The 47,553-nt window shown below is 43.2% G+C and carries 46 protein-coding genes, 2 pseudogenes and 1 riboswitch; of the genes and pseudogenes, 31 read left to right on the top strand and 17 right to left on the bottom strand.

What is annotated here, in order from left to right:
• The first annotated feature begins 296 nt into the window (after positions 1-296).
• Positions 297-1,310: an acyltransferase gene (locus R7R24_RS23250; RefSeq protein ID WP_017636080.1), complete on the top strand. Its 1,014-nt coding sequence runs from the start codon at positions 297-299 to the stop codon at positions 1,308-1,310.
• Here the strand turns inward: R7R24_RS23250 and R7R24_RS23245 are convergent.
• On the bottom strand, positions 1,307-1,636 hold the full coding sequence (locus R7R24_RS23245) for a DUF2500 domain-containing protein (protein ID WP_005389668.1): 330 nt from the start codon (positions 1,634-1,636) through the stop codon (positions 1,307-1,309). The genes R7R24_RS23250 and R7R24_RS23245 overlap by 4 nt on opposite strands.
• A gap of 327 nt (positions 1,637-1,963) precedes the next feature.
• Here R7R24_RS23245 and R7R24_RS23240 point away from each other — a divergent pair, with 327 nt between their 5' ends.
• The 4 genes from R7R24_RS23240 (at position 1,964) to R7R24_RS23225 (ending at position 5,016) form a co-directional block, all read left to right on the top strand.
• Positions 1,964-2,332, top strand: a complete 369-nt coding sequence (locus tag R7R24_RS23240; RefSeq protein ID WP_005378717.1) for a hypothetical protein — start codon at positions 1,964-1,966, stop codon at positions 2,330-2,332.
• 1,081 nt (positions 2,333-3,413) lie between these two features.
• Positions 3,414-4,034, top strand: a complete 621-nt coding sequence (locus tag R7R24_RS23235; protein WP_005389670.1) for a lysoplasmalogenase — start codon at positions 3,414-3,416, stop codon at positions 4,032-4,034.
• A gap of 69 nt (positions 4,035-4,103) precedes the next feature.
• Positions 4,104-4,325 (top strand): YecH family metal-binding protein, encoded by a 222-nt coding sequence (locus R7R24_RS23230; protein WP_005378711.1) that lies wholly within the window; start codon positions 4,104-4,106, stop codon positions 4,323-4,325.
• A gap of 106 nt (positions 4,326-4,431) precedes the next feature.
• Positions 4,432-5,016, top strand: a complete 585-nt coding sequence (locus tag R7R24_RS23225; protein ID WP_005389671.1) for a YhgN family NAAT transporter — start codon at positions 4,432-4,434, stop codon at positions 5,014-5,016.
• A gap of 57 nt (positions 5,017-5,073) precedes the next feature.
• Here R7R24_RS23225 and R7R24_RS23220 read toward each other — a convergent pair whose 3' ends face one another.
• A complete protein-coding gene (locus tag R7R24_RS23220) occupies positions 5,074-5,340 on the bottom strand; it encodes a DUF1145 domain-containing protein (protein WP_005378704.1) in 267 nt (88 codons plus the stop codon).
• Between the two features lie 25 nt (positions 5,341-5,365).
• On the bottom strand, positions 5,366-5,965 hold the full coding sequence (gene rsmD, locus R7R24_RS23215; RefSeq protein ID WP_005378702.1) for a 16S rRNA (guanine(966)-N(2))-methyltransferase RsmD: 600 nt from the start codon (positions 5,963-5,965) through the stop codon (positions 5,366-5,368).
• 230 nt (positions 5,966-6,195) lie between these two features.
• On the opposite strand from rsmD, the gene ftsY reads away from it, so the two are divergent.
• The 6 genes from ftsY (at position 6,196) to glpG (ending at position 11,773) form a co-directional block, all read left to right on the top strand.
• Positions 6,196-7,428, top strand: a complete 1,233-nt coding sequence (gene ftsY / locus R7R24_RS23210) for a signal recognition particle-docking protein FtsY (RefSeq protein WP_262639397.1) — start codon at positions 6,196-6,198, stop codon at positions 7,426-7,428.
• Between the two features lie 22 nt (positions 7,429-7,450).
• Positions 7,451-8,125 carry a cell division ATP-binding protein FtsE gene (gene ftsE / locus R7R24_RS23205; RefSeq protein ID WP_005378697.1) on the top strand — a complete coding sequence of 225 codons (675 nt, stop codon included), beginning with the start codon at positions 7,451-7,453 and terminating at the stop codon, positions 8,123-8,125.
• A complete protein-coding gene (gene ftsX / locus R7R24_RS23200; protein ID WP_005378695.1) occupies positions 8,115-9,083 on the top strand; it encodes a permease-like cell division protein FtsX in 969 nt (322 codons plus the stop codon). The genes ftsE and ftsX overlap by 11 nt, the downstream gene beginning before the upstream one ends.
• A gap of 176 nt (positions 9,084-9,259) precedes the next feature.
• Positions 9,260-10,117, top strand: coding sequence for an RNA polymerase sigma factor RpoH (gene rpoH, locus R7R24_RS23195; protein WP_005378693.1), 858 nt, complete (start codon positions 9,260-9,262; stop codon positions 10,115-10,117).
• A gap of 493 nt (positions 10,118-10,610) precedes the next feature.
• Positions 10,611-10,931, top strand: a complete 321-nt coding sequence (gene glpE, locus R7R24_RS23190; RefSeq protein ID WP_005378691.1) for a thiosulfate sulfurtransferase GlpE — start codon at positions 10,611-10,613, stop codon at positions 10,929-10,931.
• Positions 10,931-11,773, top strand: a complete 843-nt coding sequence (glpG, locus tag R7R24_RS23185; RefSeq protein WP_017821294.1) for a rhomboid family intramembrane serine protease GlpG — start codon at positions 10,931-10,933, stop codon at positions 11,771-11,773. Before glpE ends, glpG begins: the two co-directional genes overlap by 1 nt.
• 62 nt (positions 11,774-11,835) lie before the next feature.
• Here glpG and R7R24_RS23180 read toward each other — a convergent pair whose 3' ends face one another.
• A complete protein-coding gene (locus tag R7R24_RS23180) occupies positions 11,836-12,246 on the bottom strand; it encodes a flagellar basal body-associated protein FliL (RefSeq protein WP_005378687.1) in 411 nt (136 codons plus the stop codon).
• A 161-nt stretch (positions 12,247-12,407) separates the two neighbouring features.
• On the opposite strand from R7R24_RS23180, the gene R7R24_RS23175 reads away from it, so the two are divergent.
• The gene (locus tag R7R24_RS23175) at positions 12,408-12,947 is read left to right on the top strand and encodes a chorismate lyase (protein WP_005378686.1); all 540 of its coding nucleotides are present in this window, start codon (positions 12,408-12,410) and stop codon (positions 12,945-12,947) included.
• Positions 12,948-13,802: a 4-hydroxybenzoate octaprenyltransferase gene (gene ubiA, locus R7R24_RS23170; RefSeq protein WP_005378684.1), complete on the top strand. Its 855-nt coding sequence runs from the start codon at positions 12,948-12,950 to the stop codon at positions 13,800-13,802.
• Between the two features lie 63 nt (positions 13,803-13,865).
• On the opposite strand, the gene plsB is transcribed toward ubiA, so the two are convergent.
• Positions 13,866-16,292 (bottom strand): glycerol-3-phosphate 1-O-acyltransferase PlsB, encoded by a 2,427-nt coding sequence (gene plsB / locus R7R24_RS23165; RefSeq protein WP_033907264.1) that lies wholly within the window; start codon positions 16,290-16,292, stop codon positions 13,866-13,868.
• Between the two features lie 368 nt (positions 16,293-16,660).
• Here plsB and lexA point away from each other — a divergent pair, with 368 nt between their 5' ends.
• From lexA to dinF, 3 genes are all read left to right on the top strand, one after another.
• A complete protein-coding gene (lexA, locus tag R7R24_RS23160) occupies positions 16,661-17,281 on the top strand; it encodes a transcriptional repressor LexA (protein ID WP_005378682.1) in 621 nt (206 codons plus the stop codon).
• 184 nt (positions 17,282-17,465) lie between these two features.
• Positions 17,466-18,260 carry a class I SAM-dependent methyltransferase gene (locus R7R24_RS23155; RefSeq protein ID WP_005378679.1) on the top strand — a complete coding sequence of 265 codons (795 nt, stop codon included), beginning with the start codon at positions 17,466-17,468 and terminating at the stop codon, positions 18,258-18,260.
• Positions 18,261-18,315: 55 nt separating this feature from the next.
• Positions 18,316-19,665 (top strand): MATE family efflux transporter DinF, encoded by a 1,350-nt coding sequence (gene dinF / locus R7R24_RS23150; RefSeq protein ID WP_054579651.1) that lies wholly within the window; start codon positions 18,316-18,318, stop codon positions 19,663-19,665.
• A gap of 57 nt (positions 19,666-19,722) precedes the next feature.
• Here the strand turns inward: dinF and sthA are convergent, their stop codons facing one another.
• Positions 19,723-21,153 (bottom strand): Si-specific NAD(P)(+) transhydrogenase, encoded by a 1,431-nt coding sequence (gene sthA, locus R7R24_RS23145; RefSeq protein WP_005389689.1) that lies wholly within the window; start codon positions 21,151-21,153, stop codon positions 19,723-19,725.
• A 263-nt stretch (positions 21,154-21,416) separates the two neighbouring features.
• Here sthA and fabR point away from each other — a divergent pair, with 263 nt between their 5' ends.
• From fabR to R7R24_RS23125, 4 genes are all read left to right on the top strand, one after another.
• A complete protein-coding gene (fabR, locus tag R7R24_RS23140; RefSeq protein ID WP_005378632.1) occupies positions 21,417-22,058 on the top strand; it encodes an HTH-type transcriptional repressor FabR in 642 nt (213 codons plus the stop codon).
• Positions 22,058-22,423 (top strand): YijD family membrane protein, encoded by a 366-nt coding sequence (locus tag R7R24_RS23135; protein WP_005378634.1) that lies wholly within the window; start codon positions 22,058-22,060, stop codon positions 22,421-22,423. Before fabR ends, R7R24_RS23135 begins: the two co-directional genes overlap by 1 nt.
• A gap of 295 nt (positions 22,424-22,718) precedes the next feature.
• Positions 22,719-23,996, top strand: coding sequence for a tyrosine-type recombinase/integrase (locus R7R24_RS23130; RefSeq protein WP_025576334.1), 1,278 nt, complete (start codon positions 22,719-22,721; stop codon positions 23,994-23,996).
• Positions 23,997-24,424: 428 nt separating this feature from the next.
• Positions 24,425-25,330 carry a GGDEF domain-containing protein gene (locus R7R24_RS23125; RefSeq protein WP_025576420.1) on the top strand — a complete coding sequence of 302 codons (906 nt, stop codon included), beginning with the start codon at positions 24,425-24,427 and terminating at the stop codon, positions 25,328-25,330.
• 469 nt (positions 25,331-25,799) lie between these two features.
• On the opposite strand, the gene R7R24_RS23120 is transcribed toward R7R24_RS23125, so the two are convergent.
• Positions 25,800-27,335 carry a putative bifunctional diguanylate cyclase/phosphodiesterase gene (locus tag R7R24_RS23120; RefSeq protein WP_182016965.1) on the bottom strand — a complete coding sequence of 512 codons (1,536 nt, stop codon included), beginning with the start codon at positions 27,333-27,335 and terminating at the stop codon, positions 25,800-25,802.
• Between the two features lie 368 nt (positions 27,336-27,703).
• On the opposite strand from R7R24_RS23120, the gene R7R24_RS23115 reads away from it, so the two are divergent.
• Positions 27,704-29,266 carry a sensor domain-containing diguanylate cyclase gene (locus R7R24_RS23115; RefSeq protein WP_025576417.1) on the top strand — a complete coding sequence of 521 codons (1,563 nt, stop codon included), beginning with the start codon at positions 27,704-27,706 and terminating at the stop codon, positions 29,264-29,266.
• A 173-nt stretch (positions 29,267-29,439) separates the two neighbouring features.
• Here the strand turns inward: R7R24_RS23115 and R7R24_RS23110 are convergent, their stop codons facing one another.
• Both R7R24_RS23110 and R7R24_RS23105 read right to left on the bottom strand, forming a co-directional pair.
• Complete coding sequence (locus R7R24_RS23110) at positions 29,440-30,228, bottom strand: hypothetical protein (RefSeq protein ID WP_025576416.1); 789 nt, start codon at positions 30,226-30,228, stop codon at positions 29,440-29,442.
• Positions 30,229-30,291: 63 nt separating this feature from the next.
• Positions 30,292-30,639 (bottom strand): annotated as a pseudogene (locus tag R7R24_RS23105) (hypothetical protein); the annotation flags it as partial.
• Between R7R24_RS23105 and R7R24_RS23100 the strand changes: the two are divergent.
• A pseudogene (locus R7R24_RS23100) lies at positions 30,605-31,015 on the top strand (type I restriction enzyme endonuclease domain-containing protein); the annotation flags it as partial. The pseudogenes R7R24_RS23105 and R7R24_RS23100 sit on opposite strands and share 35 nt — an antisense overlap.
• Before the next feature lie 107 nt (positions 31,016-31,122).
• Here R7R24_RS23100 and R7R24_RS23095 read toward each other — a convergent pair.
• From R7R24_RS23095 to R7R24_RS23080, 4 genes are all read right to left on the bottom strand, one after another.
• On the bottom strand, positions 31,123-32,253 hold the full coding sequence (locus tag R7R24_RS23095) for a hypothetical protein (protein ID WP_025575956.1): 1,131 nt from the start codon (positions 32,251-32,253) through the stop codon (positions 31,123-31,125).
• Position 32,254: 1 nt separating this feature from the next.
• On the bottom strand, positions 32,255-33,682 hold the full coding sequence (locus tag R7R24_RS23090; protein ID WP_318119655.1) for a DUF6844 domain-containing protein: 1,428 nt from the start codon (positions 33,680-33,682) through the stop codon (positions 32,255-32,257).
• 66 nt (positions 33,683-33,748) lie between these two features.
• Entirely contained in the window at positions 33,749-34,360 is a 612-nt protein-coding gene (gene lpoB / locus R7R24_RS23085) for a penicillin-binding protein activator LpoB (RefSeq protein ID WP_213883920.1), read from the bottom strand.
• Between the two features lie 8 nt (positions 34,361-34,368).
• Positions 34,369-35,751 (bottom strand): COG3014 family protein, encoded by a 1,383-nt coding sequence (locus R7R24_RS23080; protein ID WP_025575954.1) that lies wholly within the window; start codon positions 35,749-35,751, stop codon positions 34,369-34,371.
• Between the two features lie 343 nt (positions 35,752-36,094).
• Between R7R24_RS23080 and radC the strand changes: the two genes are divergently transcribed.
• The 3 genes from radC to R7R24_RS23065 are packed head-to-tail and all read left to right on the top strand — an operon-like array spanning position 36,095 to position 37,478.
• Positions 36,095-36,562 carry a RadC family protein gene (gene radC, locus R7R24_RS23075; RefSeq protein WP_025575953.1) on the top strand — a complete coding sequence of 156 codons (468 nt, stop codon included), beginning with the start codon at positions 36,095-36,097 and terminating at the stop codon, positions 36,560-36,562.
• Positions 36,559-37,008 (top strand): DUF2787 family protein, encoded by a 450-nt coding sequence (locus tag R7R24_RS23070; RefSeq protein ID WP_025575951.1) that lies wholly within the window; start codon positions 36,559-36,561, stop codon positions 37,006-37,008. Before radC ends, R7R24_RS23070 begins: the two co-directional genes overlap by 4 nt.
• Before the next feature lie 38 nt (positions 37,009-37,046).
• A complete protein-coding gene (locus R7R24_RS23065) occupies positions 37,047-37,478 on the top strand; it encodes a DUF2787 family protein (RefSeq protein ID WP_020904487.1) in 432 nt (143 codons plus the stop codon).
• Positions 37,479-37,536: 58 nt separating this feature from the next.
• Here R7R24_RS23065 and R7R24_RS23060 read toward each other — a convergent pair whose 3' ends face one another.
• Positions 37,537-37,746: a helix-turn-helix transcriptional regulator gene (locus R7R24_RS23060; RefSeq protein ID WP_025575948.1), complete on the bottom strand. Its 210-nt coding sequence runs from the start codon at positions 37,744-37,746 to the stop codon at positions 37,537-37,539.
• A gap of 77 nt (positions 37,747-37,823) precedes the next feature.
• Here R7R24_RS23060 and R7R24_RS23055 point away from each other — a divergent pair, with 77 nt between their 5' ends.
• Positions 37,824-38,813 carry a GTPase family protein gene (locus tag R7R24_RS23055; RefSeq protein WP_213883922.1) on the top strand — a complete coding sequence of 330 codons (990 nt, stop codon included), beginning with the start codon at positions 37,824-37,826 and terminating at the stop codon, positions 38,811-38,813.
• Between the two features lie 107 nt (positions 38,814-38,920).
• The gene (locus tag R7R24_RS23050; RefSeq protein ID WP_213883924.1) at positions 38,921-39,367 is read left to right on the top strand and encodes a hypothetical protein; all 447 of its coding nucleotides are present in this window, start codon (positions 38,921-38,923) and stop codon (positions 39,365-39,367) included.
• Between the two features lie 40 nt (positions 39,368-39,407).
• On the opposite strand, the gene R7R24_RS23045 is transcribed toward R7R24_RS23050, so the two are convergent.
• Positions 39,408-40,052 (bottom strand): inovirus Gp2 family protein, encoded by a 645-nt coding sequence (locus R7R24_RS23045; protein WP_025575941.1) that lies wholly within the window; start codon positions 40,050-40,052, stop codon positions 39,408-39,410.
• Between the two features lie 444 nt (positions 40,053-40,496).
• Between R7R24_RS23045 and R7R24_RS23040 the strand changes: the two genes are divergently transcribed.
• The gene (locus R7R24_RS23040; RefSeq protein ID WP_213883926.1) at positions 40,497-41,438 is read left to right on the top strand and encodes a hypothetical protein; all 942 of its coding nucleotides are present in this window, start codon (positions 40,497-40,499) and stop codon (positions 41,436-41,438) included.
• 210 nt (positions 41,439-41,648) lie between these two features.
• On the opposite strand, the gene trmA is transcribed toward R7R24_RS23040, so the two are convergent.
• A complete protein-coding gene (gene trmA, locus R7R24_RS23035) occupies positions 41,649-42,758 on the bottom strand; it encodes a tRNA (uridine(54)-C5)-methyltransferase TrmA (protein WP_205391035.1) in 1,110 nt (369 codons plus the stop codon).
• Positions 42,759-42,942: 184 nt separating this feature from the next.
• Positions 42,943-43,143, top strand: a riboswitch (cobalamin riboswitch).
• Positions 43,144-43,198: 55 nt separating this feature from the next.
• Between trmA and btuB the strand changes: the two genes are divergently transcribed.
• The 3 genes from btuB to murI are packed head-to-tail and all read left to right on the top strand — an operon-like array spanning position 43,199 to position 46,621.
• Entirely contained in the window at positions 43,199-45,034 is a 1,836-nt protein-coding gene (gene btuB / locus R7R24_RS23030; RefSeq protein ID WP_005378674.1) for a TonB-dependent vitamin B12 receptor, read from the top strand.
• A 59-nt stretch (positions 45,035-45,093) separates the two neighbouring features.
• Positions 45,094-45,786: an ATPase gene (locus R7R24_RS23025; RefSeq protein WP_005378675.1), complete on the top strand. Its 693-nt coding sequence runs from the start codon at positions 45,094-45,096 to the stop codon at positions 45,784-45,786.
• A 31-nt stretch (positions 45,787-45,817) separates the two neighbouring features.
• Positions 45,818-46,621, top strand: coding sequence for a glutamate racemase (murI, locus tag R7R24_RS23020; protein WP_064354402.1), 804 nt, complete (start codon positions 45,818-45,820; stop codon positions 46,619-46,621).
• On the opposite strand, the gene R7R24_RS23015 is transcribed toward murI, so the two are convergent.
• Positions 46,584-47,039 carry an RNA-binding protein gene (locus R7R24_RS23015; RefSeq protein WP_064354401.1) on the bottom strand — a complete coding sequence of 152 codons (456 nt, stop codon included), beginning with the start codon at positions 47,037-47,039 and terminating at the stop codon, positions 46,584-46,586. The two genes, murI and R7R24_RS23015, sit on opposite strands and share 38 nt — an antisense overlap.
• Between the last annotated feature and the right edge of the window lie 514 nt (positions 47,040-47,553).

Raw genomic sequence — 47,553 nt, 5'->3', positions numbered from 1 at the left:
GGCGCTGGACTAAACAAAGGCCCCCTTTTAGGGGGCTCACACAAAGCCACCTTCTTTAGAAGGTGGTAATTTACTTCTTATGCGCCGTTTGCTGTAATCAGATTGTGTCGGTTTGGCATCGAGAGTGAATACTGATGCTTGGTTTTTGGTTCTCGTTAAGTGATTAGAGTGGTGATGAAATCCCCGTTGTAGGTCATTGTTGAGTTAAAAATAAGCAAAAACAGATTGTTAACCATTTCACTGGTTGAGATTTACCCTATGCTATAAACGATAAGCGACTCAAAGTAGGGAAAGGTATGAGAGAAAGGGTTCTGTTTTTTGATTTATTGCGCTGCTTCGCAGCGGTAGCAGTGATCGCCATTCACGTCTTGGCACCGTATCGAAATGAGTTAGGAGTGATTCCATTTGACCAATGGCTGACAGCGGTAGGCGTGAATAGCGTAACCCGCTGGGCAGTGCCAGTTTTTATTTTGATCACCGGAGCGCTAATGCTCAGTGACACTCGACCATTTGACGGTAAGTATTATATCAAAAGGCGTTTGGGCAAAGTTTTAGTTCCATTTCTTATTTGGTCGATGTTTTATGCATACCTTTCAGGTTGGACTTCTCAAGGCTTTGATTTTGAAACCGTAAAAGAGGTATTAAGCAATAGCCCATTCCACGCAACGTATTACCATCTCGGCTTTTTCTATTACTTTATACCACTGTATTTTGTGATTCCGCTGTTTCAATGGATGGTACGCAACGTGGATGACAATGTCTTGTATACCTATCTCGCATTTTGGCTTTTCACCAGCACACTGTTCTTGTTCAAGATTGATGGCCCTTGGAGTAATCAGATGTGGCTTTATATGGGTTACCTTCCACTGGGGTATGTTTTATTTCAAAAGGTACCTTTGAATCGCTCTATGGTGACCTTATTTGTTGGGCTAGGGCTCGTGGCGTTGGCAGTGACCTTTACGATGGTTGTGACAAATAGCTTAGAGGCGGAGAAGTATACGGTTGGGCGCTGGCTCTCTTATAAAACACTGAATGTGATTCTAGCGGCTTCGATGATTTTTATGATCGGGCGTTACTTTGGTGAAGGCTTATCACCAAAAGTACAAAAAGTGGTTAGTGTGATCAGTCAGCACAGCTTAGGGATTTACTTACTTCACCCTATTTTCTTATGGCCGATGAAAGAGTTCGGTTGGTACACAGGACATCCTGCGTGGGTGATTCCAGTCTGGATCGTTCTAAGTGGAGCTGGAGCCTTGGCGATGAGCTATCTCTTTTCTCGTTCTGCCAAGACTCGTTGGTTACTGCCTTAACGTTTGATAGCGAAGTGAAGGAACTTGTTGCCGCGATAGGTCAGTGTTCCCTTATCTCCAGGGTTGAGTGCATGGTAGTAATGCACTCCAATTTGGAATTCACGCTTTGGACCGATAGAACCACGTTGAACGTAAATCCAATACTCTTGATCGTCTTGACCTGGTGGTGCGTTTGGTATGTCTATCGCTTGTTTATCTAAAACCGTTACCTGCGCGCTTTGCTCTGGAGCGTCTTCGCCCACATAGTGCTTACTATAAAAACGGAAAAACACCCACGCGCCCAAGGCAATAAGGGCGAATAGGGCGACAATAAGTGAGATTGGCATATTAACCTCCAATGTTTTATCGGGTCCCATTCTACAGAACTCGCTGACGAAACGATGAGTTGAGGTAGCTTATTCATAATCTAATGAAAGGGATATGGAGATTATTCGGCGCACTTCACGATTTATCTTAATGATGCACGATGAAATCGTCGCTTCATCTGCAAGCGAAGTCACTAAAGCTGAACGAAGCGGCTTTCACTTGTTAGGCTATATGAGCTCAAGGGCACAAATTGAAAGTAAAATTGCACTTAACGGCTCGAAAAAGCTCTAAATTTATAGAAGAATAAAAATAATGAACATAGGAAGGGTCTGGTAAGGAGGGTTACGATGTCAGATATTGAAAAAGTAGTCATGCGTACCCGAACGATCGAAAAACTTTTGCGTACTCAGTACCATGCAGAAGGGAAAGGGTTGCACCAACTTATTAATAGTTGTGAAGAACGTTTACCGCATGACGTGATAGCAAAGCTTCGATTCATCGCAACCGTGCGTAACAAAGTGGTGCACGAAGACGATTACAAGCTGGATGATCGTAAAGGCTTTATGGCGGCATGTGATGCTTGTGAAAAAGAGCTGACACCAAGAAGCTCTCGCTTTATTTGGCGTACAGCAATTTTGCTAATGACGTTGATTACGCTGGCCGCTCTTGGTTTCTACTATATGCACTGGGATATTTTGTCTAAGCACATTCAGTAGAGCTATACAGATAAATAAAAAAGGACGCATTTGCGTCCTTTTTTATTTTAAATCATTGGGTTAGTACATCATTGGCAGTGTCATTAAACCCACAACCACTGCAATCATAACCAGCCCTTGTTTTTGAGAAGATGAAATCATAACACTACCCCTTAATCTTTGATGAACTCGATGAATTTAATATAGCACTGTTTTTGGGGTTTGATCAACATATGCTCGTTAATCTTTTCAAAAACCACACTTAACTTGTCTGGTTTTACGTGATTCTGACTAATGAAACTATGTTTTTTGTGCTGTATTTAAAGTGTTCACATTGTTTTATTTCTATCCTTTTTTGTTTTAAGTGTATGATTTTATAATGTTAAATGGTTTGTGATGTTGGCTTTGTAATTGTTTTTTGTTTCGAGTGGTATGTTGGGTGTTTATTTTGTCTGTATTTCTCAAAAATTGAGAAAATTAAAAAATGTGCTATGAGGTTGCATCGTCAAATCGAAAGCATGGAGTGAGATTTTCTTACCTTATGAGAAAATATGGGCTTCAAAAGTGTTTAGTGATTCTATGGTTTATGAAGTCCGCACTTTTATCTGTTATTGAAATTATGGTTTTATTTATCATTGACTTACTTTTCTTGTCTGATGTTTTTTTTACTGAATTAAGGTCGGTTTTCTTAGTTTTTACCCCTAGTCATCAGTGGTTTCTCCTCTCTTAGAGCGCTACTAAGACTATTTTCTATTTTGTGTCTGTTATTTATTCTTGTTGCCTGCATTACATACATCCTGGTGGTTTAATCGTCAGTTTGTGAAATGGCGGCTTACCTGGAGCACTTATCTGTTTTTCAGTTAAATAGTTTTAGAAAGCGTTGGTTATTGTGTCGTGTGATTTGATGGGTTCGGCTGATGAGCAAAGCTTGGCCCCAATGTTTAGTGGCATCATTCAGGCTCATCGGCTTTATTATTACGTAGGCTGAGGGTTACAAAATGTTTCGAATCGCTAGCGAGATCCAACTTTCGTAGATTGTGTCTTTACATCAAAACTGGTCTACCTAGACTAGCGGCGAGTTTAAGTAAAAGGTGTATACTGCATGTGGAGTTGGCTGGCGATAGGGCTATCAGGTGTGTATTCCGTGTTGGGAGCAAAGCAAGCTAACCCGACACAATCCCTCGTGTTTAAAATCTTTACTCTGCTACTTCTTCTTGTGTTGGTGTTAACTCAAGGTGCATCCGCAACATATACCTACTGGATTGCGGGTGGGCTGATTGTGTCTATGGTGGCAGATACGCTGCACTCGTTTAAAACTCGTAAGCTAATCTATTTTACGGCTTATCTGGTTGCCCAGGTATGCTACAGCAAGTCATTTTGGGTGCAGCTTAATGGTGAGATTGTCTGGTGGCTGTTGGCCCTGCTGCTTGCAGCGAGTATCGTGGCGTTCTTTTTGTTGCTGCCTCAACTCGACTCTCTGGTATTCCCTGTTGTGATCATGGGGATGATGCTGGTTCAACTTGCTTGGGCAGCCGGTGAAGTTTGGTTACAAGTGCCGAGTTACGCCAATGCTATCGGCTTTAGCGGAACCTTAGTTTTGATCTATTCGGCGCTGGCATACGCGATACACGGTTATCGAAAACCGATGAAACACGCCTATTTGTGGGTGAGTGGCAGTTACTTTTTTGCTCATGCCCTCATTGTTGCCTCAATCATTTACTAATTTAAGTCAAAGCAGCTCTTGAGGATTTCAGTAAACTGAACGCATTGTTCTTAATAACTGGAGTCAATAATGAGTGAAATCCATGCTCACGAGCTGCTAAACCTACTTAGAGAAACACCAATGGATCGCGAAGCCCTCACACAGCACTTTGGTGCTAGCGTTCGCTTTCACACCTGTAAACTGAATGATCTAGACTTAGATGCATTACTAGCATTTTTGCTCAAGCGCGACAAAATTCGTGAGCTTGAAGGTAAGTTTGTGGTCAATATGGCGCGAGTTTGCAATCACTAAACGGCGGCTAAGATCGAGGGTGACTATGGTGTTTTCGCCCTCAGTCATATACTCATGTTGTCAGTTTGCTATACACTGGCCGCCATTTTTGAGGTGAGGCCAGAATATGGACATTCTTTCTGCAGCGACCATGCTGTTTCTAATCATGGACCCTCTCGGTAACTTGCCGATTGTGTTGTCTATTCTCAAACATATCGATCCCAAGCGTCGTCGTAAGGTATTGATTCGTGAACTACTGTTTGCCTTACTGATTTTGATGTTGTTTCTGTTTGCAGGACAAAGCATCTTAAGTTTTTTGCATGTCCAGCCAGAAACGCTCAGCATTTCAGGTGGCATTATTCTCTTCATTATTGCGATTAAGATGATTTTCCCGAGTGCTGGCAGCATCACTGGACTGGCAGCAGGCGAGGAGCCCTTTATTGTTCCGATGGCCATTCCTATGATCGCGGGCCCTTCAGTGATTGCAGCCTTGCTTTTACTGTCTTCGCAACATCCAGAGAAAATGTTGGAAATGTCAGCATCAGTCGTAATTGCGTGGGGCGCAACATTTTTTATACTGATGTTTTATGGCTTCTTTAATCGCTTGTTGGGTGAACGTGGCTTGAAGGCGGTAGAACGCTTAATGGGCTTGTTACTGGTGATGATCTCCACTCAAATGTTCTTGGATGGTGTAAAAAGTTACATTGGGTGACGAACGAAACGCAGAAAAAAAGCCGCTCACAAGAGCGGCTTTTTCGTATCTGAGCGATTACATCATGTGTTTACGACGAATATCGAGTAGGGCAAAAATACCAAAAATCAGGATTGAATATTTTTCCCAACTGCTCATTTTTATTTTGTCGCCAAATGCACCAATGAAGATGGCCATTTGTAAACCGTGCATGATGAACAAAAAAGCGGTCATGATGTATAGCGCAATCGCGGCATTGCCGGGAAAGGGCATAAAAATATTTAGGATTAATACTAACCAAACAAAGGCGATAGCCGCTTTGGCCAGCATAATTAGTGCTTTCATTTAAGTATCCTTTTAAATCGAGGCGTTATGCGGAGGTACGTTCGTAAAGACGATAGCTCACTTGGCCTGCTGTTTTTTCTCGATGTAATTGCCAGTTTTCTGGTAAGTCGGCAATATTGAGTTCTTTTTCTGTTTCAATATAAATCATCGCATCTTCCGCGAGCCAGCCATTTTGTTCTAGCAGAGCCACGGTCTCATCCAATAGACCTTTGCGAAACGGTGGGTCAATAAACACCACATGGTGAGCAGAACCCGGTTGCTTCAAAAAACTCAGTGCGTCGGTATTTACCACTTGGATGTTGTTCGCGTTAAGAGAGGCAACATTCTTTTGTAACTGTTGGAAAGCTTGTGGGTTTAGCTCAACCATGGTCACTTGCTCTGCTTGGCGCGAAGCTGACTCAAATCCCAAGCCGCCAGAGCCAGCAAACAAGTCGAGACATTTTGCCTGTGGTACATCTTGAGCTAACCAGTTAAACAGCGTTTCTTTGACGCGATCTGTCGTGGGGCGTAAGCCTTCAGCATCGTGTACAGGAAGTTTTCTGCCTCTCCATAAGCCACTAATAATGCGAACAAAGCCCGTTGTTGGCTTTTTTTGTGATGAGTTTTGCTGGCGACGTCTTACCATAGATTTTTTGACCGCTAATAAAGTGATACTATATCTAATCGCCCAAGCAATAAGCTTGGAGCTTGGATACAGCCCAGAATATTCAAGATGACAGAGTGTAACACTAATAAGATTAGAATTACCTAATCGGAAAGTTTTCAGAACTTTGTCATTAGCCTTTTTTAGACAGATAATAATCTTGTCAAAAAAGAGTCATTAATAGATAAAAGAACAATCTAGGATAGCCCCAGATGACGGAAAAAAAGAAGCGCGGATTACTTTCGTGGCTAGGTTTTGGTGACGAAGAACAAAGCCCAAAACCAAAAACTGAAGAAACAGTAAAAGAAGAAGCAGTGGAAGCGCCTTCTGAAGAGCAGCAAACCGAAGCGGTTGCTGAGCAAGCGGAAGCAACGCCAGAACTTGAAGAAGAAGAGAAACAATCAGAGGCTGCCCCAGCAGAAGCAGAAGCAGAAGCAGAAGCAGAAGCAGAAGCAGAAGCAGAAGCAGAAGAGCCAGAAGTCGTATCGGCCGCGCCTCGTGTTCAAGAACAAGAAAAGCCAACAGAAAGCTTTTTTGCTCGTCTTAAACGCAGCCTAAGCCGAACAAAAGCAAATATTGGTGCTGGCTTCTTCGGTCTATTCAGTGGTAAGAAAATCGATGAGGACTTATTTGAAGAGCTAGAAGAGCAACTGCTTATTGCTGATGTGGGCATGAATACCACAACAAAAATCATCAACAACCTGACAGAAAAAGCCACACGTGGCGATCTGAAAGACGGCGAAGCCCTTTATGGTTTGTTGAAAGAAGAAATGGCTGAGATTCTTTCTAAAGTCGAACAGCCACTAGAAATCGATAGCAACAAAACGCCTTACGTCATCTTGATGGTAGGTGTAAATGGCGTGGGTAAAACCACGACCATCGGTAAGCTAGCGAAGCAGTTCCAAACTCAAGGCAAAAAAGTGATGCTTGCAGCGGGCGATACTTTCCGTGCCGCAGCGGTTGAGCAGCTACAAGTGTGGGGTGAACGTAATAATGTTCCTGTGATTGCTCAACATACTGGCGCAGACAGTGCCTCTGTTATCTATGATGCGATTGAAGCGGCAAAAGCACGTGGTGTGGATGTGGTGATTGCTGATACAGCAGGTCGTCTACAGAACAAAGCGAACCTAATGGAAGAGCTGCGTAAGATTGTACGTGTGATGAAGAAAATTGATGAATCTGCACCACATGAGATCATGCTAACGCTTGACGCAGGTACAGGACAAAATGCCATTAGCCAAGCGAAACTTTTCAGTGATGTTGCCCCTCTAACCGGGATTACTTTGACTAAGCTGGATGGTACAGCCAAGGGCGGCGTAATTTTCGCTATTGCTGATCAGTTCGGTATTCCAATTCGTTACATTGGTGTGGGTGAAGGTATCGAAGACTTGCGTCCATTTGAAACTCAAGAGTTTATTGACGCACTGTTTAGTCGTGAAGAATAAAAAGAGTTAGAGGAAATCAACGGTGATCAAATTTCAGCAAGTAAGCAAAGCTTACCGAGGTGGTCGACAAGCACTGCAAAAAGTCGATTTTCACCTGAGGCGCGGTGAAATGGCGTTTTTAGGCGGACATTCCGGGGCTGGTAAAAGTACCTTGCTGAAATTGATCTGCGCGATAGAGCGACCAACCGATGGCAAAATCCATTTTAATGGCCACGACATCACGCGTATTCCAGGCAAAGACATCCCTTTTTTGCGCCGCAATATTGGGATTGTTTTTCAAGATCATCGCCTATTGATGGATCGCAGTGTGTACGACAATGTCGCTCTGCCAATGCGTATCGAATCGATTTCTGAAAACGAAATCAAACGACGTGTTTCTGCGGCGTTAGATAAAACGGGCTTACTCGATAAAGCTCGTTGTCTACCTAGTCAACTTTCTGGTGGTGAGCAACAGCGCGTCGGTATTGCCCGTGCTGTGGTTAATCGACCAACGTTGCTGGTGGCTGATGAGCCTACGGGTAACCTTGACCCAGAATTATCCAACCGTGTGTTGCGTCTATTCGAAGAATTTAACCGTGCGGGCGTGACAATCTTACTTGCCACGCACGATGTGGGGTTAGTAAACACTCGCCCACAGTATCGTCATTTTGAATTGAACCAAGGCTTCCTAAGTGAGGTAGAAGACTATGGCAGGTAACAAGCACTCCCAAAAGAAGGGGAAAGGCCGTAGTGCCAAGCGTGCGAATACCGATGGTTTTTTCTCTGTCCACGCAAAACAAGCTAAATCCTCTTTTAGCGCCTTATGGCAACGACCACTAGGCAACATTCTGACCCTAGCGGTCATCTCCATGGCACTTGCCATGCCAGCTTGTTTGTATCTATTGGGGAAAAACGTTGCGGGGGCAGCGGAAGATGTCGCTTCTCCTTCACAAGTTAGTGCTTACTTAGTTGAAGGCATGCCGGATGCGCGAGTGATGGTTCTCAAAGATCAAATTGAAACTTGGCCTTTGGTAAAAGAGGTAGAATATATTTCACCGCAACAAGGTCTATCTGATTTAAGCCAATATGCAGGGTTCGACCAAGCTATCAGTCTTTTAAGTGGCTATGCGCTACCTGGTGTGTTGGTGATTACGCCAGATTCGGAGCTAAAAAGTGATATTCAGTCATTAGCCAAAGACGTTCGAGAGCAACAAGATGTGACCGACGTGAGACTTGACGAAGACTGGCTGGCGCGTCTTGATGCCATCAAAACTCTCGCGAGTATTATTGTCATTACCCTGACAGTACTGATGCTCGGTGCGGTATTTTTAATCGTTGGCAATACATTGCGATTTAATGTGCTGGCGAATAAAGAAGAGATTCAAACCATGAAACTGATCGGTGCGACGGACAGTTTTATTCTGCGCCCTTACTTGTACACAGGCATGTGGTTTGGCGTGTTAGGTGCCACTATTGCGTGGTTGGTAACGGCTTTAGTGACCATTGTCATGAATAGTGCGGTGGAAGACCTTGCTGCGTTGTACGATAGCCAGTTCCGCCTGATTGGTCTAAGTTGGGATGAATCTTTGTTATTAATCATCATTGGGAGTCTTTTGGGATGTATTGCGGCGCGTTTTTCTGCGCAACGACATTTAAAAGAAATTGAACCAGTTTAAGTGATGGCGGTCTTATTACTTGGATTTTATTAGCACTAGCTAATTTTGAACCCTTGCTTAGACCAAATGTTTATGGATAATTGCTTCCCCTTCTTGAAACTTGTTCATTTTGAGTTCAAGATATCGAAGCTAAATTGCAATGTAATGCTCCAGATCAGAGATTGATGAGGAATTGAATGACAAAAGAAGCGTATCCGATGGCTCTAGTCACGCAAGATAGCCTTGATAGCTATATTCGCTCAGTAAACAGCTACCCAATGCTGACTGCAGACGAAGAGCGTGAGCTGGCAGAACGATTACACTATAAAGGTGAGATTGAGGCTGCAAAAGGTCTAATTCTTTCGCACCTACGATTCGTTGTTCACGTTGCTCGTGGTTACTCTGGCTACGGTTTGCCGATGGCGGATCTTGTGCAAGAGGGTAACATCGGTCTAATGAAAGCCGTTAAGCGTTTTAACCCAGAAGTAGGGGTTCGCTTGGTTTCTTTTGCTGTCCACTGGATCAAAGCAGAGATCCACGAATACGTGCTACGTAACTGGCGTATCGTGAAAATTGCGACCACTAAAGCGCAACGTAAATTGTTCTTCAACCTGCGTAAGTCGAAAAAGCGCTTGGGTTGGTTTAACAACGGTGAAGTGGAAACCGTTGCGCGCGAGTTAGGTGTTGAGCCTTCTGAAGTTCGCGAGATGGAATCACGCTTAGCGGCGGTGGATTCAACCTTTGATATGCCAACTGATGAAGACGACAGTTCAAACGCTTACACAGCGCCGATGCTATACCTAGAAGACAAATCGTCTGATGTGGCCGACAACATTGAAGCCGCCAACTGGGAAATGCACACCAACAATCGCTTGGGTCATGCATTAGCGAGTTTGGATGAGCGTAGTCAGCGCATCGTGCGTTCTCGTTGGTTAGATGATGAGAAAGCAACATTGCAAGACTTAGCTGATGAGTTCGGTGTTTCTGCCGAGCGTATTCGCCAGCTAGAAAAAAATGCAATGAAGAAACTAAAATTGGCCGTGGGTGAATTTTAATTTCCACTGCTAATTGAAAGTAAGATTTTCATAGAAAGCCGAGATCATGTGATCTCGGCTTTTTTATTGTCGATCGAAAATCGATAGCGTTTGCGATCCGGATTTTATGTGCTACCTGTGTATAACTCTGTGAAGTAATTATTTATCAACTGTTCGAAACCCGGACAAAGTAAGGGATTCAAGCACTTTTCCATCTGGGGATAGTTATAGATATACACACAGTTAGATCAGGATCATCACTACATATTGTGGATCAAAAGATCCAAATACACTTTATCAACGCAATTCACAGCTTTATCCACAAATGGTTGGAATGTGTACACTTTTGAAAACCCTGATTATCCATGTGTCTAAGTTTGCCGTTGGATAGGTTACAATAGCGGCAGTATACCCAAGCAACTTCAAATATGGATTTTATGCTGTACCACGGGTGCTGATTAGTACGTTAGGTTCGAGGTTGCTTGGGTATATTATTAAGACAATGAGAAAGTAAATGGATCAGTTTAAGCATATCGATGTACAAGGTGCGCAAGCGCTGCTCGAGCAGGGTGATGCGAAGCTTGTAGATATCCGTGACCCTCAATCGTTTGCCGTTGCGCATGCGGAGTCCGCGTATCATTTAACTAACGATACGATCGTTGCGTTTATGGATGAAGTGGAGTTCGAACAACCTATTCTAGTGATGTGTTACCACGGCATTAGTAGCCAAGGTGCAGCGCAATATTTGGTTAACCAAGGCTTTGAACAGGTGTACAGTGTAGATGGTGGCTTTGAAGCCTGGCATCGAGCAGAACTACCGATAGTGAGAAGTTAATGAAGAGATTGGTAACGTTAAATAATCCACGTATGGCGCAAGCCTTTATTGATTATATGGCCTCTCGCCAAATTGACATCGAAATGATGCCAGAAGGAGATGGGCAGTTTGCGCTGTGGCTGACTGATAGCCAGCATGAAATAGAAGCGGAAGCCGAACTTAAGCAGTTCCTTGCTAATCCGTCTGATTCAAAATACAGCGCAGCCTCGTGGGACGTTGCCGATACTCGTAAGAGCACATTTCATTATTCCAGCCCGAGTATCATAAGCATGGTCAAAGCGAAAGCTGGCCCCATGACTTTGCTGATCATGACAGTCTGTATCATCATCTACTTGTTACAAATGTTTGGCTTTGGCAATGGCGTGTTTAAGTTGTTGCACTTCCCGGCTTTTGAGGGGCAACAATGGCAAGTGTGGCGATGGCTAAGTCATGCGTTACTGCACTTTTCAGTAACTCACATCGTGTTTAACTTACTATGGTGGTGGCAGTTGGGTGGCGACATCGAACGTCGTCTCGGTTCCGGTAAGCTATTGCAACTCTTTGTGGTGTCGGCAGCGCTTTCAGGGGCAGGCCAGTTCTATGTTGAAGGGGCTAACTTCGGCGGCTTGTCTGGCGTGGTCTATGCACTGCTTGGTTATTTGTGGATACTGGGTTACCGCTTGCCACATTTAGGCCTTACGCTACCCAAGCCAATCATCGTCTTTATGTTGGTATGGTTAGTTCTTGGTTTTGTGCAGCCATTTATGGCGATTGCAAACACCGCTCACTTAGTTGGGCTACTGTCGGGGATGGCGATTGCGCTGTTTGATTCAGGCAAGATGAAATACCAACAGCAAGCCTAAAGCAGATGAAATGAAAAGACCGCTCAAGAGCGGTCTTTTTTATGTTCAAAACGGATTTGGGTTTATTGATAAAGGTATTTTGTAAACAACAAATCGGCAATGATGGTTTTACCTGTTTCAGGCAAAAGCGTTTCGTTGAGGGTCGTCACTAAAGTTTTGCGCAGATCTTCTCGGCCAGAAAGGGACTTAATCGTATCTTCTGTTTGCTTACCCAATAATTCAATCACTGCATCGCGAATCAAAGGTTGGTGATGCTCAACAACTGATAAATCTTGTTGACTCATTACCATGATGTCGATGCGCACTTGCACATAACCTAACTTTTTGCCTTTGGTGTAAAAGTTAGTAGTGAGATCAGGCTCTAGGGTAAAGTATGCCAACTTAGGTCCAGCTTCTTCCGTTTCAGCCCAACTTGGTGCGGCGAATAGTATGGTTAACGCAAAAATAATTTGGGCTATATAACGTTTGTACATATTTCTAACTTTTCTTTCTCTGGATCGCGATATTCGAATCGCTTCAGTCTTGATACAATGGGCCGTCTATAACAAATAACGGAACTTACGGTTACATACATTACTATGGACGGTAAGTTGTTGCTTTATTGTACGCATAAAGCCTCCAATTGAATACTAGTATGAATCAGCCAACATCACTCTATCTTGCTTCTTTATTGGAAGTAGAGTGGCAAAACCCCGAAGAATTCGAATTTCCAAATGAATTTGCCAAGCATTGGCTTGAAGAGCAAGGGTCTTTGTCACGTCGTTTAAAACAGCACTGCCAAGCGTTAACGGTAGAATTGCTACAAAATCAGATCGTCACTGCAGCGACATTAAAACAGGACGAAAGCCAGTTATTGTCCGAACAAGATTGCTTACTGAGAGAGGTAATTTTGTGCGGTGACAATAATAACTGGGTTATTGGGCGGACATTGATTCCTCGCTCAACCTTAGTTGATCAGCAGTATGATTTGGCTCAACAAGGGGATATCCCATTAGGATTAACAGTGTTCAGCGCAGATAACGTTGAGCGAGACTCTTTACAAATGGGATGGGTAGCCGTACCAGAAGGACGTTTGTTAGCGCGACGCTCAAGGTTGTGGATGAATCACAAACCGATGCTAGTCGCCGAGTTATTCTTATCTAATTCACCAGTTTACGCTAAGGAGACAGTGTAAATGTCCGCAGAAAAAGCCAAAGCATATTGGCAACTGATGCGCATGGATCGCCCGATTGGTTCACTGTTACTGATGTGGCCAACGATTTGGGCGCTAATTATCTCAGCCCAAGGGATGCCAAGTTGGGATGTATTCATCGTGTTTGTATTGGGTGTTTTCCTAATGCGTAGTGCGGGGTGCGTGATTAATGATTTTGCAGATCGCAAAGTCGACGGCCATGTAAAGCGTACTAAGCAACGTCCACTGCCATCAGGGAAAGTGACAGCAAAAGAAGCGATTGGATTATTTTTGGTTTTGGGTATCAGCTCGTTTTTGTTAGTGCTGACCATGAACCCGCTGACGATTCAGCTATCCTTCGCTGGCATTGTGTTGGCGTTCATCTATCCATTTATGAAGCGTTACACTCATATTCCACAGCTATTTTTAGGCTTGGCTTTTAGCTGGGCGATTCCAATGGCGTGGGCTGCACAAACTGGGGAATTACCATTGATTGTTTGGTTTTTGTTCCTCATTAACGCTTTGTGGACCATTGCGTACGACACTCAATATGCGATGGTAGACCGAGATGATGATCTAAAGATTGGCATTAAATCGACGGCAATTCTGTTTGGTCGTCATGACAAGCTTATTATTGGTGTGTTGCAACTGATTACACTCGCGATGTTGGTTTGGTTAGGGCAGTTCTACCAATTGGGACAAAGTTACTACTGGACCCTTTTGATTGCAGCGTCGTTGTTTGTTTATCAGCAGCACTTAATTCGTCACCGTGAGCGTGAGTTGTGCTTTAAGGCTTTCCTTAACAACAATTATGTTGGCATGGTGATAGCGATAGGGTTACTGGTCGCATTTTGGTAAGCGAAGAAATAGAAAAAGGCATCCGATTGGATGCCTTTTTCTTATTGAAAGAAGATAAAACGGTTACGACCGAAGTTGGTGAATACTCTCTTCGATCGTCAGTTTCACTTCTGGATAAAGCAGAGTGAACAGTAGTCGTGCAAATTGCTGCGTTTTCTTCGTGTCACAGTTACCATCGTTATCGAGGTATTTTTGCTGTTTGAGCGTATTGAACATCGCGGTAAACACACCTTTATCGAAGAATTCTGGCGCATTAATACCGTGCAAACGCCCTAGGCGCTGAGCAATATCTTGGCTCTTCTGCTCTAGGTCCGATTTACCGAGTTCAGGGTAAGCAACAAGCAAGTTCATCGCGATAGAGTAGCGTTGCAGCGTTTCAGTTATCGTGCGACCTAACAGAACCAAAGGCTGGTTGTTCGACTGATTGATCTCTAGCTTATCACCATCCAGACTAATCATTTTCTGATCGGCAAATTCATGCAGTGTTTTAACGACCAATTCATCTAACTCGTCTTCTTGGTAACTTAAGAACAGCTCTTTCTTCAAGAATGGGTAGATTTGCGCGACATTCGCTTGAATCTTGGCTACCGAAAGGTTGCGCTGACGAATGAGCATTTGGGCAATTAATGACGGCAGAGCGAACAAGTGAATGATGTTGTTGCGATAGTAAGTCATCAGGATCGATTGGCTACGGTCCAGCGAAATGATGTCACCCATGCTATCGGTTTCAATCACGAACTTATCAAGCGAAATTGCATGATCGACCAACTCCTCAGCACTTTCGGTAGGGATAGTGGAGGTGCTTGAGTACGGATTATTTTTGAGTAGCTTTAAGTAACACTCGATCTGGTTGATCAGCGAGTCACGAGAAAGTGCACGTTGACGAGAAGCAAGCAGTGCGGTTGCACACAAGGTCAACGCGTTTGCCGCCGCCGCATCATTGATGTGCGTCATCATCTTATTAGCGAGGTCGTTCACCACAGGATTCATCCATTGTGGTTTGTTACCACCCATGCTGTCGATGTCTTTCGTCCACTCAGGAGCATGCTCGTTCAAGTATTGGTTGAGCTGAATTGGCTCACCGAAGTTCACATAGCCCAAACCAAAGTTACGCAGTTTACGCAGAGTACGCAGTACAAGCCCTGCGTTTTCTTTCTCTTTGCGTTTGCCACGCAGCTCTTTCGCGTAAGTGCCTACTTCCATTACGTGCTCGTAACCGATGTAGACCGGCACTAGTGTTACTGGGCGGTTTAGACCACGTAGCATTGCTTGGATGGTCATAGCCAGCATACCCGTTTTCGCTTGCAGTAAGCGACCTGTACGTGAACGACCACCCTCACTGAAGTACTCGACTGAATAGCCTTTGGCAAACAGCTCAGCTAGATACTCACGGAAAATGGTTGAGTACAGTTTGTTGCCTTTAAAACTACGACGAATAAAGAACGCCCCACCACGACGGAAAAGCGGACCGGCCGGGAAGAAGTTCAAGTTAATGCCTGCCGCAATGTGCGGAGGCACCATGCCTTCATGGTATAAAACATAAGACAACAGCAGGTAGTCCATGTGACTACGGTGACACGGAACGTACACAATTTCGTGGCCGTCTTGCGCTAAACGACGCACAGTCGAGGCGTTATTGATGTGCAAACCTTGGTATAGTTTTGTCCATAACCAACTCAGGATGCGGTCGCCGTTTTTCACCAGACTGTAGGAGAAGTCGGCGGCGATTTCATCCATGATGTCGTGGGCTTCTTTACGTGCCTTATCAATCGAGATGTTTTTGCTCTTGGCTTCGTCAGCAATCGCCAGTTCAATAGCTGGAGATTTTAGTAAACGAGCAAACAACACTTGTCGTTGTGGCAGGTTTGGGCCTGAAGCAGCCAGTTTCTGGCGTGAGAAGTGGATACGCGCCACGCGAGCCAGTTTGTGCGCAATTGCGCTGTCGGTACCGTGAGAGTCTGCCATATAACGCAGAGATACCACAGGACTAAAGCGAACTAAGCAGTCGCGTCCCGCCGCCATTACCGCTTTGGCTTTTTGCGGACCATTCATCGGTTGAAGGTAAGGCTTTTGGTTCTCTTCTTTACCTGGCTTACGACCCCAAAGCACGGTTGCAGGGATCATTTGAACATCCAACTCACTATCCAGCTTGTGCAGTTCCAGTAAGTCAGTGAACAGAGAGACAGAATCGGTTGGGACATCATTATCGTTGTTCATCACAGTTGGACGCGCAGCGATAAAGACGAAACGGTTCAGCGTTTTGCCATTGATTTCCAGCGGGCTGAGCGGGTCGGGTAGACCAAGGCTCATGGCTTGTTTTTGCAGTGTCAGCAAATCCACGTTCGAGCGGAACGGCAGGGCATATACAATCGGTTTAGTTAGGTCGATGTTCAGATCTTCAATCGGGTTCGACGGGATTGCGGTGCCCTTTACCAGTACCGATAAAGGTAGTTTTAGTAATGAACGTGAAAATGATTGTCCAGAAGACATAAAGTTCACAGCCTCAATAGGTATTCAAACAGGCCTAACCTTATTTCAGTTTCCGCTTTGCATGTCTTCTCTATAAAAAGAGATGAGTACGGCAATAGAAATAAGCCTAGGCGATAAAATTTAAGCGCTGCAAGGATACCAGAAACTGGTCAAACCTTTTAATTTTATTGGCTGTAAATTAGTCGAACCCCTAAGTTATTGCTTTGACTTGATTAACTGAAAAGTCGGTGTTTTAAACGAATAAAGAATGAACTTAATCGGTAAGCTGAAAGCTCCCCACAAATAAATTAAAAAACAACCAATTGGGTTTTCATTTGAGCATTTACTGGATATACTCACAGTTAACTGTATAAAAAGACAGGTGAGACATGAAGCCGTTAACGCCACGCCAACAACAAGTCTTCGATTTGATCAAAAGTAAAATCGATGACACCGGAATGCCACCAACTCGTGCAGAGATTGCGCGTGAGCTTGGCTTCCGCTCTGCGAATGCCGCAGAGGAACACCTAAAAGCGCTTGCTCGTAAGCAAGCAATTGAAATTATTCCAGGCGCTTCTCGTGGGATTCGTATCCTGCTTGAAGACGCAGCCAATGATGAGCAGGGTTTGCCTTTGATTGGTCAAGTCGCAGCGGGTGAGCCAATTCTGGCTCAAGAGCACGTAGAGGCGCACTACCAAGTCGATCCTGCGATGTTCAAACCGCAAGCGGATTTCTTACTTCGTGTAAATGGCGAGAGTATGAAAGACATCGGGATTATGGATGGCGATTTGCTCGCGGTGCATAAAACCCAAGACGTGAGAGACGGTCAAGTTGTCGTTGCGCGTGTTGATGATGATGTGACTGTGAAGCGTTTGGAGCGCAAAGGTTCAACCATATTACTGCATGCTGAGAATGAAGAGTTTGCCCCAATCCAAGTGGACTTAACGTCTCAGCACCTTACGATTGAAGGCTTAGCCGTTGGTATTATTCGCAATACCGATTGGATGTAAGTGTGTTTAAGCAGCCCAGTTGATCTGGGCTGTTTTGTCTTTTCTCTTTTTCTACTTCCTCCAAAAGCTTGCTCATCATCTTGACCTTGTTTGTTTTGACCAATTTATAAGCTTGATAATGTAATTGATATTCATTATCATCTTTATTAATGTCTATGTTTTCTCTCTGGCGCAGGAAATGCCCATGTCTCAGTCTAAACATCAAGTTCCTAACCATTTATTAAAGCCACTGTTATTGCGTAGCCGTGAAAGCATGGTCGACAATGGCTTGGTGTACGATCCGATAGCTGCTAAAGCGTGTTTGAGCTGTAAGATGGCGCCGGATTGTTTGAGTGGTGATATTGCGCAGAAGCAACTGCTGCACGTGACGCTGACTCAGCTTTGTGACCAGCAGGTTAGTCACTTCTTACAGCAGTATCCCGATGCTTGGATAATCAATGTTGGAGCGGGGTTGGATACCCGCTTTTATCGTTTGGATAATGGACGCTGCCATTGGATAGAGCTGGATGTGACGGAAAATTTGGTATGGCGTCAGCGTTTGTTCCACAAAAATGAACGTTATGAACATCGCTGTGGCAGTGTGGATGAAATGTCGTGGCTAGAGACGTTAGCCATTCCAGAGCAAGCACCGGTACTCATTTTATGTGAAATGGCACTGCTCGATTGCACAGAGCGTCAAGTCGCGAAATTTATTCAAACCTTAGGTCGACATTTTGTTTCTGCTGAACTGTGTATGGTGCTGGCAGGAGATTTAACGGAAACCAAGTGGGGACAAAAGCTTGGCTCTGATCGTTATGCTCATGGCTTTGAAGCGCCTGCAGCACAGATATTGCAATGGTTACCATGGGCACAGTGGGTGAAAGCTTTCTCGCCATTCGATAGATTCTGTTCTCGTTGGAAAGCTTGGCAGCGTTGGCTTAATAAGATTCCAATGTTGAAGCATCGCCTCACGCCAGTACTCGTTCATATCAAGTGGTAATTGGCTAGTCGTTAAGCGCTCAGGTACACTCGTCGATCTTACTGATGAGGTGCCTGTGACAAATTCAATCTTCTCTCCTTTATCTAACCCAAAAGTTCATCGCCAAGTCTTAGCTTTAGCGATACCTATGGTGCTGTCGAATATTACTGTTCCATTGCTCGGTTTGGTCGATGCTGCGGTGATTGGTCATCTAGACCACGCTTGGTATTTGGGCGGTGTTGCGTTGGGCAGTACCATGATCAGCGTGACATTTTGGCTGCTTGGTTTTTTGCGTATGTCGACTACTGGGTTGGCGGCGCAGTCCTATGGCGGTGAAGACCGAAAGCAACTTGCCTTAGTGTTCATGCAAGGCTCACTTATGGCGCTGCTGTTTGCGTTAGTCTTCCTTATTGCCCATAACCCGATTGCTGATTTGATCTTTGGCTGGAGTGACGCCAGTGCTGAAGTGAAGCACTACGGCATGCAATATTTCTCTATCCGAGTGTGGAGTGCCCCCGCTGCGCTAATGAACTTTGTGTTGTTGGGATGGTTGCTCGGAACGCAAAATTCCAAAGCACCAATGTGGATGGTGATCATCACTAACGTGACGAATATTGTCCTCGATTTGTTGTTTGTGATTGGTTTGGGGTGGAAAGTAGAAGGCGCTGCACTGGCATCGGTGATTGCTGACTACTCAGGCATGGGTTTTGGTCTCATGTGTGTCTGGAAAACCTGGCGAGAGAGGCAATTACCATCACCTCAAAAGTTGCTAACCAGCACTCAACACGGTTTAGGGCGATTCGTGAAATTGAATCGTGATATTTTCTTACGCTCTTTGTGTCTGCAAGCGGCTTTTAGCTTTATGACGTTCCAAGGTGCGAGCTTTGGTGATGAGGTTGTCGCTGCAAATGCGGTTCTGATGAGCTTCCTGATGATTATCTCGTATGGCATGGATGGCTTTGCTTATGCAATGGAGGCCATGGTCGGGAAGGCGATTGGTGCCAAAGATAGGCAACAATTGAGTGCATCGCTTGTCGGCACTTTCTTTTGGAGTTTGGTTATTTGCTTAGGACTGACCGCGCTCTTTGGTTTGGCGGGATCGCAGTTGATCGCCATGATCACTTCAATTGAGGTGGTACAACAGCAAGCAGCGGTGTATCTACCTTGGCTGGTGGTGATGCCACTTGCGTCGATGTGGTGCTTTCTATTGGATGGCATTTTTGTCGGTGCAACCAAAGGCAAAGACATGCGCAATAGTATGTTTGTCGCGACCAGCAGTTTCTTCGTTGTCTTTTACTTATTCGCCGAGTGGGAAAATCACGCGCTGTGGTTTGCAATGACGAGCTTTATGTTGATGCGGGGTATTGGTTTAGGGGTTATCTTTCTCTATCAATGGCACAAGGATACCTTCCTCGCACAATGTTGATATAAAAACAGCAGGTCCAAGCCTGCTGTTTTTCTGTCTGCTATCAAGAAGCATAGATTAGAACAAGCGGTTCAAACCATTCAACGCAGCGACACGATACGCTTCGGCCATTGTTGGATAGTTGAAGGTGGTATTGACGAAATACTCGATGGTATTCGCTGAGCCTTTTTGCTCCATAATGGCTTGACCGATGTGGATAATTTCCGCGGCACGTTCGCCAAAACAGTGAATCCCTAAAATTTCTTTGGTTTCACGATGGAACAATATCTTCAAGCTACCGATGTCTTTTCCTGCGATCTGTGCACGAGCTAGATGCTTGAACGAAGAGCGTCCTACTTCATACGGTACTTTCGCAGCTGTTAGCTCTTGCTCGGTTTTACCCACAGAGCTAATCTCTGGGATGGTGTAGATACCCGTTGGAATATCATCAATCAGGTAGTTTTCTGCCTGACCTTTCGTAATGGCTTGTGCGACAAATCGCCCTTGGTCATAAGCGGCGCTTGCAAGGCTAGGGTAACCGATGACATCGCCTACAGCGTAAATGTGTTCGATATCGGTTTGGTAGTTACGGTTTACTTTTAGTTGTCCGCGAGAGTCCGCTTCCAGACCCACTGCACCCAAATTCAACTTATCGGTGTTACCTGTTCGACCATTCGCATACAACAAGCAGTCTGCCTTCATCTTCTTGCCAGATTGTAGGTGAATAATCACGCCATCTTCTGTGCCTTCGATTTTTTCATAGGTCTCATCATTACGAATTACCACACCGCTGTTCCAGAAGTGGTAAGACAGCGCATCTGACACTTCGTTATCCAAAAACTCCAACAAGCGGTCGCGGGTATTGATAAGGTCGGTTTTCACTCCAAGGCCGCGGAAGATAGAGGCGTACTCACAACCGATAACGCCCGCACCGTAAATGATGATATGGCGAGGGTCGTGTTTCAGGCTCAAAATGGAATCACTGTCGTAGATGCGCTCATGCAAGAAATCTACGTCGTTAGGCTGATACGGGCGAGAACCCGTCGCGATGACAAACTTATCCGCAGAATAGATTTCTTCTGTACCGTCGCTTTGCATCACTGCAATTGAGTAGTTATCGATAAATCGCGCGGTTCCGAACAAAAGTGTGCATGAGTTACGGTCATAAAAGCCCTGACGAAGTCGAGTTTGCTTATCAATGACCGATTTAGCATGACCTAAAATGTCAGAAAATGTTGCATGAACGCTGGTGTTGTTTCGACAAAATAGCGGGTTGCTATTAAATTCGATGATGCGGCTAACGGCATGACGCAGTGCTTTTGATGGAATAGTACCCCAGTGAGTACAACCGCCGCCGACACTGCTTTCTTTCTCGACAATGGCAACATTCAGTCCCGCTTTGGTTAATCCCATTGCAGCCCCTTCTCCGCCAGGGCCACTACCGATTACGATCACGTCATAGTGATTAACATGCGCCATGATGCCTTCCTTGTTATATTTGCTTAACATTGCTTTAGCGCGATTTTAACTCATTTACTCTATTGGTACACGTCATGCCTGTTAGAGAGTGGAAGTGATCACGCAGAATCGACCAAAAGGATGATTTGGTATGTTGTATGTCTATAAATTGCATCGAGAACATTGCAATTAGATGCATGCCAATAGTAACGTTCTCGGCGCTCAGAGCGAGCGAAGCAACATATCTTTCTCCGTAGGAGCAAATTGCGTTATATTGAGGCTCTTGTACCCTACAGAAAAAGAGCAAGTTAAGAATGAAATCGATGGGAATCCGCGCACAGCAAAAAGAGAAGACACGTCGATCATTGATCGATGCGGCATTTAGTCAATTAAGTGCGGATCGCAGCTTTTCCAGCCTTAGCTTGCGAGAAGTCGCCCGAGAGGCAGGGATTGCACCGACTTCTTTTTACCGTCACTTCAAAGATATGGATGAGCTAGGCTTAACCATGGTTGATGAAGGCGGTTTGCTACTACGCCAACTGATGCGTCAGGCGCGTCAACGTATTGTGAAAGAAGGTAGCGTAATTCGTACCTCGGTCGAAACCTTTATGGAATTCATTGAAAGTAGTCCGAACGTTTTTCGTTTGTTGTTGCGTGAGCGCTCCGGCACTTCTGCTGAATTTCGTACCGCTGTTGCTCGAGAAATCCAGCATTTTGCGGCAGAATTAACCGAGTATTTAATGAGCACCGGCGTGACCAGAGAAGAGGCGTATACTCAAGCAGAAGCGTCTGTGACTTTGGTTTTCAGTTCCGGGGCTGAAGCTTTAGATTTAGATCGACGTGAGCGCGATGAACTCGCCGAGCGATTGATCATGCAATTGCGAATGATAGCCAAAGGGGCCTATTGGTATCGCAAAGAACGTGAACGTAACCGATTAAAAGGCGGGATAGAATAATGTCGAATGGAAATAAATCTGAAAAGAAAACGCTGATTTTGGCACTGGTTGCAGGTATGTGTGGTGATGCTTTGTTGTCATGGTTGACCATGAGTGAAGTGTCTTTTTCAATCTTCCCATTGATTGCACTCGTACTGGCTGTACAAGCTCTTTACCAAGAGTACCTAAATAATCCGGTATCAGAAGATATCCCATTAGTTGGCTTGGCGTGTTTCTTCGTAGGTGCGTTTGGTCACTCTGCGTTTATTAAAGCGCAATACCCAGAAGCAGGCTCAAACTTCTTCGCGATCATGGTTTCAATGATCTTACTCGCATGGATTGGTAAGAAGCTAGGTTTTGTCAGCAAGAAGACTTCTGCGGAATAAGCAAACGAATCAAATTAAAAAAAGCGAGCCATTGAGCTCGCTTTTTTTTGTCTGAAGCTGGTGGACTAAGCTTTACGTTCCAATAGCACGCCAGCTTCCATGTGGTGGGTAAATCGAACTCTGAATCTTGTAACGTCTTCTAAAATCCAACTTTTCATTTTAATATGTTGTTTTTAATCGGATTTTAATTGTTCCTTGTCCAAGGGTGTCTTTAGCCGTACAATGAAAACTCGTCTTTCCCCGTACCCCACGCCGTACCCAGAGCTGTACCCAGAAATACAGAGGTTTTTCAGTCATGATCAAGCCAGTCGATAAAATTAGTACGAATGCCACGCTGAAAGCATTGAAGCCACAAGGCAAGGAATATTTAATTCCAGATAAGAAAATCGAAGGATTGAATATTCGCGTTCGACCAACGGGCACGATGACTTGGATCTTTCGCTTTCAGGCTGGTAACAAACACGAAAAAATCACCATGGGACGGTATGTTAAGTTGAAACCGGAAACGGGGATGACACTTGAACAGGCTCGAACAGAAGCGGGGCGTTACCGTAGCTGGCTGGAAAACAATAAAAATCCGAAACAGGAACTGGCACGTGAACAGCGCGAGCAAGAGGAAGCAAAAACTTTTGATGATGCTTTTGCCAGTTTTGACGAGAAGCGTTTGTCCAAGCAGCTACGAGGAGAACAAGCGAGGGCAACCTATAGCCGGGATGTCAAACCATTTCTTGGTCACATCAAATTAGAAGAGTTGAGAATTCATGATCTTAATAAAGTATTTGATGCAAAGGTTGATGAGAATGGACAGCGAAAAGCGGGTGCGATTAATGCATGCCATAGAATTATCAATCAGGTGATCAACCATGCGCTAGCTTTGAATATGATTGGTGCACACCCTGCACCACATTTGAAATCCAAGGATGTCGGTGGTGGTTCTAAGGTCACAAAACGCAATTTGAGCTTTTCAGAATTGAAAACATTGCTAACAAGCTTGCCTTCTTGGCGTACAGAGCCCTCAAACGTCCGTCTAATGCAGTTTTTGCTCGGGTGTGGGCAACGTATTAGTGCTGTGCTTGAAATGCGTTGGAGTGAGGTAGATTTGCAAGAGAAGGTATGGTTGTTGCCAGCCAGTTCAAAAGAACGTCACACCAAGAGTCAGGAGAGCCGAAAAGTACCATTAAGTGATTACCTACTGAAACTTCTTAAAGAGCAGCGTGAGAATGTACCAAGCAAATGGAAACTTGTTTGGCCGCAGCTTATGGATGACAAACTTCAAGAACCCGCAGCAGTACGTGCTCTGATCAAACGCAATTTACCGGAAGATTTTGAGCGTTTTTCGCCACACGATCTACGCCGCACCTTTATCAGCCGTTGTAGCGAAATGGGGCTGGATATCGTGGCGATTGAAAAGACGGTTGGTCACCAGCTACCAGGTATGTTGCGGGTATATAACCATCACGACTACCTTGAAGAGCAGTTAGTGGTACTGCAAGCATGGGGAGAAAAGTTGCAAGCGTTAGATACAAGCAATGTCATTCCTTTAGAGTCGATGAAGTTGCCTAAGCATTTGTAAAATTCTTAGAGATTATTCTTACTAGTTAGGGGGTGTTACTCTTTATCTGAGCGAAATTTAATCGTGGCTCTTTGGCTATGTGGGCTTCATGAATGGGGAAGTCTTTTGGAAGACGATAGAGAGAATACATAACTCGCTAAGATTTTTCGTATGCTCCCTTCTCTTGTCCATCGGCAGCATCCACTATCATCTCTCCAACTAAACGAGCTTAGGGTTAACCTTCATCAAAACGTTGACTGTTATATAGATCAAATAACTACTCCAAAAAGTCCCTCACATTGACGGTGCTTTAGTACTATTGAGTGGTATGTTTAATACCTCTTTAGTATTACTAAAATCAATATTTTCAAATGTAATACAGTACACCAATAAAAATAACAAAAAATTATCATATACATAAAATATTTTGCTGCATGCTGGAGGCCATAATGTATCTTCAATTAGGAAGGCTGGGAGTTAATCTTGATGATCTTATTGAATCTCTTGATCATCTCGAGACATATGTGTTCATCAAAGATACGCAATCCAGATATATCTATGCAAATAACCTAAGCCTGCAGTTAATGAGAATTGATAAGAAAAAACTGGGTCAAATAAGAGATTCGGATTTTTTACCAGAGGATACCGTTGAGTTCATAAAGCATATTGATGCTAAGGTCATCAAGGGAGAAACGACTAGGGAAGAGGTTTTCATTAATGATGCAAATGGTAAGCAACGGATTTATCTTGAGATGAAATCACCAATTTATAGCCCCGAATCCTCTAATGAGGTTGTAGCTATCTTAGGTATTTCGACTGATATTACAAAGCAAAAGGAACTCGAAAAGAAGGCATGCCAGCAAGCTCAAATGGATGAATTAACTAAAGTTTTCAACAGGCGTGGACTCATCGAAAGCGTACAACGATACCTAAAAAAGAGGATAAGTGAAAACACTTTTTCTGCTTTTCTATTTATTGACTTGAACGATTTCAAAAAAATTAATGATGATCATGGCCATACAGTAGGCGATCACATATTACGTGAAGTAAGTGAACGTATGAAAAGTAGTGTGAGGGCTTCCGGCCTAGTATCAAGGTATGGCGGAGATGAGTTTGTCGTATTTTTAGGGAGCGTTGGGAGTAGCAATAGAGAAGCGGAATACTACACGGAAGAGGTGATGTCGAGAATTGAGAGTGCACTCGCTGGTCCAATAAATATCGGCAAAGGTAAGGTGCAGGTAGGTACGTCAATAGGTAAGTATATTATTGAAGGAGCAGACTTTTCCCTAGAGTCAGCGATAACTAAAGCCGATGAGAATATGTACTACGAGAAAACGCGAGTAAAGAAGATTTAGACTGAACTAAAGTGTCGCAACTCATGCTTGACCTTACAAACCCACAGGTTAGTACAACTAGGTCGTACTGCGAATGTGCTGGTGTCGTAACTCACAATGGGACAAAGCGATTTGCAAAGAGTATGGTATCTACTCGAAAGTTTTAGTAGTTTGACTGATGAACTAAGATGCCGTAGGTGATTTGAGTTGTGGTCAGTCGTATAGAGAGAAAATTAGAGAAGCTGCTTAAAAATGAACGTCACTTGACTAGGGCTGAAGCAGTTAAGCTACTAGCAAAATTGAAGCAGAAAAAAACAAAAAGCAAAAGTAAACATCAAGCACTGAAAACCGTTTCAGGGGGAGCTGTTTCTCCTCGATAGAACAAGTTGTCTAGCATCACACCAGTATTGAGTAACGCGCTCAATTAATGATGCTCGTCGTCGGCAGTTCAGCAATCCTCCACAGCATGCTGTTTGGGACAAACGCTCCTTCAGTTTTTGGGCCTGCTAGACACTGCAATGAAATCAACTTTATTGTCTTGCGAAGTTATATTTAATTTCTCTTTTAATTCTTCAACAGGTATTGGGTGGCTTAGATAGAAACCTTGGGCTTGTTCACAGCCTAACTCTTCAAGAATTCGTAACTGGTGATCGGTTTCTACTCCTTCCGCAACGACTTGAATTCCGAACCCTTTTGCAATGTCGATAATGCCTGAAGTGATCGCTCTTGAACGATAATCAACCGCAATATCTTTGATGAAACTACGATCTATCTTGATTTCATCGACGTCGAGTCTATTGAAAATTCCAAATGAGGTATAACCGACCCCAAAGTCATCGATAGAGAACGCTACACCAGACCTTTTCATTTTTTTTACTAGGCTTGCACATTTTTCTATATTCTTAAGTGTGGCTGTCTCTGTGATTTCAAGGCATAGGTACTTTGAAAGTTCAGTGTCTTGATTTAGCTGATACTCAATTTGATGAATACCCTCAATGCTATTTAGCTCAGTCGCTGAAATATTTACAGATACGCTTTGGATGACACGGCCTAGGAGCTGAGCTTCTTTAAGTTGCTTTGATGCTTGCTTGATTACTAGCTTCGTTAAAGCGCTACTAAGATTATTTTCTTCTGCCAGCGTGACAAATACTGATGGAGGTATATCTCCGTATTGAGAGTGGGTCCAGCGAGATAGCACTTCAACTCCCGTCATTCTCTTGTCTTTTAGGCGATATTTTGGTTGAAAGACTATCTGTATTTGCTCTTCTTGAATCGCATGACGCAACTCTATAATCATGCGTTGTTTTTGGAAATCTTCTTCAGCGAGTTTTTTGTCGTGGTATCGGATAGTATTTTTTGTTTTTTTTGCCTGAGCTAGAGCATATTTTGCCGACGACATGAGTTGCTTGACACTCTCTCCATCATACGGGTAGAAGGCCACACCAATAGAGCATGTCACATCAATCTCATGATTTTTTGCATGTTGATTAAACTGCTTTTGAACGCGAGCTAAGTGCAGAGCTATTTGGTTTTCATCATGCATTCGTACCAAACAAGCAAACCCATCAGAGTGTATTCGTGATGAGAGAAGAGGAAAGACCGTATGAGAGTCAATAGATTGTGCGATATCCTTTAGAAACTGACTACTTTTCGTAAAACCGAGGTGATCGGCTATGGGTTTAAAGTTATCAATATCAAGAAGAAAAAGAACGTAGTGTTCATCTTCTTTGGCACTTTGGATTTTTTGTTCTAGGTAGCGAAAAAATACCAAAGGGCTGTGTAAACCGGTTACAGAGTCAATGTCATTCGCTTGTTCAAGTTCTCGATTGTTCTTTTTTACCAGTCCCCACAGCAATAAAGATGTGACCACTATAAATAACATTCCCTTCAGTGATTGAACCAAGGTATAGACTTGTGTATTGCTCGATAGGAGTTCTACTGCTTTATCTGAGAACCAAACCCATAGCGACGCAAACACAAAGTAAGTAAAAACGAACTTAGTGGAGGATTTTATATCTCTTTTCATACTGACCACAGTATTATTTGTGTACTGCCCATGAGTAAGTTTATACTTAAATAAGTAAATTATCATTAAATTGCATGTCAATCTAGAGGCACATCACTAAAGTGTTAAAAATGTTACATCGAGCATCAATCACAGACTGTTAGGGCTATTCTGGCGTTTTAATGTATGTTGGTTAGTCACGTCTTGGAGTTACTCTCTATGGGGTTTTGCTCAAGATAACTCTAAGTAAGGAGTGATGTTTCATACAGAGTATTCAAAGGTCTGATTAAGTCTTTGAGTTAGTATAGATCTGTGAGTGGCAATGTCTTTTATATCTAATGAAAAAATGGATGATTTAACTTATGGAGTATATGGAGGAAATGAAACAGATGAGGGATAAGTTAAATCTGAGAAAGTTAATTCTGTGCCTGAGTGTGTTCAGTGTACTAGTCACTCTTCTTAATACTTTTCACTCCATATATAGAGTTCAGCATGAGCTGCTAGTTAACAATACCATAGAGTCCAACCGTGTATATGCCGTTAAAATGGCGGAAATAACGGATACTTTTATTGATTATGCTTTATCCCAACTAGAGTACAGCGCACCTATAATCAGCCGTAGAATGCTTGAACCGCTTGTATTGCAGCAAGAGGCAAATCGATTGCGAACTCAAACCGACTCTTTCAACTCTGTCGTAATTGTTAATGCGGACGGCGTCATCATATCGGTTTCACCAGAAACTATTGAAGTGAAAGGTGTTCAATTAACTGAAGAAAGCGCGTTACAGTCTCTAAACGCGAAAACTCCACTTATCACGAATCCATTTGTATCCCCTGCTGGTAACTATTTGACAAGCATGTCGTATCCTATCTTTTCTGAAAACGGCGATTACTTAGGCTATGTTGCGGGAACCATCTACCTCGATCAAAAAAATATATTAAGGACAATTCTTGGGCAGCATAGTTACAAAGATGGGTCATATTTGTATGTTGTCGATAAGCATCAGACGTTGATTTATCACCCTGATCCGCAACGAATTGGAGAAGTTATTACTAATAACGAAGCAATAAGAGCGGTAAGTCGTGGTGAGGAAGGGGGAAAAGCTATCGTTAACTCCCAGAGCGTTGGCATGCTCTCTGGATACGCGCCCGTAAAACATGCTGGCTGGGGGATTATTGCTGAGAAGCCAGAAGAGCGCGTTTTGTCTATGCTTGACGATCAAATGTGGCATATGTTTATAGAGTCACTCCCAGTTAGTGTTCTTATATTTTTGATTATTTGGGTTTCTTCTATTTTTATATCGAAACCTTTATGGCAATTAGCCAGTGTAGTCAAAAGTTTTGAAAGCCATAACTCTACCAAGCAAGACTTAAATGAAGTGAAGCCTTGGTATTTTGAAGCGTCATACTTGAAACGTTCATTTCTCAGCACGTTCAATATTGTATCCAGCACTATTGATCAGCTGCACCTAGATACTTTAACTGATCCCATGACTGGGCTACTGAACCGCAGAGGTCAAGGTAAGGCGATTGATACCTTGCTCGCACAAAAAACTCCCTTTTCTGTGCTAGTTTTGGATGTTGATTACTTTAAAAAAGTGAATGATAGCTTTGGTCATGATGTCGGCGATGATTTATTAGTCAGTGTGGCAAGTATGATCAAGGCTCAGGCACGAGAAGTTGATATTGTTTGCCGCTCTGGTGGCGAAGAGTTTATCGTTTTCTTAGTCAAAACCGACATACATCAGGCTAAACTCGTTGCCGAGAGAATCCGTAAATCTATTGCATTAAACAAGTTTGATGCCGTAGGGCATGTTACGATTTCTATCGGAGTGTCTCATTGGTCAGCAGAAGATGAGCCGATTAGCGAGACTCTTAAACGTGCCGATGATGCTCTTTATCAAGCTAAACATAATGGTAGGAATCGCACCGAACTCGATCTCTTCAAGTGAGAGGCCTGAAATTAATGATATAGCCCCATTATGCGTAGTGCTTAAGTATTAGGAAGGAGCAATCACCTTCCTAATACCTGATTTCAAGTATTAGGAAGAACAGAAGTCGGGGACGAATTAGTTTTGATAGGTGGCTAGAGGTGGTTATTTCACGAGACTTCTGCTTCGTTTCTTTACCATCTGCCCTCAGCATCGTCAGCCGAGTGATATGTTGAGTTATTCCCTTCAAATTTCAGCCGACCAAAACTTTCACATAATACATCAAGAGCGATGTTGCTTTCTAAGATGGTTTCTACAGGTACTGCGATAGTTTCATCGTCTGAGAAATCGTTAATATCCAGTTGATAGCGCTCAAAGCTGTGTTGTTCTTCGTCAGTTAAAGATGACTTAAGTTTGTGCTCAAATACTCGACCATATAACCAGCATTTGATATTTCCTAGTGAAAATTCAATAAGCGGTGCTTCACCATAAATCCCATCCATTCGATTGTTGGCTTTTAGCATAGAGTGGACCGTTAATATCATTGCCACACTGTATGATCTTCCTGCAACCTGTATTTCAGGACGCGCAAGCTCACACCAGTGATCCGAAGAAGATAGCTCGTACAGTTTATTGCTTCTAATCGTTGCTGCGTCAATGACCTCTTCGCGTAAGTAGGGATGAGAATGAGCCGTTCCAATGTATTGATAATCCTCGCCGAAAACTTTAGCGATATCTTTTTTTATTGAAAGAGAGAGTGGGTTCCATTCAACTGAAGAGCATTTTCTTTTAGCTGATGTTTCAACAGAAACATGATTTATCGTACATTTAAATGGGTGGGCTTTATTCGCATATCCCCAAAGGTGGGCCGCTGTCTCTATGGAGACTGATTTGCTGCCCTCGTGCTTTATCGCATAAGCCTCTAAACCAGCCATGATTAGCTCAAATATCGCACTTTTACTGACTGAAATTGTCGCGGTCATTTTCTCTTGGTTCCTATTATTGACGGTTATTTTCTTAGTTTGATGAGAGGTAAGACACAAGAGTTATTGGGCGAACTCTACATGTTCTTTCAGTTTGTTTTTATAGCGCTCATAAAGCGAATCCCATACATCTTCACTTACCATGTCTAGTGGTACGTATTCTTCAAAAATGACACCACTGTCGTCAGGGTAGACAAGCTCGGTATAAGCATAACGTGGGCCATCTACATAAAGCGCTTCCCAACATTCGATGCATTCATCTTTAAACCACTCTTTTGTGATTGGCCCAGGGTCGTTATCCAGAAGATGAATTAAGTTCTTAGAATCGAAGAAATGATGTTCTTCACTTTTGATATCAAGCAGGTAGCTAGAAAATAGAGCGATGGCTCTTCTGCAGAAATACCATAATCGCAACATTGAAACCGCGCAGGTGATTGAAGAGCTGATACAGTGGGCGAAAGAGATGCAAGCTGACGCTGAGATGATGGAAAAACTGGGGCTTTCCACTGATGAAATTGCGTTTTACCGTGCATTGGTCACCAACGAGGCATCTGTGCGCACCTTAGGCGATGACAACTTGCGCCAACTCGCTATTGAACTCACGCACCAACTGCGTAAATCGGCTACTGTAGATTGGCAGAAACGAGAAAGCGTGCGTGCGCGGATGCGCAACCTTGTACGCCGTTTATTGCGTCGCTGGAAATATCCACCTGATGCAGCAGAAGAGGCAATTAAGCTGGTTCTGGATCAAGCTGAAGTGCTGGCTGACGGGTGGTATGCGGCATGATTAAATGAAGGGCAAGGTCTGAGAGCCTTGCCTTTCCATTAGTGCTGACATTGGTCCTGTCTTATCATCCCACTTTCTGCTGAATATTATTTAAAGTGTGTTTGTATTTAGAGAATGATCCCTGTAGTTTTCTTTTCCTCTTTAGGCTTAACGACTTTTGGCTTCGCATGCTCTGTTTGCTTTCGTTTTGACTTCGTATAAGCGGACTTACGTGCAATACTATGATTTTCGATTTCTGCAATATTTCCTTTTACTACTTTTGCATAGGCAAACTTAGGCAATACTTTGGTCACTTCAATGGTCGCAACTTTGATTTCATCGTGGCCTAAACTCTCTTTTGTCACTGGATCGATAAATTTTTCACCCAAATTGAAGACATCAAAGTATTGTCCTTGCTTAACTGTATTGCCGCCCGAGTTCAAAACTAAAGAGCCATTATCGCCAACTAAAACCACTAACGGATAAATGTTATCTTTTAGTTGGTTAAATATTTTTTTCGAAGCAATATCAACCAGAAGATTCAAATTGTTTCTACTTGAAGTGGTTGGAATAGTTGCTGACCATTTCACTTGATTATTGACAACATCGAGAATTTGAAATTTTACCAAAACTTTAGAGCTATAGTAGGTTTTCACATCTTTAATGCTTTCCCCTGTGAGCTCTACGGTACGTGAGTTATCGACGACACTTTTGTTAGTGTTAGCAGTAACAACCTGACCAGTTACAAAATACTGTAACGTTGGGTCGAGTCTGTCATATAGTACTTTGAACTTTCGGTCTTGCACCAAAAGTTCTTCGACTTTTTTGCCGATAATAGTGCCTTTTGGGCCAGAAAAACTACCAACAGCGATTGTTCTTCTTTTGGCATTTTGATCTTTTATTTTCTCTCTAGGGTCAACCTCAACCTTAACCTCTAACTTTACCTCACAGCCATAACTTGAACACTTTTCATGTAGCACTTTGTACTTAACGTTCCCTCGCGAGTATGTTGCAGTGCCATCTGCCATAGAGTCGTTTAACTGTTTTGTCTTTCCGTCGTTAATTGATGTAAGGAGTGAAGTGCGGGCACTTTCAATAGATACACCTGAGACCTGTTCTACCGCACGCCTTAAACTGACATCAATAGCCTGATCTAATGTTTCTCCTTGCCCATTTGTTATAACTTTCTCATAACTTGCAGCACTAGATAAACATGAGAATAAGCTTGCTGCGCAAAGTAGTATAAGCCTTTTATTCATGTTAAAAATCCGCCACATCAAACATATCTTCCGATTCAGCCGAGTTAATGTTATCAGAGAGAGTTTCTGCTCCCAGGGCTTCTTGCTCCAGCTTTTCAGCACTCATTCCACTTGCCATATTTTTTGCACTCACAATCTTCTTAGGATGCCAAACGAGTACCGTCCCCACCATTTCATGCCCCATCACAGGGTGCTTACGACGCCATTCAAACTCAGTACTTACACCAGTCATATTTTGTACACTTGATGTCATTGAAGCACTTTGTTGAACGGATTTGATTAATTCATTAGTTAAGCCTGGGGACTTTTTGCGAACAGCACCCGTTATCAAATCGAACTGCTCAGCTTTACTGACACGGTTTTCCTCTGAAGTTGACTCTTGGAAATCGCCATTCAGATTATAGGTTTGTGCCAAGCTCGCCCAAGCGTTGTTCGTTGCAAAGCTCTTAGCTGCTTTACGTTCAATTTTTCTTTCCGTTGGTGAGGATGTATAAGTAACGCCTGCTTGACCGTATGAAATCAACATGGGATAGCCGTCGGAGTCATAGCTAACTTGAGTTCCTACCTTCAGATATAGACTGTCTTTTTGGTTATAGAACATATCGTAGATAGATGTCATTTTAGGGTTAGCTTTATCTTTCTGTGGTGTAATTTGACCGCCGGAATCGATCATTGCACGAACTTGATCTCGTTTATTTGCAGACAAAGCAAGAACAACCCCAACTGTCCCTTGACCAGAATCTCTGATTTCTTCATAAGTTTTGATAATCATCATTCCAGCCAAATCACCGTATGAAGACCTTATAGTCTGCTTGATCACTGACTCTTTAAATAGATCGCGCTTGATCGGTGGTGGGGCTGCTTCAAACTCTTTTGGATCAATCCCCATTTCTTGTAATTCTGCATCAAGTTTACCTTCTAGCACCGCAACCACTTTATCTAAGAAGCTCGCCATCTGAGAGTCACTCTTAAAATCCTCTTCAGTCGGGGTCGGCAAGCCGCTATTTTTTGTCATGGAGTAAAGCATGTTATTTTCGACACTGGTATTTAGTGTTTGTAAGTATTCTTTTTGCGCCTCTAATACGGCCTTATCTAATGCTGCTACTCGAAACTCTGCCCATCGAGGGTCATTGCGATCTGCCATGATTTCAGCAGAACCAGAATAAATAAATACACTATGTTGCTTACCCTGTTTATATAAGGTGCGTTTTACGTTTGACACATAAGCATCAAGCTTTTCATCAATGGCATCAGTGGTATCAACATCGTTTTGAACTTGGACCACATCTTTATCGGTTTGTTTGCCCGCAGCCTCTTCTGTTATTTCTGCTACCGTTGTTGTATCTACTAAATTACCTTCTTGAGATGCATGTGTTGGTAATGACAAGCCAGCGATTACCATTGCTGTAAGTAATTGGTTTAATTTCATTTTTAATCACCTAACCCTCTAACTAAAAGTAATGGGCAGCTTTCACTGCCCATCATTTGACGCTACCTACCAGCTCACACTTGAGCCATCCGCTACCTTGCCGACTACTCGCTCTCCTTCCCAATACGCTAAACCATTTTCTATATTGGTTAGTGACATTTGGAAATAGTACTCAATTCGTGTATCTCCGTTATCTAGAGTTGAGTCTCGCTGAAGGATTTTGCCTGATAGGCTAAAGTCTGGGGCTAGTACTTGGTTATCTCCTTTGACACTTGCCTGTTTGACCATTTTGGAATTTTTTAAATCACGCATTTTTTTTGTGGCATCGTCCTCACCGAATGCAGTTGTTACTAAGAATTTTCCTGATTGAAGTAACTTTACTCTTAAAGATTTGGTTAGCTGATCAGTGTCTAAGCGCTGCATAGTGTCATTCTCAATGCCACTTACATAAATAATGTATCGACCACCAACATCTGCTTGAGGGTGAGTCATCAATTTATTAGAAATAATGTCATCAGCCATTTCATTTGCTGCTTTCGAGAAATCAGCGTAAGAGAGGGCTGCTACCACATTTGTCGTTGTATCAGCAGCATCAATATAAGATGTGGTTGTTTTACAACCAACCAAGCTCATCGCAGCTACAACAGCTACAACAGCTGCAATTGTCAATTTTTTCATGTTTATCCTTAAATATTTACGACTTTTACGGATGGTTCTATTAATGGAGAGACCGCTTTCACGTAGATGATGTGTTTGTTAGATTCTGTACTAAGCTCAACTGGAATAGTGAAAGATCCTGCCTTTATTTCAACTGTATTGTGTTTGGCTTTGATTCGAGTTGCTTGATATTCACTCGGTAGGGCTGAGAAAGTTCGAATATCAGCACCAGTAGTCACCATTTGTAAAATGGCTAATGCATCACCAAGTAAAGCGTTTTCATCTTTAACTTGTTTTTGAGCGATGGTTTTTAATGTTACTCGGGTGATTTCACGAGCTAAAATATATGGAAACTCCTGATCGAATTCGGCACTAATTATCTTATCCATATCTGCAATAGTGCTGGTCTTTGAACCATTAATTGTAATGCTGTCAAATGTTGTACCGCGTTTTTTCAAGGTAGGAATTGCGATACCAGCATAAGATACATTGTTAGACAGTAAGAAAATTGGCAGATCAATTCGACGCTCTTCTTTCACTGGCGATTTGCCATTTTCAAAAATCACCCAAACTTGATCTTTTAGCTTAGATTGGCTTGGATTTTTAACCATACTACGTGCCAATTGATAGTCCGCTTTGGCAGCAGGTGAACCAGTAAGAGAGTGTACACGCTTGAAAGAGTTAGCAGCTTTTTCAAAGTCTGACTTAGATTTACCTGTGATGAGTAAATGAAGACCGTAAGAGTATGTAGTAAAAGGGTTTACGTAGCCTTCATAAGGTTTCCATTGGCCTTGCTCAATACCTGCTTTTTTTAGTGTATTTTGTGTCAAATCCGATTCTATGGTCTGCTTTACCAAAGCGCTTGACTCACCAGCTTCAGACTCCAGTTCTTCGCTTCGCTCCTTAATGATATCTGCAAAATGTTGAGCAGCTCTACGCTGTCGCTCTTCTGCTCTATTTAGTTCAACGCGAGCATTTTGATAGTCATGAAGTGATATAAAATTCCATGCTTTAATGGTATTTGTCATGATGCCGTCGTAATGCGCTTGTTCGTAAGCCAACATGGCGTCATTTCCAACCATTGAACCAATAAGCTCAACTCCCTCAGAAGCAGTACTTTCCGTATCTTCTTCTTTCATCATTGTTTCTGTTTCATCAAGCAGCTTGGTGGATAATTCGTATTCACCTGCATAGTTCAAGCTTGCACCAGCTTGCAATGTCCATAGTAGGTCGCTTGTTTCACCTGAATCGTTATCGTAGCCAGCATGTTCTAAGGCTACTTGAGATGCTCCCGAAAAGTCACCAGAATCAAGTTTTGAATTGAAGCTATCGAAGTCGTTTCTCTGCATCATACTTGTACAGCCTGACAACATAACCACACTGATCGCACTGCTAATTAGTTTTATGTTCATTGACTTTATTGTTATCTAAATGATTGATTTTTTGAACTAGAATCACCTTATACTCACAAATAGCACTGCAATCAAGCTCTTAATGTGTGGTTAATTAACACTTTTAGTATTATCTGATTATTGAATGCTATTTATTTGATTTATGTCATTAGGCTCACATGCATCTCTTGCCTTTGAAAGTTGAGTGTATCTACTAAACGTAAGCGAATATCGATTGTTATCAGCAGGGAAGCTCTTTTTATCTCAATTGGACCATTTCATTATGTGTAGCAGTAATGAAAGGAATTTCAGATAGATATTATCTTCGTGTATATCCCAACGGTTTCATTTTTAGGAGCTTTTTATGCACGAAAACAACTACTATTTTGATGGTCCTGTCACAGCAGATAAGGTGCTCGACGCGGCCGCTGAAATCCTTGCCACACGGGCTCTCCGAGGCGAACAATATTGCAATCCCGAAGCAACAAAAACCTATTTATCTTGCAAATTAAAACACCATGAAAGAGAGGTGTTTGCGGTGATGTTTCTAGATAATCAGCATCGCCTTATTGCTTTTGAAGAGCTCTTCTTTGGCACAATTGATTCGGCAAGTGTTTATCCCCGAGAAGTCCTCAAAGCGGCTTTAAAAGTCAATGCCGCCGCACTCATCTTTGCTCACAATCACCCTTCTGGTGATGCCACACCTTCCCAAGCCGATAAACAAATTACGCAAAGGCTCAAAGAGGCTTTAGCGCTGGTGGACATTCGAGTTCTTGATCATATCGTGGTTGGCGATAGCGCCATCTCTTTTGCAGAAAGGGGGCTACTATGATCCAGAAAACATCGGGTGAACTGGAATTGCAGGATAGCTTTCATCGAGCATTGCTTTTGATAATCCAACGTTATTCGATTCCTCCACAAGCTCAGCGTATGGTCCTGAACTGTCGACAAAGACGCTATTACCAGACGGGGCAGGGGCTTCACCCCATTGAAATACAATTTCGTCGGACTTCGGCCAGTGAAGATTGGCAGGTCGTCTGTTTAGCGAGTTTTTCTTATTCGGAAAATAAACCGAGTGAGATGGAGCCTGAACTCTACTTTCATCTCTTCAATCTTTGGTGTTATCAACCAGATAGCGGTGCTGCAAGTCTCGCACACCCGCAAGTGAAAGCGCTGTTAGATACTTGGCTGAACGCGCTCTCTCGACACCTTACTCAGTCCCTCTTTGATGACATTCAGTTATCGATGATTCAAACCTTCGATGAACACCACTCATGATCACATTTTAACCTCGGCCACTTTTAGGAGATCTAGCCATGTCTATACTGAATTTTACGCCGTCAGTGCTGCCTGTTTCTAATAAGCTTCTGGCGTTATTAAACCAACATTGTCATGCCTCAATGGAATCAACACAGTCCACCAGCCATGCCCTCTCTATCCATTTTCGAGACAAAAGCTATAGCGCGGAAGAAGGGGGATATCATCCGGTTGAGATTGGCCTCAACATTGTGAATGGTAAAACGGTTGATATTCTCTACATTACCGATTTTGCGTATATGGGGAGCTATTATCCGGAGTTAGAGCGATGCATTGATTTTGACTTTGGCAATCAAGTCGCTTTTACCGTCGCCACGGGATGGCAAAGCATTCGCTCTCCAGGTTTCGATGAGCTGTATCAAATGTGGGAGCAAAACTTTCTTCAGTACGTCGAATGGGAGTGTTACGACGACATTCAGATTTCTCATTAACTTTTATCAATCTAGCTAAGCTTTAGCCTGCTGCTTTATATCTCCACCAAAGAATCAATCAAACTTCTGGTTGTGGTAATCCCAACTGTTCATCTCGCTCTGTCACTCTTTCTAATATCCAGTCTTGGACCTCGCTTTCTACCCAAGCCACGCTGCGAAAACCCAGTGATACCGATTTAGGGAACTTACCCTCTGCCATGAGCTTGTACATATACGCACGGCTCAAACCTGTATTACCCAGCACTTCTTTTAGTCGAATTAGTCTCATTTTTCTGTCCTCATGATTTGTTCGTCATAAGGAGGTAGCTAGTTGTAATTTTTCCGGACGCTAACTAAGGAGCGCTTATGTCCGAACAGCACGATCTTTTCACTACGCTTGAAAGTGAGATACGCCAGGCATCCCTCAATGAGCGTACTCGCACCAAGTTACTCGATAACCTCAAACAAATGAGAGCCACCGAGCTCAACATCCTCATTACAGGAGCCACCGGAGCAGGAAAAAGCTCAACGATTAACGCTCTCTTTGACATGAGTGTTGCAGAGGTGGGCATCAGTTGTGAGCCGCACACGCAGGGTGTTACGCAATATCGTCTGAACAATCTTATTCTTTGGGATAGTCCTGGTCTGGGGGATGGTATCGAAGAAGATAAGCGCCATGCCCGCTTATTGAAAAATACGCTGAGAGCGAGAGATGAGCAGAACCGTTTCGTGATTGACTTGGTACTTGTGGTTCTTGATGGTAGCTCACGCGATTTAGGTACACCTATCACCTTGATTAACGATGTGCTTATTCCTGCATTAGGCGAAGACGCACAGCACCGTTTAATCATCGCCATTAATCAAGCCGATAATGCGTTAAAAGGAAATCAAGCCTGGGACTACGAAAGCAATACACCGACACCCGTGTCTAAAACTTATCTTGAAACCATGGTGCGCTCGGTTCATCGACGCGTATTGCGTGCAACAGGGGTTTATCTAAAACCCGTCTACTACGTTGCGGGGCACTGTGATGGATTGGCCAAGCAACGGCCCTATAACCTTTCCAAGTTGCTGTATTTGATTGTTGAACGTTTACCAAAAAATAAACGGGTCTTACTGGCGAATCGCACGCTTTCCCCTCGACATGAGAGTTGGAAAGACAACGATGCCAGTGATTACAACAAAAAAACCAGTCTTAGTTTGTGGGAGGCAATCTTCGACACGACGACTCAAGGTGCGCAATACGGTGAAGAGATAGGAAGTGTGTTTGGCACGACAGGTAAGCACCTGGGCAAAATTATAGGCGGTGCACTAGGGGCATGCTTAGGCAGTTTACGCTATCTCTTTGGCTGGTAGATAAGCGCCACTACGGTTACATCTCTCAAAGCCAACCTCTCTTCGACATAAGTTGTCGCAACCACCTTTTAATATCAACTCATTGAATAATAGATAAAGGATATCTCATGAAACCTATTGTAATTACCGCAGCACTAACACTGCTTATGACCTTTACTGCGTCTGCTGAGGGCTACAAAGTCGAATACAAAGACATCAACACCCGATGGGGACCAAAAACGAAAATATATGTAACGTCCCTCTTTGACTACTCGACTGTCTTCGGGATCGAAGTTAACCGAGGTAACTGTGAAGTCGCTAGACCAGAAACACCAAAGATTACCGTCAACAAGAATAAGTACAGCCAATCTGAAGAGTTACTCAAAAACATGAGCAACCCTGATTACAAAAAGCCCTCCAGTAACAACAAGTCTATTGGTGTGAAATGGCTTCCTTATCCCGAAGTGGATTTGAAGTACGGAGAGTCTACTGGTTATGTCACTACAACGCCCTGTAGAGTCCTACAAATTGACATTCACTCTAGTGAAGGGAGTTACCGCTTAAATGCGGATTAAACAACTGAAAGGCCACAGGGGCCTTTCTTTTTTTGTAAACTCAATAGCGACTGTAACCGAAGCTTCTTCCGTTCCCAGATAGTTTGCTTTCTTTTTTAGCAAAGTAACTAACACGGTAAAAGGCTTGATTGTATTGATTCTCATAGAGCTCTTTATCGCACCTCTTATTGATTTCACACGTGCTGCTCTTAGCGAAATAAATTGCACGATTTGCCTGTTCAACCGAAAGACCTGTCGCACTTGCCCAAGCCTTAGCAATCATTCCAGAAACGTATTCTCCCGTAACATCATCGTAAGGTCCCATTCCTTGAAAAACATCACCATTTAGCAATACGGCAACGTGATAGTGAGGGTTCTCTGAAGTGACGGCCTCTTTGCACCAAATAAATCGTGGCTTAGAGTGGCGGTTGTGCGTCTTACGTTTTAGGTAAGCACACATCATCGCTTTGAAGGACTCTTGAAATTTTGTGATTTGCTTACTTGATACTTTCTCGCTTGAAAAACTTTTGGGGTATCTTAAATCGATACGAAGTAGCAACGTTCGAGAGTATTGCTCTAGAGCCCGATCAAAAGTGTTTTTAATAGCTAAAAGGCAGGAAGGTATTAGAGGTCCTTTCTTGGAGTATACCGGTAAGTCCATATCATCGATGGTGAGTATTTCTGCATGTTCAAGATAATTGTTCATTTCTATCATTCCTATTGGTTAGTGTTCTCAATAGGTAGATAGGTTGTTGTAATTAATTAGATAAGATTCATATAAATACTATTATTACCGACAGTCTTTCACTCCATTCCTCCAGCCACGTATCTTTGTTCAACAAGGCTTCCAGTGGCTTCAAAACTTGCAAAAGTTACTCTGATAAAAACTACCCATCAGTTTGGCGAAACGCCTCTTTCCTTTTCAAAAAAACAGACATCAAACGATGTCATTTTGCCAATCACGTCATGCCTGAGCTTACGCTGTCACATAAGAACAGGTCTAATCTCCGTGATTTCTCAATGAAAAGGCCATGATAACCTTGCTAAAGCTAGGTTTGGCGGTGGATTTTCTTTCATATTTATACTTGAAAAACACCTTAAAAACATTTAAAAAATACCTAATAAATACTTTAAAATTACTGAGTAATAAATGGCTAGTGTTGTCGAGAATATAAATGTAGATAGTGACCCTAGGTTTCTTTTTGATGTGAGCTTTGAGCTAAACATTGTAAGTAATCAGGATGACATCGACTTAAGAATAGACATTGCGAAAGATGCGGTTAGGAAGGGTAAAGTTGAAGATCTCAAGCAAAAAAGAAACCGCTTTGCAGAAAGTAATGTCGCTTTGAGTGAATATGAATGGATTGATTTTAGAGATTACGAGACATGTTATTTTGTCTGGTACTTCATGCTGCTCGGTTTTCGTTGCAAGACCAATAACACTAAGCTGTTAAACAGGAATCTGAACATGGATTTCAAGACGGTTTTCGCTAACAGTCACTTAGGTCGTATCACTACTATTACAGTGCCGAGCTTTCGTGAGAATAACTCTAAGTCAAAGATGCATACTATTCTTTATTTACATTACTTGTTTTCAGAAAATAAAGTTGATGCAAAATCACAGAAAGAATTGTTGTATGCTCTCAAGAGGAGATATCTTGAGTTTAGGCAATCAGCATTCTTCAAACTAACTTTGGAAGACAATAGAGACAGGGCTCAATGGACAGAAAGTAGGCTAGAGAATGACGGCATTTTTCTACCCATTGAGATTCCTGTTAGTGCAAAAGCGCATAGCTTATCGTTAGCGATATCGTTCTTTTTTTGGGACCAAAGCTCTCAGTTTTCAATAAATACCTCAGGTGAGGAGTACATTGTTGGCAAAAGTGTGTACGTTCATAAACTGAATCTTTCATGGAATCAATATAAGCATAGAGAGAAGAACAAGCTTAAAAAGGTTAAGGCCTACAGTTTTGAGATGGAGGAGTCTCTGCAAAAGAAAATTGATCACCTGTCTAAAGCACTTGATATGAAGAAAAACAAGCTTATTGAGTATCTCATCGAGCAGGAGTACACCAAGCAAACTAAAAAATAGCCTAGATGTTTTAGTTCTCAGAACGGATTGGTTATAAAAATGAGCGCGTACTGATTTTTGATTTTAGTTATGTCCGAAACAAAAACGCCACGAGCAAAGCTGGTGGCGTTGACATCAAATCCAATCATAGCAATCGAGCATTTTAGATGCTCCCGTACCCCAAGCCGTACCCAGAGTGATTTTTGCTACAATTAAAAGCCGTTTAATCCCTTACTTAATGCGCTCTAGCAGTACACCTGCTTCCATGTGGTGGGTATAAGGGAATTGGTCAAACAGAGCAAAACGCGTCACGTTGTGTGTTTCGCATAGAATGTCCAAGTTCTCTTTTAGAGTCTCAGGGTTACAAGAGATGTACATGATGCGCTCGTAACCTTGCACCATTTTACAAGTATCGACATCCATCCCAGCACGTGGTGGATCGACAAAAATCGTGTTGCAGTTGTAGCTCTTCAGATCCACACCTGCATCTTGTAGACGACGGAATTCACGCTTACCTTCGATCGCTTGAGTAAATTCCTCTGCCGATAGACGTAAGATTTGTACGTTATCAATCTTATTGGCGGCGATGTTGTACTGTGCAGATACCACAGATGGCTTCGCTAGCTCAGTTGCCAGTACGCGGTCGAAATTCTGTGCCAACGCCAGCGAGAAGTTACCGTTACCACAGTAAAGCTCTAGTAGGTCGCCAGTGCTTTCTTGGGTACAGTCGACCGCCCATTCCAGCATCTTCTCTGCGACTTTGCCGTTCGGCTGAGTGAAGCTGTTCTCTACTTGTTGGTAGATGTAGCTTTGACCATTTACATCGAGCTTCTCGATCACGTAGTCGCGGTCTAGGACAATCTTCATCTTACGAGCACGACCAATGATGTTTAGATTGAAGCCTTCATCATTTAAACGCTGTTTAAGGGCTTTCGCGTTTTCAATCCACTCTTCATCAAGTTGGCGATGGTAAAGGAGTGAAACCAGAATCTCACCACTTAGTGTCGATAGGAAATCCACCTGGAACAGTTTACGACGTAGTGAGTCGTTGTCTTTCATCGCTTCAACCAATAGCGGCATCAGGTCGTTGATCAGACGGCTTGCAGCAGGAAATTGGTCAACACGGTATTTCTCACGAGTTTCTTGGTTGAACATGATGTAGTAAAGATCTTCGCCTTCATGCCAAACACGGAACTCAGCACGCATGCGGTAGTGCTGCTCTGGTGATTCAAACACTTCCAGTTCTGGCATGTTGTATGGCGCGAACATATCCGTGAGACGTTCGACTTTTTCTGCCAGTTGTTCTTGGTAGCGTTGTGGGTTTACATCAAGAGTAGCCATGATCTTACCTTTTATGGTGCATTCAATTTAAGAGCGCAGATTTTATTCAATCTCAATAGGATGTCCAGTTTTGTACTGGAATTGATTTAAAGATAGTGCGTACAGGCAGAGTAGAAAGCAAAATCAATCAAAACGTTACAACTTCTAAGGGCAATATTGGCTGGACAAATAATCAATAGCTGAATAATATTTGCCTCAAGTTGGTGCTATCTAGCAATCTAGATGGCTGAAATGGGAATCTGGTGTAAATCCAGAACTGACGCGCAGCGGTAAAAGAGAACGAACGCTCATCAGACACTGCATTAGTTTATGTGGGAAGTCGAGCAAGTAGGCGGTACACCCGTGCTCTTGAGTCCGAATACCTGCCAACAACTGAGCCACAGCACTGGACTGTCATGACGACAGGGCTCGGAAGGAATTACGCGATTTAGGACAATACAATGAGAAAATCCGCACTGGCGATCACTTTGGCATCGCTGCTTTCACCTGTCTCTTATCTACAGGCCCAGGAAACCTCCACTGACGAAACCATCGTTGTTACGGCAAACCGTTTTGAGCAAGCCGAAAGCCGTACGTTGGCAGATGTCGAAGTAGTTACTCGACAAGACATCGATCGCATTCAAGCGAAAACCCTACCAGATGTATTGCGTCGCCTTACCGGAATTCAAGTTTCACAAAATGGTGGTCGTGGTCAGTTAGCGTCTTTATTTGTTCGTGGAACCAGTTCCGACCAAGTTTTAGTACTGGTTGATGGCGTACGTTTTGCACGAGCAGCGAAGGGCGCTGTGGACTTTAACCAAATCCCACTTACTTACGTTCAACGTATTGAGTACGTGCGTGGTGCGCGTGCGTCACTTTACGGCTCAGAAGCGATTGGTGGCGTGATCAATATCATCACCATTGCGCGTGCTGACGAAGAAGGAACGAAGTTAAGTGCGGGTTTAGGTAGTTTAGATTATCAAGAATTGAGTGTGGCATCTGGTATTAAAGTCACAGAGAGCGGCCAGCTAAATATCGCGCTTGGTAGTGAAAGTGATGATGGTTATAACGTTCGTCCTGTACCGGGAGTTAATGACGGTGATCGCCATGGCTTTGATACAAAGAATGGTCTGCTAGGTTACGTGCATAACTTCAATGACCAGTGGTCTGCATTTGGTAACCTACGTGCTTACGAAAATGTTTATCAATATGACAGCAGCTACGGTAGTCGCGGTTACTACGAAGCAGAAAAAGACGATCTTTCTGTCACTCTGGGCGGTAAGTATCAGTCTGATAATGTGATGTCAGAACTACAAGTAACAGCACAGAAACAGAAGTCTTGGAACTATGAGCAAGCAAAAGGCAAACACTCAGGTACTGAAGATGAACTTGAGCAGCAAAATGTCCAGTGGACCAACAGTTACTTGCTAAACAACAATACGACGTTGGCTGGTGGTATTGATTGGCGCAACGAGTCTTATAAAGACAAGAGTGCGAATAAAACGTTTGATCGTACCAATGGCGCTCTGTTTGGTATGGCAACCACTAGTATTGATAAAGCAATGCTCGAGGGCAGTGCTCGCCTTGATGATAATGAAGAATACGGTAGTGAGTTCACTTACAGTTTAGCGGCTGGTTACCAGTTTGTACCAGAGTTTGGGGTTAAAGCCTCTTTTGGTACTGCGTTTAAGGCTCCAAACCTATATCAGCAGTATGACCCGACATACGGTGAGAAAGATCTGAAGCCGGAAGAGTCAGATGCTTGGGAGCTAGCATTCAGCGGTGATGTCCAAGGCGTTTTTTGGTCCGTCACGGGTTATGACTATAAAATCACGAATCTTATCGATTACCATCCAACCACGTACAAATATTTGAATGTCGATGGTGAAACACATATCCAAGGTGTGGAGCTTGTTGCTGAGTTTGATACAGGGATTGTGCAGCACCAGTTGAGTGCAGATTACAAAGATGCTGAAGACGATAAAGGGCATCAGTTGCAGCGTCGCGCTAAAGAAATGTATAAGTGGAATGCTTTAGTGAGCTTCGATAAAGTGGACTGGTCGGTTAGCTATCAGTACGTCGGTAAGCGTCCAGATGTGGATTACAGCACTTGGCCTTCACAAGATATCACGCTTTCTTCTTACTCGTTGGTTGATACGGCAGTGACTTACTATCCGAATGAGTCGACCTCTATTAGCGCTCGTATCGATAATCTACTTGATGAAGAGTATGAGATGGCAAAAGGTTACCCCGCTGCAGAGCGAGCGTACTATATCAACGTTGGCTACGAATTCTAATCGTGAATGAGCACAAACCGCCTTCGGGCGGTTTTTAATATTTTGTGGTGGAAAATCGAATGAAGAAACCCAAGCGAGTGGTGATCAGTTGGTCCAGTGGTAAAGATTCGACATTAACGCTTGAGCGCCTTAACGAGAATCCAAATTATCAAGTTGTCGGTTTGTACACGACTTACGTAGGGAAAGAAGTCCCTTTCCAAGCAACTCCGCTTGAAGTCGTACAAATGCAAGCAGACTTACTTGCGCTTCCGCTCATTACTATCGAGCTACCTGAAATCTTTCCAAGTAACGACATTTATCAATCGACCATCGTTAATGCATTACAAAGTAGTGGTCTGAACATAGAAGCTGTCGCATTTGGTGATATGTTTTGTAATGGCATTGCCGATTACCGACGCAGCTATATTGAACCTGTTGGCTGGGAATGCGTCTTTCCTCTATTAGGGGAGAGCAGCGAAAAACTAGCGATGGAAATCATAGAGCGTGGTATTCAAACTATGTTAATCACCATCGACGGAAGAGTTCTCCCTCCAGAATGGTGTGGTCGCTGGTATGACAAAGCCCTAATAGAGTCATTACCAAGTCAAATTGATCCCTGTGGGGAAAATGGTGAATTTCACACATTGGTCACGTCTTCGCCATCTTTTCAAGGACATATCGAGTTGACGAAGCGAGATGTAGAATCTGGAGATAGATTCAGCCATCAAAGATACCATGCTAAAGCATTGCCAAAACAAATCTACGCAGTATGATCGCAACGTTTCTGTTCTTTAGGTAAGACTCGTGCGAGTAGCAAGTAAGAAAAAAGTCCTAGTTTTTGACTCTGGTGTTGGTGGTCTTTCTGTATTCCAAGAGATACATCGCCTATTGCCCCAGCTAGACTACTTATACTTATTCGATAATCAGGCTTACCCTTATGGTGAACTCGATCAGGCTGTACTCGTTTCACGAGTTAACCAACTGGTCTCTTCTTTAGTCGAAGAACACCAAGTCGACATTGTCGTCATTGCTTGCAACACGGCGAGCACCATAGTGCTTCCTTCCTTACGCGAAAATTTATCGATTCCCGTTGTTGGTGTTGTCCCTGCGATTAAACCCGCATCGCTTTTAGCATCAAAAGGGGTAGGGCTGATCGCCACTCCGGCGACAGTAACACGCCAATATACTCACGAGTTAATACGAGACTTTGCGCAAGGCAAACCAGTTGAGCTGTTGGGATCAACTCGCTTGGTGGATATGGCCGAAGAGAAGTTGCGAGGCAACAGCGTTTCTCTAGACGAACTGACAAAAATCCTGCTTCCGCTTCGCGATAAAGTAGACGTTGCGGTGCTCGGTTGTACTCACTTCCCTTTAATCAAAGAGGAAATTCATCAAGCTTTGGGTGGGGACGTTACTTTAATTGATTCGGGTGCAGCCATTGCACGTCGAGTAAAAGCATTACTATTAAGTGATGAAATTGAGGATACGGAAGAGGGAAGTAAGTCGATTTATGCCAGTGCAACTCCTTGGCAGGAAGATGCACTGAACATTTGTTTAAAGAAGCTAGGTTTTAATCCTGTTCTGGTTTACCACCATCCGGGTGTTTAGGATCGTTCGCAATTCTAACTTTTAGCGTTCTTTCCATATATTCCTTTTCATTAAGTTTAGCGATAGCTGGCTTGGCATCTGCCGCAGCCATCACGACAAAACCAAACCCTCTTCTTTTTCCAGTGCGCTTATCTTTCATTAAGCGTACTGCATAGACCTGTCCATATTCAGCAAACAAATCGCGAACGTGACTCTCATTGGCCTTATAAGGAAGGTTGCCGACATACAGAGTTTTAGTCGATGGATCCGAGTCCGTTGATTGAATAGAAGGTGTCTGGCTAGAAAATGAAAATAAAAAAGCAGTAGCGATAACACCAATGAGAAAACTCAAGGCTGGTGGGATGGTGACTTGAGAGAAGACGATTCCCCCAACGACGGCCAGCCCAACACATAAAATCAGATTTTTTTTAGACGTCATTTTAATTACTACACATAGTGATAAAGAGATCGATTGTCCATTAACAGAATAGACACATGAATCTTACGTATATGGTTGGTGTTTTTCCAACCAATTGCTGTGATATGTCTCAAATGTGACGAAGAAATATGCAAATATCACGCTTTTGGCTAACTAATGACCTGTTGAAAGTTTTTTTGCAAAAAACGCTTGTACTAATTTCTCAACTCCCTATACTGCGCATCCACCGACACGGAGTGAGACGAAAGTCACACAGCGAGTCGGAATTGAGAGAAAAGAAATTTGAAAAAAATGCTTGACTCTCTCACGGTGTGAAGTAAGATACGCACCCCTAACGACGAGCAACTAAGTTGCTGAAAATGTTAGAAAAGCTCTTTAAAAATAAGAACCTATCAATCTGTGTGGGCACTCGTTGATGATAATCCAATTAGATACCTCGGTATCAAATTAGGTTTCAATGAAACGAAGTGACCATTGAATCGAAAGATTCAGCACAGTCAATTCAAACATTACT

It is taken from the genome of Vibrio sp. 704 (assembly GCF_033339295.1).
Note: the sequence above shows the minus strand (reverse complement) of the source record. Positions and strands in the feature narration are given on the sequence as shown.

Bases quoted from the DNA above. Each gene is read 5' to 3' on its own strand.
- radC (WP_025575953.1), top strand. From the start codon at position 36,095: ATGCACGAAAACAACTACTATTTTGATGGTCCTGTCACAGCAGATAAG.
- ftsY (WP_262639397.1), top strand. From the start codon at position 6,196: ATGACGGAAAAAAAGAAGCGCGGATTACTTTCGTGGCTAGGTTTTGGT.
- R7R24_RS23015 (WP_064354401.1), bottom strand. From the start codon at position 47,039: ATGACGTCTAAAAAAAATCTGATTTTATGTGTTGGGCTGGCCGTCGTT.
- R7R24_RS23045 (WP_025575941.1), bottom strand. From the start codon at position 40,052: ATGAACAATTATCTTGAACATGCAGAAATACTCACCATCGATGATATG.
- plsB (WP_033907264.1), bottom strand. From the start codon at position 16,292: ATGTCTTCTGGACAATCATTTTCACGTTCATTACTAAAACTACCTTTA.
- R7R24_RS23050 (WP_213883924.1), top strand. From the start codon at position 38,921: ATGAAACCTATTGTAATTACCGCAGCACTAACACTGCTTATGACCTTT.
- glpE (WP_005378691.1), top strand. From the start codon at position 10,611: ATGGATCAGTTTAAGCATATCGATGTACAAGGTGCGCAAGCGCTGCTC.
- R7R24_RS23110 (WP_025576416.1), bottom strand. From the start codon at position 30,228: ATGACCGCGACAATTTCAGTCAGTAAAAGTGCGATATTTGAGCTAATC.
- R7R24_RS23245 (WP_005389668.1), bottom strand. From the start codon at position 1,636: ATGCCAATCTCACTTATTGTCGCCCTATTCGCCCTTATTGCCTTGGGC.
- R7R24_RS23040 (WP_213883926.1), top strand. From the start codon at position 40,497: ATGGCTAGTGTTGTCGAGAATATAAATGTAGATAGTGACCCTAGGTTT.
- R7R24_RS23115 (WP_025576417.1), top strand. From the start codon at position 27,704: ATGAGGGATAAGTTAAATCTGAGAAAGTTAATTCTGTGCCTGAGTGTG.
- R7R24_RS23135 (WP_005378634.1), top strand. From the start codon at position 22,058: ATGTCGAATGGAAATAAATCTGAAAAGAAAACGCTGATTTTGGCACTG.
- R7R24_RS23055 (WP_213883922.1), top strand. From the start codon at position 37,824: ATGTCCGAACAGCACGATCTTTTCACTACGCTTGAAAGTGAGATACGC.
- R7R24_RS23025 (WP_005378675.1), top strand. From the start codon at position 45,094: ATGAAGAAACCCAAGCGAGTGGTGATCAGTTGGTCCAGTGGTAAAGAT.
- R7R24_RS23065 (WP_020904487.1), top strand. From the start codon at position 37,047: ATGTCTATACTGAATTTTACGCCGTCAGTGCTGCCTGTTTCTAATAAG.
- rpoH (WP_005378693.1), top strand. From the start codon at position 9,260: ATGACAAAAGAAGCGTATCCGATGGCTCTAGTCACGCAAGATAGCCTT.
- R7R24_RS23220 (WP_005378704.1), bottom strand. From the start codon at position 5,340: ATGAAAGCACTAATTATGCTGGCCAAAGCGGCTATCGCCTTTGTTTGG.
- R7R24_RS23095 (WP_025575956.1), bottom strand. From the start codon at position 32,253: ATGAATAAAAGGCTTATACTACTTTGCGCAGCAAGCTTATTCTCATGT.
- R7R24_RS23155 (WP_005378679.1), top strand. From the start codon at position 17,466: ATGTCTCAGTCTAAACATCAAGTTCCTAACCATTTATTAAAGCCACTG.
- rsmD (WP_005378702.1), bottom strand. From the start codon at position 5,965: ATGGTAAGACGTCGCCAGCAAAACTCATCACAAAAAAAGCCAACAACG.
- R7R24_RS23240 (WP_005378717.1), top strand. From the start codon at position 1,964: ATGTCAGATATTGAAAAAGTAGTCATGCGTACCCGAACGATCGAAAAA.
- lexA (WP_005378682.1), top strand. From the start codon at position 16,661: ATGAAGCCGTTAACGCCACGCCAACAACAAGTCTTCGATTTGATCAAA.
- btuB (WP_005378674.1), top strand. From the start codon at position 43,199: ATGAGAAAATCCGCACTGGCGATCACTTTGGCATCGCTGCTTTCACCT.
- R7R24_RS23080 (WP_025575954.1), bottom strand. From the start codon at position 35,751: ATGAACATAAAACTAATTAGCAGTGCGATCAGTGTGGTTATGTTGTCA.
- R7R24_RS23225 (WP_005389671.1), top strand. From the start codon at position 4,432: ATGGACATTCTTTCTGCAGCGACCATGCTGTTTCTAATCATGGACCCT.
- trmA (WP_205391035.1), bottom strand. From the start codon at position 42,758: ATGGCTACTCTTGATGTAAACCCACAACGCTACCAAGAACAACTGGCA.
- lpoB (WP_213883920.1), bottom strand. From the start codon at position 34,360: ATGAAAAAATTGACAATTGCAGCTGTTGTAGCTGTTGTAGCTGCGATG.
- R7R24_RS23130 (WP_025576334.1), top strand. From the start codon at position 22,719: ATGATCAAGCCAGTCGATAAAATTAGTACGAATGCCACGCTGAAAGCA.
- R7R24_RS23250 (WP_017636080.1), top strand. From the start codon at position 297: ATGAGAGAAAGGGTTCTGTTTTTTGATTTATTGCGCTGCTTCGCAGCG.
- glpG (WP_017821294.1), top strand. From the start codon at position 10,931: ATGAAGAGATTGGTAACGTTAAATAATCCACGTATGGCGCAAGCCTTT.
- sthA (WP_005389689.1), bottom strand. From the start codon at position 21,153: ATGTTAAGCAAATATAACAAGGAAGGCATCATGGCGCATGTTAATCAC.
- R7R24_RS23235 (WP_005389670.1), top strand. From the start codon at position 3,414: ATGTGGAGTTGGCTGGCGATAGGGCTATCAGGTGTGTATTCCGTGTTG.
- R7R24_RS23060 (WP_025575948.1), bottom strand. From the start codon at position 37,746: ATGAGACTAATTCGACTAAAAGAAGTGCTGGGTAATACAGGTTTGAGC.
- R7R24_RS23090 (WP_318119655.1), bottom strand. From the start codon at position 33,682: ATGAAATTAAACCAATTACTTACAGCAATGGTAATCGCTGGCTTGTCA.
- ubiA (WP_005378684.1), top strand. From the start codon at position 12,948: ATGTCCGCAGAAAAAGCCAAAGCATATTGGCAACTGATGCGCATGGAT.
- ftsX (WP_005378695.1), top strand. From the start codon at position 8,115: ATGGCAGGTAACAAGCACTCCCAAAAGAAGGGGAAAGGCCGTAGTGCC.
- R7R24_RS23120 (WP_182016965.1), bottom strand. From the start codon at position 27,335: ATGAAAAGAGATATAAAATCCTCCACTAAGTTCGTTTTTACTTACTTT.
- R7R24_RS23070 (WP_025575951.1), top strand. From the start codon at position 36,559: ATGATCCAGAAAACATCGGGTGAACTGGAATTGCAGGATAGCTTTCAT.
- R7R24_RS23180 (WP_005378687.1), bottom strand. From the start codon at position 12,246: ATGTACAAACGTTATATAGCCCAAATTATTTTTGCGTTAACCATACTA.
- R7R24_RS23175 (WP_005378686.1), top strand. From the start codon at position 12,408: ATGAATCAGCCAACATCACTCTATCTTGCTTCTTTATTGGAAGTAGAG.
- R7R24_RS23230 (WP_005378711.1), top strand. From the start codon at position 4,104: ATGAGTGAAATCCATGCTCACGAGCTGCTAAACCTACTTAGAGAAACA.
- fabR (WP_005378632.1), top strand. From the start codon at position 21,417: ATGAAATCGATGGGAATCCGCGCACAGCAAAAAGAGAAGACACGTCGA.
- R7R24_RS23125 (WP_025576420.1), top strand. From the start codon at position 24,425: ATGTATCTTCAATTAGGAAGGCTGGGAGTTAATCTTGATGATCTTATT.